This window comes from Kitasatospora sp. NPDC004614, assembly GCF_042873675.1.
Taxonomy (GTDB): domain Bacteria; phylum Actinomycetota; class Actinomycetes; order Streptomycetales; family Streptomycetaceae; genus Kitasatospora.
This window is the reverse complement of sequence record NZ_JBIALR010000008.1, coordinates 138,855-196,134: the sequence shown is the minus strand read 5'-3', so window position 1 is coordinate 196,134 and position 57,280 is coordinate 138,855. Positions and strand designations below refer to the sequence as shown.

49 protein-coding genes (1 of these 49 running past the window's edge) are annotated in these 57,280 nt (G+C 73.0%); 20 read left to right on the top strand and 29 right to left on the bottom strand.

Annotated elements, in window-relative coordinates; all coding sequences use genetic code 11:
- A protein-coding gene (locus ACFYST_RS19360; protein WP_387645744.1) for an alkaline phosphatase family protein crosses the window boundary here: on the bottom strand, positions 1-334 show its 5' portion. Its footprint begins 545 nt before the window's first position; the window shows 334 of its 879 coding nt (coding positions 1-334); it begins with the start codon at positions 332-334; its stop codon lies off the left edge, out of view.
- A gap of 197 nt (positions 335-531) precedes the next feature.
- Between ACFYST_RS19360 and coaE the strand changes: the two genes are divergently transcribed.
- From coaE to ACFYST_RS19335, 5 genes are all read left to right on the top strand, one after another.
- Positions 532-1,128, top strand: coding sequence for a dephospho-CoA kinase (gene coaE, locus ACFYST_RS19355; protein ID WP_387645741.1), 597 nt, complete (start codon positions 532-534; stop codon positions 1,126-1,128).
- Positions 1,129-1,239: 111 nt separating this feature from the next.
- Entirely contained in the window at positions 1,240-3,333 is a 2,094-nt protein-coding gene (locus ACFYST_RS19350) for an MMPL family transporter (protein WP_387863867.1), read from the top strand.
- Between the two features lie 266 nt (positions 3,334-3,599).
- Positions 3,600-4,913, top strand: coding sequence for an MFS transporter (locus ACFYST_RS19345; protein ID WP_387863864.1), 1,314 nt, complete (start codon positions 3,600-3,602; stop codon positions 4,911-4,913).
- Positions 4,914-4,963: 50 nt separating this feature from the next.
- Entirely contained in the window at positions 4,964-6,031 is a 1,068-nt protein-coding gene (locus ACFYST_RS19340; RefSeq protein ID WP_387645733.1) for a DUF2332 domain-containing protein, read from the top strand.
- Positions 6,032-6,174: 143 nt separating this feature from the next.
- Positions 6,175-6,432 (top strand): recombinase family protein, encoded by a 258-nt coding sequence (locus tag ACFYST_RS19335; RefSeq protein ID WP_387645731.1) that lies wholly within the window; start codon positions 6,175-6,177, stop codon positions 6,430-6,432.
- A gap of 346 nt (positions 6,433-6,778) precedes the next feature.
- On the opposite strand, the gene ACFYST_RS19330 is transcribed toward ACFYST_RS19335, so the two are convergent.
- The 3 genes from ACFYST_RS19330 to soxR all read right to left on the bottom strand — a co-directional run bounded on the left by ACFYST_RS19330 (position 6,779) and on the right by soxR (position 9,192).
- Complete coding sequence (locus tag ACFYST_RS19330; RefSeq protein ID WP_387863861.1) at positions 6,779-7,615, bottom strand: sulfurtransferase; 837 nt, start codon at positions 7,613-7,615, stop codon at positions 6,779-6,781.
- 65 nt (positions 7,616-7,680) lie between these two features.
- Positions 7,681-8,532, bottom strand: coding sequence for an SAM-dependent methyltransferase (locus tag ACFYST_RS19325; RefSeq protein ID WP_387863859.1), 852 nt, complete (start codon positions 8,530-8,532; stop codon positions 7,681-7,683).
- Between the two features lie 108 nt (positions 8,533-8,640).
- The gene (gene soxR, locus ACFYST_RS19320) at positions 8,641-9,192 is read right to left on the bottom strand and encodes a redox-sensitive transcriptional activator SoxR (protein WP_387863856.1); all 552 of its coding nucleotides are present in this window, start codon (positions 9,190-9,192) and stop codon (positions 8,641-8,643) included.
- 204 nt (positions 9,193-9,396) lie between these two features.
- Between soxR and ACFYST_RS19315 the strand changes: the two genes are divergently transcribed.
- Both ACFYST_RS19315 and ACFYST_RS19310 read left to right on the top strand, forming a co-directional pair.
- On the top strand, positions 9,397-10,038 hold the full coding sequence (locus ACFYST_RS19315) for a transketolase (protein ID WP_387863972.1): 642 nt from the start codon (positions 9,397-9,399) through the stop codon (positions 10,036-10,038).
- Between the two features lie 18 nt (positions 10,039-10,056).
- Positions 10,057-10,962, top strand: a complete 906-nt coding sequence (locus ACFYST_RS19310; RefSeq protein WP_387645723.1) for a transketolase family protein — start codon at positions 10,057-10,059, stop codon at positions 10,960-10,962.
- Positions 10,963-10,975: 13 nt separating this feature from the next.
- Here ACFYST_RS19310 and treZ read toward each other — a convergent pair whose 3' ends face one another.
- From treZ to glgX, 3 genes are read right to left on the bottom strand one after another with little or no spacing between them, the layout of a single operon-like run.
- Positions 10,976-12,709, bottom strand: a complete 1,734-nt coding sequence (treZ, locus tag ACFYST_RS19305) for a malto-oligosyltrehalose trehalohydrolase (protein WP_387863854.1) — start codon at positions 12,707-12,709, stop codon at positions 10,976-10,978.
- The gene (gene treY, locus ACFYST_RS19300) at positions 12,709-15,099 is read right to left on the bottom strand and encodes a malto-oligosyltrehalose synthase (RefSeq protein ID WP_387863852.1); all 2,391 of its coding nucleotides are present in this window, start codon (positions 15,097-15,099) and stop codon (positions 12,709-12,711) included. The genes treZ and treY overlap by 1 nt, the downstream gene beginning before the upstream one ends.
- Before the next feature lie 59 nt (positions 15,100-15,158).
- Positions 15,159-17,282 carry a glycogen debranching protein GlgX gene (gene glgX, locus ACFYST_RS19295; RefSeq protein WP_387645715.1) on the bottom strand — a complete coding sequence of 708 codons (2,124 nt, stop codon included), beginning with the start codon at positions 17,280-17,282 and terminating at the stop codon, positions 15,159-15,161.
- A 414-nt stretch (positions 17,283-17,696) separates the two neighbouring features.
- Here glgX and ACFYST_RS19290 point away from each other — a divergent pair, with 414 nt between their 5' ends.
- Complete coding sequence (locus tag ACFYST_RS19290; protein ID WP_387645713.1) at positions 17,697-18,950, top strand: SAV2148 family HEPN domain-containing protein; 1,254 nt, start codon at positions 17,697-17,699, stop codon at positions 18,948-18,950.
- 103 nt (positions 18,951-19,053) lie between these two features.
- A complete protein-coding gene (locus ACFYST_RS19285) occupies positions 19,054-19,761 on the top strand; it encodes an exonuclease domain-containing protein (RefSeq protein ID WP_387645710.1) in 708 nt (235 codons plus the stop codon).
- A gap of 16 nt (positions 19,762-19,777) precedes the next feature.
- On the opposite strand, the gene ACFYST_RS19280 is transcribed toward ACFYST_RS19285, so the two are convergent.
- From ACFYST_RS19280 to ACFYST_RS19265, 4 genes are all read right to left on the bottom strand, one after another.
- Entirely contained in the window at positions 19,778-21,211 is a 1,434-nt protein-coding gene (locus ACFYST_RS19280; protein WP_387863849.1) for a S1 RNA-binding domain-containing protein, read from the bottom strand.
- A gap of 64 nt (positions 21,212-21,275) precedes the next feature.
- Complete coding sequence (locus ACFYST_RS19275) at positions 21,276-22,232, bottom strand: polysaccharide deacetylase family protein (RefSeq protein ID WP_387863847.1); 957 nt, start codon at positions 22,230-22,232, stop codon at positions 21,276-21,278.
- Positions 22,233-22,361: 129 nt separating this feature from the next.
- Positions 22,362-23,249, bottom strand: coding sequence for a phosphotransferase enzyme family protein (locus ACFYST_RS19270; protein ID WP_387863845.1), 888 nt, complete (start codon positions 23,247-23,249; stop codon positions 22,362-22,364).
- Between the two features lie 49 nt (positions 23,250-23,298).
- The gene (locus ACFYST_RS19265; protein ID WP_387863970.1) at positions 23,299-25,506 is read right to left on the bottom strand and encodes an MMPL family transporter; all 2,208 of its coding nucleotides are present in this window, start codon (positions 25,504-25,506) and stop codon (positions 23,299-23,301) included.
- A 512-nt stretch (positions 25,507-26,018) separates the two neighbouring features.
- Between ACFYST_RS19265 and ACFYST_RS19260 the strand changes: the two genes are divergently transcribed.
- The 3 genes from ACFYST_RS19260 to ACFYST_RS19250 all read left to right on the top strand — a co-directional run bounded on the left by ACFYST_RS19260 (position 26,019) and on the right by ACFYST_RS19250 (position 30,717).
- Positions 26,019-28,187, top strand: a complete 2,169-nt coding sequence (locus ACFYST_RS19260) for an MMPL family transporter (protein ID WP_387863842.1) — start codon at positions 26,019-26,021, stop codon at positions 28,185-28,187.
- Positions 28,188-28,536: 349 nt separating this feature from the next.
- Complete coding sequence (locus tag ACFYST_RS19255) at positions 28,537-28,740, top strand: cold-shock protein (RefSeq protein ID WP_376047050.1); 204 nt, start codon at positions 28,537-28,539, stop codon at positions 28,738-28,740.
- 177 nt (positions 28,741-28,917) lie between these two features.
- Complete coding sequence (locus ACFYST_RS19250; RefSeq protein ID WP_387863839.1) at positions 28,918-30,717, top strand: DEAD/DEAH box helicase; 1,800 nt, start codon at positions 28,918-28,920, stop codon at positions 30,715-30,717.
- Positions 30,718-30,829: 112 nt separating this feature from the next.
- On the opposite strand, the gene ACFYST_RS19245 is transcribed toward ACFYST_RS19250, so the two are convergent.
- Complete coding sequence (locus ACFYST_RS19245) at positions 30,830-31,276, bottom strand: MarR family winged helix-turn-helix transcriptional regulator (RefSeq protein ID WP_387863837.1); 447 nt, start codon at positions 31,274-31,276, stop codon at positions 30,830-30,832.
- A 111-nt stretch (positions 31,277-31,387) separates the two neighbouring features.
- On the opposite strand from ACFYST_RS19245, the gene ACFYST_RS19240 reads away from it, so the two are divergent.
- The 4 genes from ACFYST_RS19240 (at position 31,388) to ACFYST_RS19225 (ending at position 33,911) form a co-directional block, all read left to right on the top strand.
- Positions 31,388-31,879, top strand: coding sequence for a hypothetical protein (locus ACFYST_RS19240; RefSeq protein WP_387863835.1), 492 nt, complete (start codon positions 31,388-31,390; stop codon positions 31,877-31,879).
- A 112-nt stretch (positions 31,880-31,991) separates the two neighbouring features.
- A complete protein-coding gene (locus ACFYST_RS19235; RefSeq protein WP_387863833.1) occupies positions 31,992-32,345 on the top strand; it encodes a type VII secretion target in 354 nt (117 codons plus the stop codon).
- Complete coding sequence (locus ACFYST_RS19230; protein ID WP_387645691.1) at positions 32,342-33,277, top strand: WXG100 family type VII secretion target; 936 nt, start codon at positions 32,342-32,344, stop codon at positions 33,275-33,277. The genes ACFYST_RS19235 and ACFYST_RS19230 overlap by 4 nt, the downstream gene beginning before the upstream one ends.
- Positions 33,278-33,305: 28 nt before the next feature.
- Positions 33,306-33,911: a hypothetical protein gene (locus tag ACFYST_RS19225; protein WP_387645689.1), complete on the top strand. Its 606-nt coding sequence runs from the start codon at positions 33,306-33,308 to the stop codon at positions 33,909-33,911.
- Between the two features lie 90 nt (positions 33,912-34,001).
- On the opposite strand, the gene ACFYST_RS19220 is transcribed toward ACFYST_RS19225, so the two are convergent.
- The 11 genes from ACFYST_RS19220 to ACFYST_RS19170 all read right to left on the bottom strand — a co-directional run bounded on the left by ACFYST_RS19220 (position 34,002) and on the right by ACFYST_RS19170 (position 44,199).
- Positions 34,002-34,805: a sirohydrochlorin chelatase gene (locus ACFYST_RS19220; protein WP_387863967.1), complete on the bottom strand. Its 804-nt coding sequence runs from the start codon at positions 34,803-34,805 to the stop codon at positions 34,002-34,004.
- 479 nt (positions 34,806-35,284) lie between these two features.
- Complete coding sequence (locus ACFYST_RS19215; RefSeq protein WP_387645686.1) at positions 35,285-36,172, bottom strand: ABC transporter permease; 888 nt, start codon at positions 36,170-36,172, stop codon at positions 35,285-35,287.
- Entirely contained in the window at positions 36,159-36,962 is an 804-nt protein-coding gene (locus tag ACFYST_RS19210) for an ABC transporter ATP-binding protein (RefSeq protein ID WP_387645683.1), read from the bottom strand. The genes ACFYST_RS19215 and ACFYST_RS19210 overlap by 14 nt, the downstream gene beginning before the upstream one ends.
- Positions 36,963-37,102: 140 nt before the next feature.
- Positions 37,103-38,245 carry an aliphatic sulfonate ABC transporter substrate-binding protein gene (locus ACFYST_RS19205; protein WP_387863831.1) on the bottom strand — a complete coding sequence of 381 codons (1,143 nt, stop codon included), beginning with the start codon at positions 38,243-38,245 and terminating at the stop codon, positions 37,103-37,105.
- 225 nt (positions 38,246-38,470) lie between these two features.
- A complete protein-coding gene (locus ACFYST_RS19200; RefSeq protein WP_387863828.1) occupies positions 38,471-39,787 on the bottom strand; it encodes a sulfate adenylyltransferase subunit 1 in 1,317 nt (438 codons plus the stop codon).
- A gap of 2 nt (positions 39,788-39,789) precedes the next feature.
- Positions 39,790-40,728 carry a sulfate adenylyltransferase subunit CysD gene (gene cysD / locus ACFYST_RS19195; RefSeq protein ID WP_387863826.1) on the bottom strand — a complete coding sequence of 313 codons (939 nt, stop codon included), beginning with the start codon at positions 40,726-40,728 and terminating at the stop codon, positions 39,790-39,792.
- Positions 40,725-41,291 (bottom strand): adenylyl-sulfate kinase, encoded by a 567-nt coding sequence (gene cysC / locus ACFYST_RS19190; RefSeq protein WP_387645678.1) that lies wholly within the window; start codon positions 41,289-41,291, stop codon positions 40,725-40,727. Before cysC ends, cysD begins: the two co-directional genes overlap by 4 nt.
- 43 nt (positions 41,292-41,334) lie before the next feature.
- Complete coding sequence (locus tag ACFYST_RS19185) at positions 41,335-42,033, bottom strand: phosphoadenylyl-sulfate reductase (RefSeq protein ID WP_387863824.1); 699 nt, start codon at positions 42,031-42,033, stop codon at positions 41,335-41,337.
- On the bottom strand, positions 42,017-42,193 hold the full coding sequence (locus tag ACFYST_RS19180; protein WP_387645673.1) for a hypothetical protein: 177 nt from the start codon (positions 42,191-42,193) through the stop codon (positions 42,017-42,019). Before ACFYST_RS19180 ends, ACFYST_RS19185 begins: the two co-directional genes overlap by 17 nt.
- Complete coding sequence (locus tag ACFYST_RS19175) at positions 42,190-43,923, bottom strand: nitrite/sulfite reductase (RefSeq protein ID WP_387863822.1); 1,734 nt, start codon at positions 43,921-43,923, stop codon at positions 42,190-42,192. The genes ACFYST_RS19180 and ACFYST_RS19175 overlap by 4 nt, the downstream gene beginning before the upstream one ends.
- A 192-nt stretch (positions 43,924-44,115) precedes the next feature.
- Positions 44,116-44,199, bottom strand: a complete 84-nt coding sequence (locus ACFYST_RS19170; RefSeq protein WP_318264789.1) for a putative leader peptide — start codon at positions 44,197-44,199, stop codon at positions 44,116-44,118.
- A gap of 304 nt (positions 44,200-44,503) precedes the next feature.
- On the opposite strand from ACFYST_RS19170, the gene ACFYST_RS19165 reads away from it, so the two are divergent.
- Positions 44,504-45,577, top strand: a complete 1,074-nt coding sequence (locus ACFYST_RS19165; RefSeq protein ID WP_387645669.1) for a YihY/virulence factor BrkB family protein — start codon at positions 44,504-44,506, stop codon at positions 45,575-45,577.
- A gap of 404 nt (positions 45,578-45,981) precedes the next feature.
- A complete protein-coding gene (rsgA, locus tag ACFYST_RS19160) occupies positions 45,982-47,067 on the top strand; it encodes a ribosome small subunit-dependent GTPase A (protein WP_387863820.1) in 1,086 nt (361 codons plus the stop codon).
- Positions 47,068-47,165: 98 nt separating this feature from the next.
- On the opposite strand, the gene ACFYST_RS19155 is transcribed toward rsgA, so the two are convergent.
- The 3 genes from ACFYST_RS19155 to ACFYST_RS19145 all read right to left on the bottom strand — a co-directional run bounded on the left by ACFYST_RS19155 (position 47,166) and on the right by ACFYST_RS19145 (position 49,849).
- Complete coding sequence (locus ACFYST_RS19155; RefSeq protein WP_387645664.1) at positions 47,166-47,681, bottom strand: methylated-DNA--[protein]-cysteine S-methyltransferase; 516 nt, start codon at positions 47,679-47,681, stop codon at positions 47,166-47,168.
- On the bottom strand, positions 47,678-49,201 hold the full coding sequence (locus ACFYST_RS19150) for a DNA-3-methyladenine glycosylase 2 family protein (protein ID WP_387863818.1): 1,524 nt from the start codon (positions 49,199-49,201) through the stop codon (positions 47,678-47,680). The genes ACFYST_RS19155 and ACFYST_RS19150 overlap by 4 nt, the downstream gene beginning before the upstream one ends.
- A gap of 171 nt (positions 49,202-49,372) precedes the next feature.
- Positions 49,373-49,849: a MarR family winged helix-turn-helix transcriptional regulator gene (locus ACFYST_RS19145; RefSeq protein ID WP_387863815.1), complete on the bottom strand. Its 477-nt coding sequence runs from the start codon at positions 49,847-49,849 to the stop codon at positions 49,373-49,375.
- 186 nt (positions 49,850-50,035) lie between these two features.
- Between ACFYST_RS19145 and ACFYST_RS19140 the strand changes: the two genes are divergently transcribed.
- On the top strand, positions 50,036-51,784 hold the full coding sequence (locus ACFYST_RS19140; RefSeq protein ID WP_387863813.1) for an MFS transporter: 1,749 nt from the start codon (positions 50,036-50,038) through the stop codon (positions 51,782-51,784).
- 1,425 nt (positions 51,785-53,209) lie between these two features.
- Here the strand turns inward: ACFYST_RS19140 and ACFYST_RS19135 are convergent.
- The 3 genes from ACFYST_RS19135 to ACFYST_RS19125 form a co-directional block, all read right to left on the bottom strand.
- Positions 53,210-53,878 (bottom strand): DUF305 domain-containing protein, encoded by a 669-nt coding sequence (locus ACFYST_RS19135; RefSeq protein ID WP_387863812.1) that lies wholly within the window; start codon positions 53,876-53,878, stop codon positions 53,210-53,212.
- Positions 53,875-54,540: a DUF3105 domain-containing protein gene (locus ACFYST_RS19130; protein WP_387645650.1), complete on the bottom strand. Its 666-nt coding sequence runs from the start codon at positions 54,538-54,540 to the stop codon at positions 53,875-53,877. Before ACFYST_RS19130 ends, ACFYST_RS19135 begins: the two co-directional genes overlap by 4 nt.
- Positions 54,541-54,651: 111 nt before the next feature.
- Positions 54,652-55,101 carry a hypothetical protein gene (locus ACFYST_RS19125; protein ID WP_387863811.1) on the bottom strand — a complete coding sequence of 150 codons (450 nt, stop codon included), beginning with the start codon at positions 55,099-55,101 and terminating at the stop codon, positions 54,652-54,654.
- A gap of 277 nt (positions 55,102-55,378) precedes the next feature.
- Between ACFYST_RS19125 and ACFYST_RS19120 the strand changes: the two genes are divergently transcribed.
- Entirely contained in the window at positions 55,379-56,797 is a 1,419-nt protein-coding gene (locus tag ACFYST_RS19120) for a hypothetical protein (protein ID WP_387863808.1), read from the top strand.
- Positions 56,798-57,280: the final 483 nt, after the last annotated feature.

The following is a 57,280-nucleotide window of genomic DNA, read 5'->3' as shown; positions in this document are numbered from 1 at the left end:
GGAACAGCGGCTCCCAGCCGCCGACCGCGAAGGTGCGGCGGCGGTGCTGCTTGGCCAGGCGGGTGGTGAAGTCCGGGAACACGTCGAGCCGGTGGCCGCCGAAGTGGTTGCCGAGCACGCCGTGCTTGGCGACGCCGACGCCGGTGGCGATGGTCGCCCAGCACGGTCCGGACATGGTCGGGGTGGCGTCGTCCACCTCGACGGTGCCGAGGAAGCCGGCGGCGGCGACCGCGTCCAGGTGCGGGGTGTGCAGCTCGGGCAGCAGGTCGAGACGGACGCCGTCGATGCCGACGACCAGGACCCGGCGCGGGCCGGCGGGCCAGTTGCTGGACACGGGTGGTGCTCCGATCGTTCGAGGGTGGTGCGGGTGTTCGGAACCCTAGCGGCCGGATCGGGCCAGTGGAGCTGTATGGACAACTTTTCCCGGACGCCCCTTGGGGAGGCGGTCGGAGAGTTCCCGCGGATTTCGCTCGGCGTTCGTTCTGCCGGGGCTGCGACCGGCGCCCTCGTACGGGCCGGTAACCTGACGGCATGCTGAGGATCGGACTGACGGGCGGCATCGGCGCGGGCAAGAGCGAGGTCTCCCGCCAACTGGCCGCGCTGGGCGCGGTGATCGTCGACTCGGACGTGATCGCCCGCGAGGTGGTCGCCCCCGGAACACCCGGACTGGCCGCCGTGGCCGCCGAGTTCGGCCCCGGGGTGCTGCTGCCCGACGGCTCGCTCGACCGCCCCGCGCTCGGCCGGATCGTCTTCGCCGACCCCGCCCGGCTGGCCGCGCTGAACGCCATCGTGCACCCGCTGGTGCGGGCCCGCTCCGCTGAACTGGAGGCCGCCGCCGGGCCGGACGCGATCGTCGTGCACGACGTGCCGCTGCTCGCCGAGAACGGCCTCGCCCCGCTGTACGACCTGGTCGTGGTCATCGACGTCCCCGACGCCGAACGCCTGCGCCGCCTCACCGCCCTGCGCGGCATGCCCGAGGACGAGGCCCGCGCCCGGATGGCCGCCCAGGCCACCCGCGAGGACCGGCTCGCCGTCGCCGACCTCGTCCTCGACAACAGCGGCGACCTCGACGGCCTCACCACCCGCGTCCGCGAACTGTGGCGGCAACTGGAGCAGCGTAGCGCCTGACCTGGGCTTTTGGGCCCATGACGGGCGGGCGGGCGGCCCCGGCCCGATGCTGGGACGAGGAGGGCGGCGCGGACGGCCCCGCCCGGGGTCGTCGACTGGGGGCCGGTCGCGATGAGTTCCGGCACGAGATGGTCCGCGCTGCCGTGCGGGCGGCGTCGGAAGTGGGTGGTGCTGGCGCTGTGGCTGGTGCTGCTGGTGGCCGCCGTGCCGCTGGCCGGGAAGCTGACGGGCGCCGAGGACAACCAGGCGTCCAGCTGGCTGCCCGCGAACGCCGAGTCGACCCGGGTGCTGGACGCGCAGCGCCGGTTCCAGCCCGTCGAGACCGCCCAGGCCGTGGTGGTGTACCAGCGGCCGAGCGGCATCACCGCCGAGGACCACGCCAAGGCGATGCGCGACGCCGAGAGCTTCACCACCGCGCCCCACGTGGTCGCGCCGGTGGTCGGGCCGATCGTCTCCGCGGACGGGCAGGCGATGCAGACCGTGGTGCCCGTCGCGGTCGGCACCACCGGGTGGAACAACCTCAAGCCGGCCGTGGACAGCTTGCGCGCCACCGCCGCCGCCGGCGCGCCCGCCGGGCTGGTCACCCACGTCACCGGCCCCGGCGGGATCGCCGCCGACCAGGCGAAGGTGTTCTCCGGCATCGACAGCACGCTGCTGTTCGCGACGGTCGGCGTGGTGATCGTGCTGCTGCTGCTCACCTACCGCAGCCCCGTGCTGTGGCTGCTTCCGCTGCTGTCCGCCGGGGCGGCGCTGATGGTGGCCGAGGCCGTCATCTACCTGCTGGCCAAGCACGCCGGGCTGGTCGTCAACGGGCAGAGCGCCGGCATCCTGATCGTGCTGGTGCTCGGCGCGGGCACCGACTACGCGCTGCTGCTGACCGCCCGCTACCGGGAGGAACTCAGACGCCACCAGGACCGGCACGAGGCGATGGCCGCCGCCCTGCGCCGGGCCGGGCCGGCCATCCTGGCCAGCTCGGCGACCGTCGTCGCGTCCATGCTCTGCCTGCTGGTCGCCGAGATGAACTCCACCAGAGGCCTCGGCCCGGTCTGCGCGATCGGCGTGGTCGTCGCCCTGCTGGCCATGCTCACCCTGCTGCCCGCGCTGCTGGTCGCCTTCGGACGCTGGGTGTTCTGGCCGGTCCGCCCGGGCTACGGCACACCCGAACCGACGAAGACCGGACGCTGGGCACGCATCGGCGCCTGGATCGCCGGCCGCCCCCGCAAGGTGTGGATCGGCACCGCGCTCGCCCTGGCCGCCTGCACCGCCGGGCTGACCTCGCTGAACGCGACCGGCCTGAGCGCCGCCGGATCGTTCACCGGCACACCCGACTCCGTCACCGGCCAACAGGTCCTGGCCGCGCACTTCCCCGGCGGGACGGGCGCGCCGCTGTCGGTGATCAGCAACGCCGGGCCGCCACTGGAAGCCGTCCGGCAGGCCACCGCGAGCACCCCCGGCATCGCCGGGATCGGCCCGGCCGACGTGCGCGGCGGCGAGGCGTTCTTCCAGGCGACACTCACCGACCCACCCGACAGCGCCGCCGCCCGCGCCACCGTCGACCGCGTCCGGGCGGCCGTGCACGCCGTACCCGGGGCGAACGCACAGGTCGGCGGATCCACCGCGGTGATCCTCGACGCCGGACGAGCCGCCAGCCGCGACAACCGGGTGATCATTCCGCTGGTGCTGGCCGTGGTCCTGGTGATCCTCGCCGCCCTGCTGCGCGCCGTGGTGGCGCCGCTGATCCTGATCGCCACCGTGGTCCTCTCGTACGCGGCGGCGCTCGGCATCAGCGCGTTCTTCTTCGAGCACGTCTTCCACTTCGAGGCCCAGGACCCGGCGTTCCCGCTCTTCGTCTTCGTCTTCCTGGTGGCCCTCGGCATCGACTACAACATCTTCCTGATGACCCGCGTCCGCGAGGAATCCGCCCACCTCGGCACCCGCCGCGGCGCCGTCGCCGGCCTGGCCGCCACCGGCGGCGTCATCACCTCCGCCGGCCTCATCCTCGCCGCCACCTTCGCCGTCCTCGGCACCCTCCCCCTGGTCGGCTTCGCCGAAATCGGCTTCGCCGTAGCCCTCGGCGTCCTCCTCGACACCCTGGTCGTCCGCTCCGTCCTGGTCACCGCCCTCACCGCCGACCTCACCCACCACATGTGGTGGCCGGGCTGGCTCTCGCACGGGCAGCCTCCGACGGTCGAGGCCGGTCGGTAGGGCGCCGGTCCGGCGTCATTTGGCGACGTCCCCCACCGTTTCGATATCTCATGAGACACCCGTGTTGAGCGTTGAGCTGGCCTTTTCGCCGGCCTTCGCCAACTGCCGCCGGTCGGACGGGTGAGACATCGGCTTGGGGGCGCCGCGGGTGAAGCGCCGCAGGACCTGTTCGGCCTCCGTGGTGCCCAGTGGTTCATGGTCGTTCGGGTTGTGATCCGGCTCTCAGCGGTGGTCAACCGGCTGTTCGGCACCGCTACGGTCGGCGCATGCCACACAAGATCGTGAGTGCGGGTGAGAGCGCCGAGCGGCTCTCCGCCCACCGGAGGCGGTTTGCGCCGGAGCCGTTCCGTGCGGTCCTGGGCGCGTCCGTCCTGGCCAACACGGCCGACGGTGTTTTCCAGATGGGGCTGCTTCTCGTGGCGGCCCGACTCACGCATTCCGGCGGCGCGTCCTCCCTGGTGATGGTGGTGATGACACTGCCGTGGCTGATCTTCGGAGTTCCCGCCGGTGTGCTGGCGGACAGGACCAGCCGCAAGGTGTCGATGGTCGCCGCCGACGGGGCCCGCGCCCTGCTCATCGCCGTGGTCGGTGTCGCCGCGGCCTGCCACGTCCTGTCGCTGCCCGTGCTGCTGGTGCTGGCGTTCCTCGTCGGCGTCGCCGAGACGGTGTTCAACACCAGCAGCGAAACCGTGCTCCCCACCATCGTCGCGCCGGACGCTCTCACCAAGGCCAACGGCCGGCTCAACACCTCCATGCGGGTGACCAGCCAGTTCATCGCCCCACCCCTTGCCGGCTGGCTGACCGCCATCGCCATGCCCCTGACGTTCCTGGGTGCCGCAGCGGGCTACCTCGGCTCGATGCTCCAACTGGCCCTGCTGCCCAAGGACGTCGGACGCGTCCCGGCGCGCGAGGAAGAGCCCACGAGGATCTGGACCGGCCTCGCCTTCGTGCTCCGCCACCGGACCATACGGATGATCACCTTCACGGGCGCGCTGACCACGCTCGCGAACACCTCCTTCCTCGCCCTGCTCGTGGTGTACGCCACCTCCGGGCCGCTCCACCTCAGCGACGCCGGCTACGGACTACTCCTCAGCTGCGTCGGAGTCGGCACGGCGCTCGGCTCCCTGACCGCGCACCGCGCCGAACAGCGACTGGGCAGCGCCCCGGTGCTGTGTGCCTCACGCATCGGCTGGGGCCTGATGTTCGTCGCACCCGTGCTGTTCCACGGCCCCTGGCTCTGGGCCACCATGACTGCGGGCAGCTGCCTGGGAGGCATGTGGGGAGTCGTCACCGTCTCGCTGCGCCAACGACTTACACCGCCCGAGATCCGAGGCGCCGTCGGCGGGGCCTATCGCACGATCATCATGGGCGCCATGCCCGCCGGAGCGGCGCTCGGAGCCCTCGTCCAGAGCCGACTCGGAACCCCCGCCACCTTCCTGCTCTACGGCGTCGGCATGGCTGTGCTCGCCGTCCCGGTGTACCGGTCCATGCCCAAGAAGCCGAGGAAGTCGCCCGCTCTCGACCCGCACCCCTCGGACGCCCTCACCGGCCCCGGCCGGCCCGGTGCCGATGTTCAATGAGGTGCGGCGAACGCGAGTGAGACGTTGCGCATTGGGGCTATGTTCCGGTTGTGACCGAGACGATCATTGACTTCACGCGGGAGGCGTTCGCCCAGCCGGACGAGTTCACTTCCTCGCCGCTCTACCGCGCGCTCAGCCGCACCGTCGCCGCCGAGGAAGAACTGCTCGCCCTGGCCGCGCGGGGCCGGGCCGGGCAGTACCCGACCTTCCTTTTCTTCGGCGCGGTGCACCAGCTGCTGCTGGCGGGCGCGGACCATCCGCTGGCCCGGTACTACCCCTCGGTCGCGGGCCCGGACGCGCTCGTCCCCGACGAGGCAGCCGGGGGCGCGCTGCTGGACTTCTGCCGACGCCATGAGGCCGAACTGACCGAGTTGATCAGCAGCCGACTCGTGCAGACCAACCAGGTGCAGCGAGCCCTCGGCCTGCGCATAGGACTGGCCGAGATCGCGCGCCACACCGACGCGCCGGTCCACCTGATCGAGGTCGGCACCAGCGCCGGGCTGAACCTGCGCTTCGACCGGTACGGCTACCGCCTGGGGGGTCGCAACTACGGCGATCCGGTCTCGCCGGTGCAGTTGGTCGCCTCGCTGCACGGCCCGGACACGCTGCCCGATCTGGACGCGCTGCCCGTGCTGGCGAGCGTGTGCGGGGTGGACCTGAACCCGGTGGACGTACGCGCCGAGGCGGACCGCCGCTGGCTGGAGGCGCTGGTATGGCCGGAAAACCTGGACCAGCGCAGGCTGCTGACCGCGGCGCTCGGCGTCGTCGCCGCGGACCCGCCGCGGGTGTTGCGCGGCGACGCCGTCGACGTGCTGCCCGCCCTGGCGGCGGAACTGCCGCCAGGCGAGCTGCGGGTGGTGTTCCACTCCGCGACCCGCATGCATGTGCCGTTGGAGCGGCGGGCCGCTTTCGATGCGGCGATCGCCGCGCTCGGCACGGCCGGCCCGCTGTGGTGGCTCTGCGTCGAAGACGGGCCCGACCCCGATCTCCGGCCTGTGGCCTCGCGCCGCGACCGCATCGGCGCCGCACTGCGCCTACGCGGGCCGGAGGGGGACGATCGCACCCTCGCGGTGGTCGAGGGCCACCTGCGCTGGGTCGAGACGCTGACGCGGCACTAGCTATAGGACCCGGTGCACTCACCCGGCTCGACCGACTCTCCCGTTCTCCACCTGGTCACACTCGGCGCTGAGCTGCGCGAACGGCAGACCGGGCTGCACGTGATTGAGAGGGCATCGACACGGCCACGGCGGAGGGTCGGGCGATGTTCGGCATGCTGTCAGTGCTCGCCGAACTCCAGCGCGAGCTGATCGTGGCGAACACGAGGGACGGCCTGGCCGCCGCCCGCGCTCGCGGCCGGGTCGGCGGGCGCCGGCCCCAGGCCAGTTCGTCCCCGGGCCCAACAGTGAGGATTCGGCGCTGCGAGAGGACGAAGAGATCGTCGACCTTCTGGGTCGAGTGCCGCAGCCCACTTCCGGTCCCGACAGCAAGGACTCGGCCTCGCGGCAGATGGAGGACCTGATGAACAATTTGGGACTCAGGCCCGACAGCGACAAGGGTCAGGTGTGGCTCCACCGGGTCGAGCGCGCCACCCAGCAAGCAGTCCAGGACGAGACCGAGGACTCTCCCGCCGACACTGCTGGGCCCGCATATGCCGCCAGGTCCGTTTTTGTTGCAGGGCCCGATTACGTTGCCGGGCCTGCCGATGCCGCCGAGCCCGACTGGCCCGCTCCGGGGGCGGACCAGAGCGGGACATCCCCGCTGTTCGACTCGATGCCGCCCAGCGGGCACCTGCCCCCGCAGAGTCCTGCAGGAGAGTGACGGCACTGGCCCCGTGTGTGAGCGGCTCGGGGCTCGCCGGCGGCCGGTCAACTGCCGGTGGCTACTGGGAGGTTGGTTTCCGGGCGGCCCCAGTCGGACCAGGAGCCGTCGTAGACGGTGGGGGTGGGGTGGGTGGTGAGGTGGGCGGCGAAGGCGAGGATGCAGGCGGTGATGCCGGAGCCGCAGGTGGTGATGAGGTGGGGGCGGTGGGCGGTGGCGGTGGTGAGGCGGGTGTGGAGGGCGGGGAGGGGGAGGTAGTGGCCGTCGGGGGTGAGCAGGTCGGTGAAGGGGAGGTTGGTGGAGCCGGGGAGGTGGCCGGGGCGCAGGTGGGGGCGGGGTTCGGGGGCGTCGCCGGTGAAGCGGTCGTGGGAGCGGGCGTCCAGGACGGTGGTGTCGGGGTCGGTGAGGGCGGCGGCCACGGCGTCCCGGTCGGTGAGCAGGCCGGTGCGGGGGTGGGCGGTGAAGTCGCCGGGGGAGTAAAGGGATTGGAGGTCGGTGACGGGGTGGCCGGCGGCCTGCCAGGCGGGGAGTCCGCCGTTCAGGACGGCGGCGCGGTCGAAGCCCATGGCGCGCAGCATCCACCAGGCGCGCGGGCTGGAGTAGATTCCGGCGCCGTCGTAGACGACCACGGTGGAGCGGTCGTTGACGCCGAGGGCGCGCAGTTCGCGCTGGAAGTCGGCGGCCGGGGGCATGGTGTGCGGCAGGTCGGAGCGGTGGTCGGAGAGTGCCCCGTCGAGGTCGAACGGGCGGGCGCCGGGGATGCGGTGGGCCGCGTGGCGGTGGGCGCCGATGCTCGCGTCGAGGACGACCAGGTCGGGGTGGTCGAGGTGGTCGGAGAGCCAGGCGGCGTCGACCAGGGGTGGGGGCGGCGGCAGTGCGGTCACGGGGGGCTCCAGAGGTGAGGGAGACAGAATGATCGCACCGCCGCCGTCGGGCAGTTGAGGTGGTGTCAGGGCTTGCGGGCGACGCCGGCCCAGATGGCGACCTGGCCGTCGGTGTCCTGCGGGGCCTGGTCGGGGCGCCACTGCGGGGCGGTGACCAGGCCGGGTTCGAGCAGTTCGAGGCCGTCGAAGAAGCGCAGCACCTGTGCGCGGGTGCGCATGGTGAGCTGGGCGGTCGCGGAGCGGTAGATGGCCGGGCCCTTTTCGGCGTGTGCCGGGTCGATGAAGTCGGCGGTGGCGTGCGAGAGCGCCAGGTAGCTGCCGGAGGGCAGGGCGTCGATCAGGGTGCGGACGAGGGTGTACGGGTCGTCGGCGTCGTCGATGAAGTGCAGGATCGCGAACAGCATCAGGGCGACCGGCCGGTCGAGGTCGAGCAGTTCGCGGACGGCGGGGTCGGCGAGGATCGCCTTGGGGTCGCGCAGGTCGGCCTGCAGGACGCTGACGCTGCCCTGCTGGGCGCCGGCCAGCAGGGCCCGCCCGTGCACCAGCACGATCGGGTCGTTGTCCAGGTAGGCGACCTTGGCGGTGGGGTCGACGGACTGGGCGATCTCGTGGGTGTTGCCCGCCGTGGGTATGCCGGTGCCGATGTCGAGGAACTGGCGGATGCCCTGCTCGGCGGCGAGGGTGCGCACCGCGCGCTGCAGGAAGGCCCGGTTGGCGAGCGCGCTGATCCGGACCAGCGGGCTGAGCGCGACCACCTGCTCGGCGGCGGCCCGGTCGGCGGGGAAGTTGTCCTTGCCGCCCAGGTAGTAGTCGTACATCCGGGCCGGGTGCGGGACCTCGGGTCGCAGCTCGGAGGACGGCGGCGGACTCTGGTCGCCGGACATCCAGTCGAGCGAGATCTCCTGATGGTCGGTCATTTCCGGCCCCCCGTCGGTTGGAACGCACTTTCGGGGGCAGCATAGACGGCCGGGAAACCGGTACGACCACGGATGGCCGAAACCGGTCGGTCCGGCGACGCGGCCAGGCTACCGGTCGGGTGCGACAGCCGGTCCGGTGGCGGGTCCGGCAGCCGGTCCGGTGACGGGCTCGGCGACAGGTTCGGCGGCGGGCTCGGGCCCGGTGTCCGGGTCGCGGGTGAGCAGGTAGCGGGCGCCCGGTCCGGCGGCGCCGGCCCGGTCCTCGGCGTTGTACAGCGTGCAGCGGCTCAGGGAGAGGCAGCCGCAGCCGATGCAGCCCGTCAACTTGGCCTTCATCAGCTGGAGTTCGGCGATCTGCCGGTCGATGCGGTGCTGCCAGGTGGCGGCCACGGTGTGCCAGTCGCGGGGCGAGGGGGCGCGGTCCTCGGGCAGCCGGGCGAGCGCGGTGCGGGCCTCCTCCAGCGAGAGGCCGACCTGCTGGGCGGCCCGGACGAAGGCGATCCGGCGCAGCGCGGCGCGCGGGTAGCGGCGCTGGTTGCCGCTGGTGCGTTCGGCGTGAATCAGGCCGAGGCTCTCGTAGTAGCGCAGCGCGGAGGCGGCGAGCCCGCTGCGCTCGGCGAGCTGGCCGATGGTGAGGCGGTCGTGCCGGGACGGCGTCATGGTCCGGAACACTACCCGCGAGCGCCCCTTGACCTGAAGCGGACTTGAAGTTGGATGCTCATCGGCATGACGAGCGAAGCAACGAGCACTCCCGGCAGTCAGAAGGGCCCGGCCGCCACCCACCCGGCCGCCACCGATCCGGTCGCCACCGATCCGGCCGCCACCGGCCTGGGCTTCACCGACCTGCCGCACCTGATCTCGCTGATGACCGGCGACGAGAAGCACACGCCGGCCGCCACCTCCACCCTGGACGCCCTGTGGGTGCTGTACGACCAGGTGCTGAAGGTCGGCCCGGCCACCGCCGACGCGCCCGAGCGGGACCGTTTCCTGCTGTCCAAGGGCCACGGCCCGATGGCGTACTACGCGGTGCTGGCCGCGAAGGGCTTCTTCCCGGTGGAGCTGCTGTCGAGTTTCGGGTCGTACGACTCGCCGCTCGGCCATCACCCGGACCGGCTGCTGGTGCCCGGCGCGGAGATCGGCTCCGGCTCGCTGGGGCACGGGCTGCCGCTGGCCGTGGGCACCGCGCTGGGCCTGCGGGCGCAGGGCCTGGACGCCCCGGCGGTGTGGGTGCTGCTCGGGGACGCCGAGTTCGACGAGGGCAGCAACCACGAGGCGCTGGCGTTCGCCGGCGCGTACGGCCTGGAGCGGCTGCACGCGGTGGTGATCGACAACTCCTCGGCCACGCACGGCTGGAGCGGCGGCATCGCGTCCCGGTTCGCCGGCGCGGGCTGGTCGACGGCCTCCGTGAACGGCCGCGACCACGAGGAGCTGTACCGGGCCTACACCGCCCCGCACCCCGGCCGCCCGCACGTGGTGGTGGCCCGCACCGAACCCAAGTACAGCTGAGAGCGGAGACAACAGGCCATGACCACCCAGGAATTGACGATGCGCGACCAGTTCGCGCTGACCACCACCGAGCTGCTCGCCCGGGACCCGCGCACCGCCCTGGTGCTCGCCGACGTCAGCGCCGCCCAGTTCCCCGAGGCGGCCCGCGCCCACCCGGACCGGGTGGTGAACGTCGGCATCCGCGAGCAGTTGCTGATCGGCGTCGCCGGCGGCCTGGCGCTGACCGGGATGCGCCCGATCGCGCACACCTTCGCCAGCTTCCTGATCGAGCGGCCCTTCGAGCAGGTGAAGCTCGACCTGAACCACCAGGGCGTCGGCGCGGTGCTGGTCAGCGCGTACGGCTCCTACGACTGGGCGGCCGGCGGCCGCACCCACATGGCGCCCGGCGACATCGCCCTGCTGGACACCCTCCCCGACTGGAACGTGCACGTCCCCGGCCACCCCGCCGAGGCCGACCTGCTGCTGCGCCACGCCGTCGCGGCCGGCGACAGCCTGCAGTACGTGCGGCTGTCCGCCCAGCAGAACCGCGAGGCCCGGCCGATCGTCCCGGGGAAGTTCCTGACGGTCCGCGAGGGCAACCGCGGCGTGGTGCTGGCGGTCGGCCCGATGCTGGACGCGGTGCTGGAGGCCACCGAGACGCTGGACGTGACGGTGCTGTACGCCGCCACCGTGCGGCCGTTCGACGCGGCGGGCCTGCGGGCGGCGATCGGCGGCCGGGCCGACGTGGTGCTGGTGGAGCCGTACCTGGCCGGCACCTCGGAGCGCGAGGCGCACCGGGCGCTGGAGCAACTGCCGCACCGTGTCCTCGGGTTGGGCGTGCCGGTGGCGGAGCACCGGCACTACGGGTCGATGGCCGAGCACCTGACGGCGTACGGCCTGGACGCGGCCCACCTGAACGCCCGGATCGCCGCCTTCCTGTGGTGATGTCGGTAGAGCCTCAGGCCGTGCGCAGCACCGCCGCCGAGTCTGGCCCGAGCAGCACCGCGCCGTCCGGCCCGGGCCGCACCTCGCCGAACGCGGCCTCCAGCGCGGCGAGTTCACCTTCCAGCGGGACGGCGGCGGGCCCCTCGCCGCCGATCCTGGCGAGCACCCGGTAGCGGCCCCGGTGGACGGCCAGCCAGCCCGCCGCCGCGTCGTGCCGCACCCGCACCGCCGCCAGGTCGCCGGACGTCAGCTCGGGCGCGGCGCGCCGCAGCCGGATCAACGCCCGGTACCAGCCGAGCAGTTCGGCGTGCGGGGCGCGGCCGGGCTCCGACCAGTCCAGCGTGGAGGCGCGCACCGTGGCCGGGTCCTGCGGGTCGGGGACGTCCTCGGCACGCCAGCCGTGTTCGGCGAACTCCCGGCGCCGGCCCTGCCGGACGGCCTCGGCGAGCTGCGGGTCGGTGTGGTCGGTGAAGTACTGCCACGGGGTGGACGCCCCCCACTCCTCGCCCATGAACAGCATCGGCGTGAACGGGGACGTCAGCACCAGCGCGGCCGCGGCGGCCAGCCGCCCGGGTGGCAGCGAGGCCGACAGGCGGTCGCCGGTGGCCCGGTTGCCGATCTGGTCGTGGGTCTGCGCGTAGCCCAGCAGCCGGTGCCCGTAGGCGGCGGGGAACGGTCGGCCGTGCGAGCGCCCCCGGAACGAGGACCAACTCCCGTCGTGGAACCACCCGTTGGTGAGCGTCTTGGCGAGCGCCGTCCACGGGTCGGCCGCGAAGTCCGCGTAGTAGCCCTGGCTCTCGCCGGTCAGCAGCGCGTGCAGGGCGTGGTGGAAGTCGTCGCTCCACTGCGCGGTCAGCCCGAGCCCGCCGGCCTGCCGGGGCGCGGTGGTGCGCGGATCGTTCAGGTCCGACTCGGCGACCAGGAACAGCGGACGTCCGGTCGCCTCCGCCAACTCCGCTACAGAATGGGCGAGTTCCTCCAGGAACGGCAGCGCCCGGTCGTCCGCCAGCGCGTGCACGGCGTCCAGCCGCAGCCCGTCGATCCGGTAGTCGCGCAGCCAGGCCAGCGCGCTGCCGATCAGGTACGCCCGTACCTCGTCCGAGCCCGGTGCGTCCAGGTTCACCGCCGCGCCCCACGGCGTGTGGTGCCGGTCGGTGAAGTACGGGCCGAACCGGGGCAGGTAATTGCCGGACGGGCCGAGGTGGTTGTGCACCACGTCCAGGATCACGCCGAGGCCGCGCCGGTGCGCCGCGTCCACCAGGCGCTTCAGCCCGTCCGGGCCGCCGTACGGCTCGTGCACCGCCCAGAGGGACACCCCGTCGTAGCCCCAGCCGGAGCGGCCGGGGAACGGGCAGACCGGCATCAACTCGACGAAGTCCACGCCGAGTTCGACCAGGTGGTCGAGGCGGGCGGCGGCCGCGTCGAAGGTGCCCTCGGCGGTGAAGGTGCCCACGTGCAGCTCGTAGACCACGGTGCCCGGCAGGGGGCGGCCCCGCCAGGCCGTCTCCGACCAGTCGAACGCGGCGTGGTCGACCGGGCGGCTCAGCCCGTCCGGGCCGAACGGCTGCCGGGGCGAGCGCGGATCGGGCAGCGCCGAACCACCGTTCAGCCGGAAGCCGTAGTCGCCGTCCGGGCCGTCCCCGTGCCACCAGCCCGGGTGCGCCGGGTCGCGCTCCAGCAGGTACGGGATCGCCCCGACCTCCACCTCGACCACCTTGGCCGCCGGCGCCCACACCCGGTACCGCATCAGGCCCCCTCCACCAGCAGCGCCACCGGCAACTGCTGGAACAGATACGACAGTTCGACCGGCCCGCCGACGAAGTGGCGGCCCGTGAGCCGGTCCGTCCAGCGCCCCGGCGGCAGCTCCAGCAGGGTGCTGCCCCAGCCGCCCGCCCGGTGCAGCCCGTACGGCAGCCGGGTCGCCGCGCCCAGCACCCGCCCGCCGCGGGCGAACGCCACCAGGTGGTCGGCCGCCGGGCCCACCCCCGCCAGCGGGCGGTAGCGGCCCAGCGCGCCCTCCCGGCGCAGGTGCAGCGCGGTCCTGGTGAGGTGCAGCTTCTCCCGGGCCAGGTCGCCGGGGCGCGGCGCGGCCGAGTCGGTGAGGCGCACCGCCAGCGCGTCCAGGTCCACCGGCGCCCGGTTGTCCGGGTCGACCAGCGTGTACAGCGGCTCCTCGCCGCCCTGGAACACGTCCGGAACGCCCGGCACCAGCAGGTGCAGCAGCGCCGCCGACAGCGAGTTCACCCGGGCGAACGGCTCCAGCATCCCGACGAATCCGGCGATCCGCGGACACAGCCCCGGATTGGCCAGCGCCCCGCGCACGTACTGGGCGAGCCGCCGCTCGAAGGCCTCGTCCGGCTCCGTCCACGAGGTGCGGCGCTTGGCCTCCCGCACCGACTTCAGCAGCACCCCCAGCAGCCGCTCCTCGGACAGCGGCCACGCCGCCAGCAGGGTCTGCCACAGCAGCCACGCCGAGGCCCGGTCCGGACACGGCCCGGCCGCCACCGTCCACGCCGCGCACTCCGCCGCCCACGCCTCCGGCAGCTCGGCCAGCACCGCGAGCCGGGCCCGGGCGTCCGCGCTGCGCTTGGTGTCGTGCGTGGACAGCGCCGTCATCGCGTGCGGCCAGTGCTCCTCCTGCCGCTCGCACCAGCGGTGGAAGTCCGCGGGCGGTACGCCCGGGTGCTCGGGCAGGCCGCCGACCTCGTTCAGCGACAGCAGCGCGTTGAACCGGTAGAACGCGGTGTCCTCCACGCCCTTGGCCGCCACCGCCGAGGCGGTCTGGCCGAAACGGTGGCAGAACTCGTCCTTGGCGGGGGAGCGGCCCAGCTCCCCGAGGGCCAGCAGGTGCACCAGCCGCTCGGCGCCGGACGCCTCCTCGGGCAGGGCGAGCGCCCGGGCGGCGTCGGGCGGGGCCGCCTCGCCCGGCACCACGTACGGGCGGTACACCGGGTACTCGGTCAGCAGGGTCTCCAGCGCCCGGCGCACCGCCAGCGGCGAGTGGTCGGCCAGCTCCGGGCCGTCCGCGCAGATCCGCTCCACCAGGCGCACCAGCCGGTCGGTCTCGGCCGACAGCGCCCCGTCCGGCGCGACCATCTCGGCCCGGCCGATCAGCGCCGACGCCGCCGCGTCGGCCCGGTCGCCGACGTCGCGCCGGTAGGAGACCGCCAGCTTCTCCGCGCCCCGCCGGTCGGTCAGCACCCCGTCGATCCGGCGCAGTGCGTCGTAGCCGGTGGTGCCCGCGCACGGCCAGTCCCCGGGCAGTTGTTCCTCGCCGGTGAGGATCTTCTCCACCACGGTGTACGCGCCGCCGGTGGCCTCAGCCAGGCGCCGCAGGTAGCCGCGCGGGTCGGCCAGCCCGTCCGGGTGGTCGATCCGGAAGCCGTCCAGGACGCCCTCGCGGTGCAGGCGCAGCAGCACCGCGTGCGTCGCCTCGAACACCTCGGGGACTTCCATCCGCACCGCGATCAGCTCGTTCACCGTGAAGAACCGCCGGTAGTTGACCTGCTCGTCGGCGAGTTTCCACCAGGCCAGCCGGTACCACTGGCGTTCCAGCAGCTGCGGCAGCGGCAGCTGGGCGGTGCCCGGGCGCAGCGGGAACTCGTGCTCGTGGTAGCGCAGCACCTCGCCGTCCACCGTCAGCCGGTCGATCTCGACGCCGAGCCGGTCGCCGAGCAGTGGCAGCAGCAGCCGGCCGCGCCCGGGGGCGTCGATCGGGCCCGGCTGGGACGTCCAGTCGATGTCGAACCAGGCGGCGAACGGGTCGTCCGGGCCGTTCGCCAGCACCTGCCAGAGCGGCCGGTTCAGCTGTTCGGGCACGGGCAGCGCCATGTGGTTGGGCACCACGTCGGCGATCAGGCCCAGGTTGTGCCGCTGGGCCGCGGCCGCGAGCTCGCGCAGCGCCGTCTCGCCGCCCAGCTGCTCGGCGACCCGGCCGTGGTCGACGGTGTCGTAGCCGTGCGTGGAGCCCGGCACGGCCTCCAGCAGCGGCGACAGGTGCAGGTGCGAGACCCCGAGCGCCGCCAGGTACGGCACCGCCCGGCGGGCGTCGTGCAGGGTGAACTCCGGCTGCAGCTGGAGCCGGTAGGTGGCCGTCGGGAAGCGGGCCGTGGAAGGGCGCGCGGCGGCTGACGTCATAGCCGAATCCCTACCCGGACCGGCGGAGGCCTACCGCAGATTGCCCCGAACGGGCGGTGTCAGGCCGGTCGTTGGAGGACCAGCAGGGAGTAGTCCGGCAGGTGCAGGGTGTCGCCGGCCTTGGCGCGCGGGCCGGTGCCGGGGGCGGGGAGGGCGGGCAGCGAGGTGTCGACGACGACCTGCCAGACCTCGCCGTGGCCGGCCGGGACGGTGAAGGCGATCGGCTCCGAATGGGCGTTGAACATCAGCAGGAACGAATCGTCGACGATCTTGCCGCCGCGCCGGTCCGGTTCCGAGATGGCGTTGCCGTTCAGGAAGACCGTCAGCGACTTCGCGTACGAGGTCGACCAGTCCTGCTCGGTCATCTCCTCGCCGCCCGGGGTGAACCAGGCGATGTCGGTCAGCGCGTCGTGGGTGCCGGAGACCGGGCGGCCGTGGAAGAAGCGGCGGCGGCGGAAGACCGGGTGGTCGCGGCGCAGCCAGATCATGCCCTGGGTGAACTCCAGCAGCCGGGTGTCGGCCTGCCCGCCGTCGCGGGTCGGCCAGGTCAGCCAGGTCAGTTCGGAGTCCTGGCAGTAGGCGTTGTTGTTGCCGCGCTGGGTGCGGCCGAGTTCGTCGCCGTGCGAGAGCATCGGCACCCCCTGGGAGAGCATCAGGGTGGCGATGAAGTTGCGCTGCTGGCGGGCGCGCAGTTCGAGCACCCCGGGGTCGGTGGTGTCGCCCTCGGCGCCGCAGTTCCACGACCGGTTGAAGGATTCGCCGTCCCGGTTGTCCTCCCGGTTGGCCTCGTTGTGCTTGTCGTTGTAGGAGACCAGGTCGCGCAGCGTGAAGCCGTCGTGGCAGGTGACGAAGTTGATCGAGGCGATCGGGCGGCGGCCGTCGTCCTGGTACAGGTCGGAGGAGCCGGTGAGCCGGGAGCCGAACTCGGCCAGGGTGGCGGACTCGCCGCGCCAGAAGTCGCGGACGGTGTCGCGGTACTTGCCGTTCCACTCCGTCCACAGCGGCGGGAAGTTGCCGACCTGGTAGCCGCCCTCGCCGAGGTCCCACGGTTCGGCGATCAGCTTGGCCTGCGAGACCACCGGGTCCTGCTGGACCAGGTCGAAGAACGAGGACAGCCGGTCCACCTCGTGGAACTGCCGGGCCAGCGTCGCCGCCAGGTCGAAGCGGAAGCCGTCCACGTGCATCTCGGTGACCCAGTAACGCAGCGAATCCATGATCATCTGGAGCACGTGCGGCGAGCGCATCAGCAGCGAGTTGCCGGTGCCGGTGGTGTCCTCGTAGAACCGCTGGTCCTTCGCCAGCCGGTAGTACGAGGCGTTGTCCAGGCCGCGGAAGGACAGCGTCGGCCCGAGGTGGCTGCCCTCGGCGGTGTGGTTGTAGACCACGTCGAGGATCACCTCGATGCCGGCCGCGTGCAGCGCCTTCACCATCGACTTGAACTCCTGCACCTGGTGCCCGCGGTCGCCCGTCGAGGAGTACGAGGAGTGCGGGGCGAAGAAGCCGATCGTGTTGTAGCCCCAGTAGTTGGACAGCCCCAGGTCGCGCAGCCGGTGGTCGCGGACGAACTGGTGCACCGGCATCAGCTCGATCGCCGTGACGCCCAGCTTTGCCAGGTGCTCGATCACCGCCGGGTGCGCCAGGCCCGCGTAGGTTCCGCGGATCTCCTCCGGGATGCCCGGGTGCAGCCTGGTCAGGCCCTTCACGTGCGCCTCGTACACCACCGTGCGGTGGTAGTCGGTGCGCGGCGGCCGGTCGGTGCCCCAGTCGAAGTACGGGTTGATCACCACCGAGTGCATGGTGTGCGGCCCCGAATCCAGGTCGTTGCGGCGCTCCGGCGCGCCGAAGTGGTAGCCGTACACCGACTCGTCCCAGTCGATGTGGCCGCCCATCGCCTTCGCGTACGGGTCCAGCAGCAGCTTCGAGGCGTTGTGCCGCAGGCCCAGACCCGGCTGGTACGGGCCGTGCACCCGGAACCCGTACCGCTGGCCCGGCAGCACGCCCGGCAGGTAGGCGTGCCGGACGAAGGCGTCGGTCTCGCGCAGTTCGACGGCCGTCTCGGAGCCGTCCTCGGCGATCAGGCAGAGCTCGATCCGGTCCGCGCTCTCGGAGAACACCGCGAAGTTGGTGCCGGCGCCGTCATAGGTGGCGCCGAGCGGGTAGGGCTGCCCCGGCCAGACCTGCATGTGTCCTCGACTTCCCAGTGCCAGACGCCAGTCGGCGCCCCTACGGGTGACCACCCGGCGGAGCGCCCGAACGTGTGCGGGGCGTCGGTGGCGCGACGGGCCGGACGCACGGCACACCCGCATACTCCCCGCCGGACGGCCGAACGCCGCGCCCATCCGGTCCCATTCGCCCGTTGTTCGCCCGAACGGGTGTCCCGGATGTCGGGCCGGACAACCGCGTACTGACGGCCCGTCGACTGCCGGTGCGCGTGCTGTCAAGAGGGCTGTGTCAGGGCCACGGGGGGCGATACCCTTGATCGTCCGGACCGCGAGAACCCCGGGCCCGTACGGCCGGCGACCAAGGGCCGTCATGGTGGAGCGAGTCAGCGGACAGACCGGCGGCCGAGCGGCGGCGGGCGAGAGGTGAGGTAGCGGATGGCGTTCCCCGCCGACGGCGACGGACCCGACCCGCGGGCCGGCGGCAGCGAGGCCCCGACGCTGGTCGTCCGCACCGGCGTCGGACGCGGGGCGCTGCCCCCGCAGGGCGGCCCCGCCGAGGGCATGCCGCCCGCCTGGGCCGCCGACCAGTGGGACGGCGCCTACCGCCGGGTCCGGCTGGCCGGCCGCGCCTACGTCTGGCTCAACCTGGTCGAACAGCGGATGCGCGCCCTCGTGCACGAAGTGCTGCACCCCGTCTACGCGCCCGCGCACGGCGAGGAGTGGGTCACCGCCGCCGCCGGACCGGCCGGCGAGGAATGGGTGCACCGGGCCGCCGCCGTCCGCGAGGTCTCCCGCCGCAAGGGCTACCTGCTCGACCCCGTCGACGACGACCCGCTGGTCTTCCTCACCCTTCCGCAGCTGCGCGAACTGATGGTCCAGCACTGGCCGCTGTTCGAACCGCACCTGGTGGACCGCCGGGAGATCGAACTCGCCCTCGACGAACTCGAGGTCGCCCGGCACGTGGTCTCCCGCAACCGGGCCCTGACCAAGACCGTCCTCGACCAGACCGAACGGGCCGCCGCCCGGCTGCTCGCCCTGCTCGACGGCACCCACGGCGGCGTGCCCGCCGACGTGGTCGAGGAACTCGTGGCCGGCCGCTACGCCGACGTGATCGCCGTCCACCCCGACCGGGTCCGCCTGCAGCGCGACCTGCCCGTCGAGGACCTGCTCGACGGCGCCCGGCGCCTGGACGCCGTCGGCATCGGACTCGGCATGCTTTGCCAGAACTACACCGGCAAGCGCCTGGTACGCCTCGCCAGCGATGGCTGCCGGGTGCGGCTGCTGTTCCTCAACCCGGCGAGCAGCGCCGTCCGCCGACGTGAACGCGAACTCGGCCTCGGGCGCGGCGAGTTGGGCCGCTCCGTGGAGATGAACATCATGCACGCGCGGCGGGTCCGGGCCCGGCTGCGCGACCCCGGCAGCTTCGAGATCCGGGTGTTCGACGAACTGCCCCGGTTCACCGCCTACCTGGTGGAGGGCCCGCGGACCACGGGCGCCGGCGGAAGGCGGCGCTCCACCGACCTCGGCGTCATCCAGCCCTACCTGCGCAAGGCCCGCGGCATCGAATCGCCCGCCCTGGTGCTCCGCGGCGGCGCCGGGCAGGAGGCCGGCGGCACCGAACCCGGGCTGCTGGAGGTCTACCGGGAGGAGTTCGAGGACCTCTGGGGGGACTCCCGCGCAGTGTCCTGACCAGCACGGTCGCCCCTGCCAGGGCGGACGCGCCGTCGGCGCTGTCACAGCGGCGCGCGATGATGGTCCGCATCTTGGCAGTGCTGACGGAAGGACACACCCCATGACCTGGTGGAAGGGGCCACTCACCGGATTCGACCTGGAGACCACGGGCACCGACCCGCAGGAGTCCCGGATCGTCACCGCCGCCGTGGTCGACACCCTCGGCGGCCGGGTCGAAACGGCCACCAACTGGCTGATCGACCCCGGCGTCCCGATACCCGCCGAGGCCACCGCCATCCACGGCATCACCGACACCGAGGCCCGCACCCACGGCCGGCCCGCCGACGAGGCGATCGAGGAGATCGCCCAGGCCCTGCACCAGCGGCTCGCCGCCGGACGGCCCGTGGTCGCCTTCAACGCGCCCTACGACCTGTCGCTGCTCGACGCCGAACTGCGCCGCCACGGCCGCCCCACCCTCGCCGAACGCCTCGGCGGGCCGGTCACCCCCGTGGTCGACGCCATGGTCGTCGACCGCGCCCTCGACAAGTACCGCAAGGGCTCACGCACCCTGCAGCGGGTCTGCGAGGTCTACGGCGTCGAACTCCACGACGCCCACGAGGCCGGCAGCGACGCACTCGCCGCCGTCCGGGTCGCCGTCGCCCTCGGCCACCGGTACCCCGAACAGGCCGGTGACCTGCCGCTCGACGAACTGCACCGGCGGCAGATCGTCTGGCACCGCGACTGGGCCACCGGCCTGCAGGACTGGCTGCGCCGCAAGGACCCGGCCGCCACCGTGGACCCGCGCTGGCCGCTCAAGGCGGCGTCCTGAGGGCGGCGGCCGACGATCAGCGGCAGGAGAGCAGGACCCGCTGCCGGGCCAGGTCGACTTCGAGGATCCGCACGGTCAGCCCGTCGCCGACCTGAACGGCCCCGCAGGCCGACTCGGCGGCGGGCACCAGCCCCTGGAGGCCGTCGGGGCGGTCCTCGATCCGGACGAGCAGGCCGAACGTGAGCACCCTCGTCACCACGCCGTCCACCAACTCGCCGACGCGGGTGGACAGTTGCTCCAGCGGGTTGTCCTGCAGCGCCCTCAGGGACAGGTACAGCTCCTCGCGCGCCAGGTCGGCGCCGAGCACCGCGGCCGTGACCTCCTGGCCCACCTCGACGAGGTCCGACGGGTCGCTGATCGACCGCCAGGACAGCTCCGGTTGGCGGAGCCGTGCCGTGAAGCCGCCGACGTCCACGAACACGACGGTGTCGGCGATCCCGGTGACGGTGCCGGTGACGGCCTGACCGGGGCGCAGGGACTTCAGGAACATCCAGGTCTCGTCGCACGGCGACCAGGTGGTGCGCCAGCGGGCCCGCAGCACGCCGTCCTCGTCGGGGAGCGCGCCGCTGAGCAGCGGACGGTGCTCGTCGACCGTGATCGGCAGCGCGCAGGCGGCCCGGGCGTCCGCCACCCGGGCGGTCAACTCCTCGTGCTGGTCGTCGTGCACGACCACGCTGTGAACGGCGCCCGATCCGTCCTCCCAGACGAACTCCCGGGTGTCGTCCTCGGGGAGCGCGGCCAGCGCGGCCGCGACGTCGTCGGACAGCGGCGGCCAGAGGGTCAGCATGGCGCGCGGGGTGAGGCCGGCGCGGACGGCGTCGATGGTCTCGGGCGTCAGCCGGTGCCAGCGGGAGGCGTTCTGGACGTAGCCCTCCTCCAGCAGGCCCGCCCGGCCTCCGGCGACCAGCCAGTGCACCCGGGCCCAGAACTCCTCGTCGGCGGGCCGCTGTTCGCCCGGCTCATCCGACTCCTCGGAGTGCGGCGACTCCGGTATCGGCTCCGGGAACAGGCCCAGCCGGCGGACTCGCGCCACGGCGCGCTCGCAGGGGCGGTCGGTGCCGATGTACATGTACTGGTCCCAGCCGATGTGCACGAAGAACCGGTCGCCGGCCTCCAGCAGGCACCAGCCCTCGCCGCCGCGCAGCATCATCCGCACCAGCTCCAGCGCGGTCTCCAGGGAGACCTCCGCGCCGTCGTGGAACCCGTGCAGGCCCGGGAAGAGACCCTCCAGGCGGCCGCCGTCCTCGGGGGAGGCGAAGAAGGCGGCCTCCGGGCGGCCGATCGTCAGCCGGTCGACGCCGCACTCCTCGGCGAACGCGACCACCGCCTGCAGGTACGCCGCCTCGATCGGCCCGCGGTCGCTGTCGGTGTCGTCGTCGGCCAGGTAGTGGCCGCGCTCGTCGCGGTTGGCGGGGTCGTACTTGGTGACGCGGTGCACGAAGGCGGGCACGGGGCTCCTGAAGGCCGAAGAGGCGCCCTGACAAGCCGTCAGGACGCCTCGGCAAGAGAGCCGGTCAGGACTGCGGGAAGTCGAAAGTGTAGCCCTGGGCCACCAGCCACGGGAGCAGCTGCTTCAGGGCCGCGACGGTCTGGGTGCGGTCGCCGCCGCCGTCGTGCATCAGGACCACGCCGCCGGGGCGGAGGTTCTGCTCGACGGTGGTGACGATCGACTGCACGCCCGGGCGGGACCAGTCGCGCGGGTCGACCGACCAGCCGAGGGACTTCATGCCCTGGTCGGCGCCGATCTTTTCGTTCTCCGCGGTGAAGTCGCCGCCCGGGGCGCGCCACCAGGTGATCGGGGCGTTGCCGCCGGCGGCGTCCTCGATCTGGGTCTTGGCGTCGGCGATCTCCGCCACCTGCTGCTGGTGCGACTGGGTGTGCATCGGCTGCGGGTGGTCCACGGTGTGGTCGCACAGGCGGTGACCCTCGGCGACGATCCGCTTGACCATCGCCGGGTGCGCCTGCGCGTTGTCGCCGATCTCGCAGAACGTCGCCTTCGCGTTGTACTGCGCCAGCAGGTCCAGCACCTGGCCGGTGGCCTGGCCCGGGCCGTCGTCGAAGGTCAGCGCCACGGTCCGGCCGCCCGAGGCGGTGTGCGCCAGCACGTGCGTGGCCGGGGCGTGGCTCTGCTGGCCGCCGGACGGCTGCGAGGCGCCGGTGCCGGGCGTGGACGGGGTGGTGCTCGGGGCGGGCGGTGCCTGCGTCCGGGTGGGCGCCGTCGGGTCCTGGCTCGGCGAGGCGAACGGGGACGGGGTGCCCTCGCTCGGCGTCGGCCGGGCCGCCACCGAGGAACCCCCGCTGTCGCCCGTGGTCGTGCTCGCGCTCGGCGTGACCGAGTGCTGCGCGGCTGCCCCTGCCGCGGAGGGGGTGCCGTGCGCACCGCACGCCACCAGCAGGGCCGGGGCGAGCAGTGCGGCGGAGGCACCGAGAAGAAGAGAACGACGACGGGCGATTATGCGGGACTTCACCATGGACGACTCCTACGTCGTACCTGCCGCGAGCAGCGGGGCGTCCGGTCGACTACGACGACGCCAGGTACGACCGAGGTGGTTCCGTCCGGATGTGCGCTGCGCCACAAGGCGGGCACCGAACGGAAGCGGTCAGAACGCGAACCAGCGTACTTCCGCCTCTCCGTCACGCAGTGAGTCGACACGGCGACGGAACTCCGTCCGGGCGGCCGGGTTTCCGGCCGTCTGCTGCGCCACCCAGGCGGCACTCGCGGTCTCCCGCGCGCCGCGCAGCACCGCGAAGCCGGGCCACTCGCGGACGTCCCACCCGTAGGCCGCGTTGAACGCCGCGACCTCCTCGGCCGGTACGCCGTACCGGTCCTGACTGAGCGCCAGCACCACCAGGTCGTGCTCGCGGAGGTCCGAGGCCATGTACTCGAGGTCGAGCAGTACCGGGCCGGCGGGGGTGATGTGCACGTTGCGCGGCAGGGCGTCGCCGTGGATCGGGCCGGAGGGGAGGTAAGGGGTCAATTCGGAAATAGCGGTGACAAAGGTCTCTTTCCGGTCACGGAGGAACGCCACGTCCGCCGGATCGATGTGACCCTCCGCGGTCGCCAGCCAACTGTCCACCGGGGCGAGGAGGTCGCGCCGGCCGAGCGGCACCGGCGGGGCCGGCTCCGCGGGCAGGGCGTGCAGGGCGCGCAGCAGCGGGGCGAGGTCCGCGGGCCGGGCCGGGCGGACGGCGGGCTCCAGCCGGTGCCACAGCGTGACGGGGTGGTCCTGGGCCAGGTGCACGACGGGGTCGGCGGGGCGGACCACCGGCACGCCCGCGCCGTCCAGCCAGCCGGCCAGCGCGAGCTCGCGGGCGGCCCGGTCGGCGGAGCCGGGGGCGCGGCCGACCTTGGCGACCAGGCCGAGCTCCGGCAGGTCGAAGACGGCGTTCTGGCCGAGCGAAATGAGCGTGGCCCCGGCCGGGTCGATACCGGCCGGGGCGCACGCCTGCTGGAGGAGGGCCTGGGCCCCCGATTCGTCGAAGATCACCTGCTCATTGTCGGCGAACCGGGGGCGCCTCAGGAGGGAGGGGGGTGGGTCAGCCGATCAGCTCGTGGTCGCCGCGGCCGCGGTGGGGGCCGGTGCCGGCGGGGGCGGCGGCGGGCGCCTCGCCCTCGATCCGGGGCAGCCAGTGCAGCCAGCGCGGCAGGTACCAGTTCCTGTCGCCGAGCAGGGACATCACGGCGGGGAGCAGCACGGCGCGGATCACCGTGGCGTCGATCAGGACGGCGGCGGCGAGGCCGACACCCATCTGCTTCATGGTCTGCATGGAGAGCGTCCCGAAGACCGAGAACACCCCGACCATGATCACGGCGGCGCTGGTGACCACACCGGCGGTGGTGCGGATGCCGTGGGCGACGGCCGCGCCGGTGGGCAGGCCGCGGTCGTGCGCCTCCTTGATCCGGGAGACCACGAAGACGTGGTAGTCCATCGACAGGCCGAACAGGATCACGAACAGGAACAGCGGGATCCAGCTCTCCACCGCGCCGACGCCTTCGGTGCCGATCAGCGAGGCGCCGATGCCGTGCTGGAAGACCAGCGCCAGCACACCGTAGGCGGCGCCGACCGAGAGCAGGTTGAGTATCACGGCGGTGACGGCGATGGACAGCGAGCGGAACGAGCAGAGCATCAGCAGGAAGGCGAAGCCGACCACGAACCCGAAGACCGGGAGCATCGAGCCGGACATCTGCTTGTTGAAGTCGATCGAGCCGGCGGTGCTGCCGGTGACCGGGGTCTCGGCGCCGGCGATCCTGCCGACCGTGGCGGGCACGACCTGCTCGCGCAGCACCTTCAGGGCCTCGGCGGAGGTGGAGTCGTTGCCGCTGCCGTTGAGCGGGATGTCGACCGTGGCGACGTTCTGTTCGGCGTGCACCGTCAGGCTGGTGGGGCCGTGCATCCGGCCGGTGGCGAGGGCCTTGGACTGGAGATCGGCGAGCGCCTGCTTCATCTCGGGCGAGGAGATGTTCTTCGCCTTGATCACCACGGTGGCGGGGGAGGGGCTGCCGGGGAAGGCGTCCTGGATTCGCTGGGAGGTGGCCACCAGGGCGTTGTCCTTGGACAGCTGCTGCTGGAACGTCAGCTTGGCGGTGTGCATGGTGAGCGTCGGCGAGGCGATCGCCAGCAGGGCGACGGTGGCCAGCCCCGCGGCGGCCAGCGGGTGGCGCAGCACCGGGGTGAGCACCGCGTTCCAGAACCGGCTGCCCTCGTTCGTGTCACGGCGCAGGCGGTGCAGGTAGGGGACCTTGCCCTTCTCCACCCGGTCTCCGAGCATCGAGAGCAGCGCGGGCAGCACCGTCAGCGAGCCGAGCACCGCGGTGATCACGACCAGGATGGTGGCGAAGGACATCGCCTTGAAGGTGCCGATGCCGGTGAGGAACATGCCGCCGATCGCGACCACCACGGTGATGCCGGAGACCAGCACGGCGCGGCCACTGGTGGCGGCGGCGATCCGCAGCGCCGTCTCGGCGTCGTGCCCGGCGGCGCGCTCCTCGCGCTCGCGGCGCAGGTAGAACAGGCAGTAGTCGACGCCGACGGCGAGGCCGACCAGCAGCATCACCGAGGAGGCGTCGCTGCTGGTGTGCAGCACGCCGGAGGAGAGCGCGACCAGGCCGGAGGCGGCGATGAAGGCGGTCAGCGCCAGCACCACCGGGAGGACCGCGGCCACCAGCGCGCCGAAGGCGATCAGCAGGATGCCGAGGGCGAGCGGCACGGCCGTCCACTCGGCGCGGGCGAAGTCCGAGGAGAACTGCTCGGCGAACCACTTGCCGGAGCTGGCCTGGCCGTACTCCTCGACCGTCAGCTCGGGGTGCTGCTTCTGAACGCCCGTCACCGCGTCCATGATCGGCGGCACGTTGGCGACGGCCGCCTTGTCGTCCTCCCCGATCACCGTGAACTGGAGCAGCGCCGAGTGCTTGTCGGCGGAGATCGCGCCCGTCTCGTACGGGCTGTGCAGCTCCCCGGCCTTGCCGGTGGCCCGGACGGCGGTGGCGACCTGCTCGACGACCGCTTTGAAGGACGGGTCGTCCGCCATCAGCGTGCGGCTCTGCACCAGGACGACCTCACCGGCCGGAGACTTGATGCCCGCGTCGTCCAGAATCCTGGCGGCCTGCGCGACCTGGCCCGGCATCTGCTCGGACTCGGTGATCTTGGTGGAGCCGTGCATGCCGCCGAGGTAGGCGGCGAGGACGACGAAGAGCAGCCAGCCGAAGACCGCGCTCTTTCTGTGGCGGGCGCTCCAGGCGCCCATCGAGGCGGCGATTCCATGCTTCACGGTGGTGTCCCCCAGGGGCTACGGGCGGGTGCGGACCGCCCCGGTCGGTGGGCCTCCGGGCTGCTTCCGGCGGCACAACAGACGCTATGAGCTGGGGTTCTGACGAACCATCCGGCTAGTCACCGACTTTTTCCTCCCCCTGTCCCCAGGAGGGAGTAGGGGGTTAACCCCACCCCCGGGGTCGGGGTCTCCTCCTTGAGGGCAGCCGGGCGTCCACCCTGAGGGGGAGCGATCTCCACCCCACGCACGAGGTGGGAGGGGGTGCGGGCGGGCGACGATAGTGCGGGGGCAGGTTCCGTGGCCGCCCCCAGGGGGCACACGCGAAACCCACTTGCCGGGCGGCAAGCAAGTTCCCGTAAACTGCCCGCTGTTACTTACCTGCCGACCGGCTAGGCCCTGTTGAGGGTTTCGCGCGCCGGTCCTGCCGCTGCCCGGTACCTGGTGTTTTTCGGCTGCGGTGAACCATGCCCAGGGGAGGCATTTCGATCATGTTCCACCGACTTGGACACTTCGTCGTCAAGCGGGCCTGGTGGGTGATCATCGCGTGGGTGATCGGCTCCATAGCCCTGATCGCCACCGCTCCGAAGATGAGCGCCTCGACCGACGAGTCGGAGTTCCTGCCGAAGCACTACGAGTCCATCCGGGCCGCGGTGGTCCAGCAGGAGAAGTTCCCGGCCGAGTTCTCCCCGAGCGCACTGCTGCTGTTCGAACGCAAGGACGGCGCCGCGCTCACCGACGCCGACAAGGCCGACATGGCCAAGGTCGTCAAGGGGCTGACCGACAAGCACATCCCGCTGGTCGAGCAGATCATCCCCCCGATCGAGGGGAAGACCTTCTCGCCCGACGGGCAGTACGCCATGGGCATGGTCTCCATCGACAAGACCAAGATGCAGACCGACGAGTTCACCGTCGCCGCCAAGGACCTGCGCGAAGAGGGCAGGGCGCTGGCCAGCGGCACCGCGCTGAAGTACCAGGTCGGCGGCCCGGCCGCGATGGGGCTGGACCAGAAGGAGTCCTCCAGCGCCACCGACGCGATCACCATGCTCGCCACCATCGTGCTGATCGTGGTCATCGTCGGCGTGATCTTCCGCGGCATCCTGGTCGGCTGGCTGCCGGTGCTGCTGTCGATCTTCCCGATGATCGCCGCCAGCGGCCTGATTGCCCTCGTCACCAAGGCGTTCGACCTGAAGTCCTCGCCGATCGCCTCGGCGATCGACATCGTGGTGATCCTCGGCGTCGGCACCGACTACTTCCTGTTCCTGATGTTCCGCTACCGCGAGCGCCTGCGGGCCGGCGACGACCGCAAGGCCGCCGTGGCCAACGGCGTCGGCCGGGTCGGCGAGGCGATCGCCTCCGCGGCCGGCGCGGTCACCGTCGCCTTCGCGGTGCTGCTGCTCTCCGAGCTCGGCATGTTCAAGTCGCTCGGCCCGGCGCTGGCGATCTCCGTCATCGTCACCGCGCTGGCCTCGCTCACCCTCAGCCCGGCGCTGCTCGCCGTCCTCCCCGCCAAGGCCACCTTCTGGCCCGGCCGCAAGTGGATGCAGGAGCCGGAGGGCGCCCGCTTCCACAAGCTCGGCAAGGTGGTCGGCCGTCGCCCCGGCCTGATCGCGCTGGTCTCCGGCGGCCTGCTGGTGATCCTCTCGCTGGCCGGCCTCGGCTACCAGGGCACCTTCGACATGCAGAAGAGCATGATGCCGAAGGACAAGGAGTCGATGCTCGTCCTGGACACCCTCAGCAAGAGCGGCTCCGAGGGCGCGGCCGACCCCACGCACGTCTTCCTGACCACCAGCACCAAGGGTGGCGGCAAGCTCGACCCGGCCGGCCTGGACACCTTCGGCGCCAAGCTCGGCCAGGTCCCCGGCGTCGCCGCCGTCCAGGCCGAGCACAAGCTCAGCGAGGACGGCAGCACCGCCGACTTCGTCGTGGTGCTCAAGGACTCCGCGGCCAGCAACGCAGCGATCGACACCATCACCGAGCTGCGCTCCGCCGCGCACCCGGCAGCCCCGGCCGGCAGCGAGGCGCTGGTCGCCGGCACCTCGTCGATCTACAAGGACATCAACCTGGCGATGGCGCACGACTACAAGCTGGTCTTCCCGGTGGCGGGCGTGCTGATCCTGCTGATCCTGGGCCTCCAGCTGCGCAGCGTGGTCGCGCCCTGGTACCTGATGGCCTCGGTCGGCCTCGGCTTCGCGGCCACGCTGGGTGCCACCACGGTGGCCTTCCTCAAGCTCGGCTCCGAGTCCGGCCTGATGTTCATGCTGCCGATCTTCATCTACCTGTTCGTGGTGGCGATCGGCACCGACTACAACATCCTGATCATCGCCCGGCTCCGGGAGGAGGCCCGCGAGGGCCGCAGCCCCCGCGAGGCGGCCAAGGAGGCGGTCCGGCACGCCGGTCCGACCGTCGCCGCGGCCGGCTTCATCCTGGCGGCGTCGTTCGCGACCTTCATGCTGGCGGGCAACGTGCTCTTCGCCGAGCTGGGCTTCGCGCTGGCCATCGGCATCGTGCTGGCGGCCTTCGTGATGGCGATGTTCTTCACCCCGGCGATCACCGCGCTGCTCGGCAAGAAGGCCTGGTGGCCCGGTCACGGCGCGATGCCCGACCACGGCCCCGAGGCCGTCGCCGAGCGCGAGCCGCAGGCGGCCGGCCGGGCCTGACGGGCGGGTCCGACGGGCCCGGCGGCGGGTAGCGCCGGGCAGCCCTGCGGGGGTACCGACGGGTAGCCCCGAGTAGGAGGGGGCATGCGGTCCAACGGGACCGCATGCCCCCTTGGCGTCGCACTGAAACGCGGTGTGACCAGCGGAACTTTTGCCGCCGTTGGCGAGGGGGACCGTGCTATTGTCGAAGCAGTTGCAGTATTGGTTCCCATGAACGTGTGTGTGCGCCTGCTGGTTCCAACCACAGGCGCATTTGTTTTGTCCGGTGTTTAGTCTCCGGATGGGGATCGCGGCTACGTGGGGCTCACGAGGTGTGTGCCCCAACGCCCCAGTGAAAGTGGAGACGGTTATGGCTACCGGCACCGTGAAGTGGTTCAACAGCGAAAAGGGCTACGGCTTCATCGAGCAGGACGGCGGCGGCGCCGACGTGTTCGCTCACTACTCGAACATCCAGTCCACCGGCTTCCGTGAGCTCCTCGAGGGCCAGAAGGTCGAGTTCGACGTCACCCAGGGCCAGAAGGGCCCGCAGGCGGAGAACATCCGCCCCATCTGAGTCCCGGCCTACGCCGACTCAGTGTGACGCAGGCGAGGGCCCGTACCTCCAAGGTACGGGCCCTCGCCCATGCCGCCCGACGGCCGGGGCGGCGCCTTACTTCTCCCTGACGGCCGACACACCCGCCGCCGCGCCTCCGCGCGCGCCGGCCGAAGGCCCTCAGGAAGAGGAACACCCATGCCCGAGCAGTCCCGTCCGCGCGCCGAGAAGGCCGCGGCGCAGTCCGTTTCGCGATCTGGTTCGAAGTCCGTTTCGCAGTCCGGTTCGCGTACCGACCAGCCCCGTGCCGACAAGCCGCGCACCCGTAGCGGGAAGCCGCGCACCGGCGCCGCGCGTGGCGGTGCTCCGCGTACCGAGCAGCCGCGCGGCGGCGAGCAGGCCCGTACCGAGCGTCCGCGCCGGCCGCGCCGGAGTGCCGCGCCGTCGGTCGCCGCGCCCGCCGAGGACTTCACGCACGTGCAGGGCACCCCGTCCCGCCCGGCGGCGGAGAGCTTCGCCGAGCTGAACCTCCCCTCCGGGCTGATGAAGGAACTGGGCGCGCAGGGCGTGACCGAGCCGTTCCCGATCCAGGCCGCCACCCTGCCGGACGCGCTGGCCGGACGTGACGTCCTCGGCCGCGGCCGCACCGGCTCCGGCAAGACCCTGGCGTTCGGCCTGCCGCTGCTGGTGCGCACCGCCGGGAAGCGGGCCAGCGCCCGCCACCCGCTGGCCCTGGTGCTGGTCCCCACCCGTGAGCTCGCCCAGCAGGTCACCGACGCGCTCGCCCCCTACGCCGGGGTGCTCGGCCTGCGGATCACCACCGTGGTCGGCGGCATGTCGATCACCCGCCAGGCCAACCAGGTCCGCCGCGGCACCGAGGTGCTGGTGGCCACCCCCGGCCGGCTGGACGACCTGATCCAGCGCGGCGACGTGCGCCTGGACGACGTGGCGATCACCGTCCTCGACGAGGCCGACCAGATGGCCGACATGGGCTTCCTGCCGCAGGTCGTCAAGCTCCTGGAGCAGGTCGCCGAGGGCGGGCAGCGGATGCTGTTCTCCGCCACCCTGGACCGCAACGTGGACCGGCTGGTCAACCGCTTCCTGACCGACCCCGTCACCCATTCGGTGGACCCGTCGGCCGGTGCCGTCACCACCATGGACCACCACCTGCTCCAGCTCGACCCCGCCGACAAGGCCGAGACCACCGCCCGGATCGCCGCCCGCGAGGGCCGCGTGATCATGTTCGTGCACACCAAGCACGGCGCGGACCGGCTCGCCAAGCAGCTGCGCGCCCACGGCGTGGTCGCCGCCGCGCTGCACGGCGGCAAGTCGCAGCCGCAGCGCAACCGGGTCCTCGACCAGTTCCGCGACGGCCAGGTCACCGCGCTGATCGCCACCAACGTCGCCGCCCGCGGCATCCACATCGACGGCCTCGACCTGGTCGTCAACGTCGACCCGCCGATCGACCACAAGGACTACCTGCACCGCGGCGGCCGCACCGCGCGGGCCGGCGAGTCCGGCACCGTGGTCACCCTGGTGCTGCCCGAGCAGCGCCGCGAGGTCAACCGCCTGATGAGCATCGCCGGTATCCGGCCCACCATCACCAAGGTCCGCCCCGAGGACGGCGAGCTCAAGCGCATCACCGGCGCGAGGATGCCGTCCGGCGTGGCGGTCATGCTTCCGGTTCCGGCGACGGCGGTGGCTGTTGCCGCTCCCGTCTCCGAGGGTGCGGAGGGCCGTGGCCGCGGGCGTGGCGGGGCCAAGCCGGCGGACGGCGAGGCGCGACGCCGCCCCGCGAAGCGTTCCGGCGGCCTGCCCAAGGACGTCGACATGAGCGGCAACCCGCGCCGCCCCCGGCCCAAGCAGCGCCCCGGCGGCGGGAGCTCGCAGATGGCGGCCGGGTTCATCGGCAAGTCGTCCGGGCGGGCGAAGCCGGGGTCCGGGACGAAGAGTGGCTCCAACTACGGGACGGGGCGGCAGCGGCGCAAGGCCGACTAGCGCTTCGCGGGACCGGGGAGAGCACCATCAGGGCGCTGGGGGTACCCCCAGCGCCCCTGTTTTCGTGCCCATCCGCTCGCGCGAGTCTCCCCGCGCCCCTGATGGTGCTCTCTCAGGCCTTGGACATCTCGCGGACGGTCGCGACCAGGGGAGCCAGTTCGGGGCGGGTCTCGGCGGTGGTGAGGGCCTCGGCGAGGGCGGTGTCGTTGGTGGGGCGGGCCTGGGCGAGGAGGTCGAGGCCGGCCGGGGTGACGTTGGTGTAGATGCCGCGGCGGTCGGTGGGGCAGAGGTAGCGGGCGAGCAGGCCGCGGTCCTCGAGGCGGGTGACCAGGCGGGTGGTGGCGCTCTGGCTGAGCACGACCGCGTCGGCGAGCTGGTTCATCCGGAAGTGGCCGCCGTCGCCGTCGTGCTGCTCGCTCAGGACGTTCAGGACGGAGAACTCGCGGACGCTGAGCTCGTGTTCGGCCTGCAGGGCGCGTTCGACATGGGCCTCGATCCGGCCGTGCAGAGCGGTCAGGGCGCACCAGCCGTGGGCCAGGGCAGGATCAGGGCGGGTCATCGGACACGCTCCCTTCGGGGTCGCTTCACTCCGTACAAGCTTAGTCGAAATGCGCAAATTCCCGCGCCTGCAAGTATTCGGCGGGAGTCCGCGGGAGATGAGGAGACGTCGATGGAGCAGCACGTGCGGATGGGCGCGCAGGAAGCGGCGCTGGACGCCCTGCTGGAGGCTCTCGGCGAGCCGGTGGGCGACACCTCGCAGGACGACCGGGTGGCGCGGCTCGACGCGCAGGCGCCGGGCTACGCGCAGTACCACCGGATCGGGCACAAGCGGCAGGCCGCGTACCGGCGGCTGAGCGCGGACCGGGCGGCCGCGCACCACTGCTACCCGCTGGTGCTGGCCGCGCTGCTGGCCGACGACGACCCGTCCTCGCCGCGCTGGCTGGCGCAGGTGCTGCTGACGGTGGGCGGTCGGCGGCGGCTGCAGGAGGAGCTGGTGGCGGCGGTGGAGGGCGGAGACCCGTTGCGGCAGGTGTGCGCGGTGGGTGCGTGGCGGTGGGCGGACGCCGGGGACGGGCCCGTGACGGAGCGGTTCCTGGCGGTCCGTCGGGAGGCGGCCGAGCGCTGCGTCGACCCGTGGGTGCGGGAGCGGTTGGCCGACTGAGCGTCAGCAGGGCGTGCAGGGGTACCACTTGGGGGCCGCGCCGTGTTAGCTTTTTTGCCAATTCATGGTCTTCGCATGGTGACGCCTATGCCTTCGCCCATGCCATCGGACCTTGGCAACGGGGAAGAGGTACGCCGACATGGCGGGGGAGTTCACGGTCGATCCGGACGCGTTGCGCCGGTTCGCCCGCACCAGTACCGAACGGGCCGAGCGGCTGCGGGCGATCCGCGCCGAACTCGGCGGACACCAGCTGTCGCCGTCCGCCTTCGGGAAACTCCCGGAGTCCGACGAAACCGGCCGCGACTACGTGGAACGCTCCGAGGCGGCGATCGACAACGCCGGGGCCGCCTCCGACACCATGGACCGGATCGCCGAATACGCCGACGGCATGGCCGGCGCGTACGAACGCACCGACGAGGGCATCGGGCGCACCATGCAGGCGATCGCCGGAGGGCTGGACGGATGAGCGGGCCGATCGCGGGCGCCGTCGACGCCTACACGAAGATCAACGACTGGATGACCCCGCTGGGCAGCCTGATCGACGAGATCATGCGCCCCATCGTGGAACCCCTTGCCGAGCCGCTGGAGTTCGTCACCGGCGACCCCGAAGGCCTGGAAGCCGCCGCCCAGTTGTGGCAGAAGCAGGCCGAGCAACTGCGCGAGGTGATCGCCGACCAGCGCCGCGACCGGGCCGCCCTGGCCGGCGAATGGCAGGGTGAGGCGTCCGAGGCGTTCCAGCGTGAACTCGCCGAGTACGAGCAGGCGTTGGAGGACGAGGCGGAGGACATGGAGGCCACCGCCGAACTCCTCACCGAAGCCGCCGCCGAAGCCCGGATGGCACAGGACCTGGTCGAGACGATCATTCGCGAGCTGATCGAATGGGCGATCATCACGCTCGCCGCGTCGCTCGCCTTCAGCGTGATCACCGCCGGCATCTCGCTGGCCGCCGAAGCCGCCGCGGCCGCCGCCGAGGGCGCCATCGCCAGCGCCCGGATAGCCAACCTGGTGCGCAAACTCGCCAGCGCGCTGAAGAAGATCGCCGACGCGATGAAGGCACTCAAGGCCGTCTCCAAGCGCCCGCACCTCAACCCGAAGAAGCCCTGGACCTGGAACAAGCCGCTCGACGTCGAGGCGTACCTGGCCAAGACGGGCGTCAAGATGATCGGCAAGGGAGGCCTGCACGGCATCGGCCTGACCGGCAACCCGGCCGGCGAAGCGCTCCAGCAGATCACCCAGAGCGGCGCCGGAATCGTCGCCGACGAGGCCGACGACCGGATCAGCGGCAACCGCGGCCCCAGCACCGGCCTCCGTCAACGCGCCGGCATCGCGCAGCCCGCCCAGGCACCCGACCTCAGCCCCGAGGAGCGCCGCCGCCGCTTCGAGGACGCCTTCGGCTGAGCCACCCACCACATTCAGGAGGACCACCGTGCTCGACCGGGACCGCCAGTTCGCCACGCCGTTCCTCGCCGCCGGCGAGGAGCTGCTGGCCGCTGCCCCCGTCTCGCTGGCGCCCGGCATTCCGCGACCGCCCGAGGCACTGCTGACCCCGCGCCAACCGGGCGAACTGGAACAGAAGTTGGCCAAGCCGTTCACCCTGCTGCGGCGCGCATACGCGGTGGTCAACCCCGTCTCCGCCGGCGTCGGCGCCGTCGAGGACCGGATGATGGACGCCGTGCCGGACTCCGTCTGGCACGGCAAGGGCATGGCCGGCGACTGGCACACCACCGCCGGCCGCCTGGTCGTCCGCCTCCACGAGGACGGCGCGAACGGCAGCGCGCTGCTCGTCCTCACCGGCCGGCGGCTGCTGCTGCTCGCCGACCGCGCCAAGCTCTGGCAGCTCACCGAACAGCACGCCCTGCAGTTCGAACTCCCGCGCGACGAGATCGCCGGGGCTCAGCGCAACGCGAAGGGCGTCACGCAGCGGGGCCGCCTCGACGTGCACTTCCGCGACGGCTCGTGGGTCGGCGTCACGACGCCGCTGCCGTCGGCGGCGGACGAACTGGCTGCGGCGTTCGCGGCGCTCGGGGGCTGATGCCTCCGGTCGGAATTTCGTGGCGGGGAATGCCGTTCGGCCGGGGATGTCCCCGTGGCAGTGGTGACTTGGCCCCGCTGTGGTGAGACGTCAGGCGGTGCGGGCCGTTGAGGCGGTGGTGGCGGCGGTCTCGGCGTGGCGGGTGAGGACGAGGCGGGCGAGTTCGGGGGCCGCGCCGAGGACTGGGGCCAGGTGGTCAGCGGTGGCTGCGGCGGTGGCGATGCGGTCCGGGAGGAGGCCCGGGGCGAGGAGGTACGGGGCGACGGCGGTGGTGCGGACGGCCGGGTCGGCGCGGAGGGTGGCGAGGGCGTCGGTGACCGTTGGGGTGGTGGCGGAGGCGTAGGCGGTGGTGACCGCGGCCCAGCCTCGGGTGCGTTGCCAAGTGGCGGCGACGGCGCGGGTGGTGGCGTTGGCGGCCGGGTCGGAGGAGCCGGCGGCGGCCAGGACGATTCCCGTACGGGCGCGGACGGTGGGGTCGGTGACGTCGAGGCCGGACTCGGCGAGGCGGCGGTCGAGGGCGTCGAGGAGGAGCGGGGACGGGCCCAGGACGTCGGCGACCGGGATGGCGGAACCGGCGGCGCGGAGGGCGGCCGGGATGTCGTGCTTGGCGTGGAAGGCGCGATTGAGGAGCAGGGGGACGGCGATCGCGTCGGTGAGGCGCGGGGCGACCTGGGCGATGCGAGGGGCGCAGTGGTCCAGATAGGCGGTGGTGACGGGGAGTTCGGGGCGGAGCGCGCGGATCGCGTCGGCGAGGGCCTCGACGGTGGCGGCGTGGCGGGGGTCGCGGGAGCCGTGCGCGAGGAGGAGAAGCGGTGCGGCGGCAGCGGGGTGCGAGGGGTGGGTGGGGGTGGGGGCGGTGCGTGGCTGCGGCTCGGTGCCTTCCGCCGCGCGCAGTTCCGCCCCCTCGCCTTCGGCTGGGAGGTGCCCCCAGCGCCCCTGACGGGGCTGGGCGGTGCGGGAGGGCTGGCGAGGTGGTTGGTCGGCTGCTGGGTGCGGGCGGTGGGTGGGGGTGAGCGCGGTGTCCGGCTGCGGCTCGGTGCCTTCCGCCGCGCGCAGTTCCGCCCCCTCGCCTTCGGCTGGGAGGTGCCCCCAGCGCCCCTGGCGGGGCGTGGGGTTGGGGTGAGGCAGGTCGGTTCGCTCCTGATGGGGCGGGGGGTTTCGGGGCGTCAGGTCGCTGCGCTCCTGATGGGGCGCGAGGCTGCCGCCCGGAGGCAGGTCGTCGCCCGACTGACGGGACGCGGGAGTGCCGGTCGGGTCGCTGCGCTCGTGGCGGGGTGCGCGGGTGCCGCCCTGTTCCCGGTCGCTCTGCTCGTGGCGGGGCGCAGCCGCCGGGGTGGGGGGCTGGTGGGGGGAGGGGCGGAGAGCCATCGGTGTCAGCGGGTGGTGACGAGGAGGCCGCGGCTGCGGAGGACTCGGCGTTCGAGGGGGGAGAAGAAGAGGAGGTCGATGGCGACGCCGACGGTGAGGATGAGGAGGATGCCGAGGAGGACGCCGGACATGTTGGTGAACTCGCGCTGGTTCTCCAGGTAGCGGCCGAGGCCGAGGCCCAAGTCCGGTGAGGAGGCGATGAGTTCGGCGGCCATGAGGGAGCGCCAGGAGAAGGCCCAGCCCTGCTTGAGGCCGGCGAGGTAGCCGGGGAGGGCGGCGGGGAGCAGGATGTGGCGGGCGCCGGCCAGGCCGGTGGCGCCGAGGGTTTGGCCGGCGCGGAGGAAGAGCGGGGGGACCTGGTCGACGCCGGCGATGAGGCCGTTGGCGATGGAGGGGACGGCGCCGAGGAGGATGACGGCGTACATCGCGGAGTTGTTGATGCCGAGCCAGATGACGGCGGCGGGGACCCAGGCGACCGAGGGGAGGGACTGGAGGCCGGAGAGGACGGGGCCGAGTGCGGCGCGGACCGGCTTGACCTGGGCGACCAGGAGGCCGATGGGGGTGCCGATCAGGACGGAGAGCAGGAAGCCGGAGAGGCCGCGCCAGACGCTGGTCCAGATGATGGAGAACAGCGTTCCGGCGTACCAGAGTTCGGTGAGGGAGTCCCAGACGTCGGCGGGGCTGGGGAGCTTGTCGGGGGTGGTGAGGTGGAGGCTGTAGGCGAGCTGCCAGGCGGCGAGGACGAGGAGTACGCCGAGGACGGGCGGGAGGACCGACCGGCGCAGGACGACGGAGAGGGGCGCGCGAGTGGCGTGGACGGTTTCGAGTGCGTCGAGGCCGGCCTCGACACCCGCGGAGTCGTCGGCGGCGGGGAGGGTGTCAGTGCTGGACATGGCGGCGGATCTCCCCACGCAGTTCTTCGGTGATCTCGATGGACAGATCCGCGACCCCGGCGGATTCGATGCGGCGCGGCTGGGGCAGGTCGATGCGCCATTCGCGGGCGATCCGGCCGGGGCGGGAGGAGAGCAGGACGACGCGCTGGGCGAGGCGGACGGCTTCGCGGACGTTGTGGGTGACGAACAGGACGGCGAGCCGGCGTTCGGCCCAGATGCGGGTGATCTCGTTGTGCAGGACGTCCCGGGTGATGGCGTCGAGGGCGGCGAACGGCTCGTCCATCAGCAGGACTTGGGAGCCCTGGGCGAGGGAGCGGGCGAGGGCGACGCGCTGGCGCATGCCGCCGGAGAGTTCGTGAACGCGCTTCTTGTAGGAGCCGCCGAGGCGGACCAGGTCGAGCAGGCGTTCGGCCTCGGTCTGGCGTTCGGTCTTGGGGACGCCGGCCAGGCGGAGGGCGAGTTCGATGTTCTTGCCCGCGGTGAGCCAGGGGAAGAGTGCGTGGTCCTGGAACATCAGGGCGGGGCGGCCGCCAGGGACGTCGATGGTGCCGGAAGTGGGCCGGTCGAGGCCGGCGACCAGGTTGAGCAGGGTGGACTTGCCGCAGCCGGAGGCGCCGAGGAGGGTGACGAACTCGCCGGGGGCGACGGTCAGGTTGATGTCGTCCAGGACCGGGGCGGCGGTGCCGGGGCGGCCGAAGGTCTTGTGCACGTGCGAGATCCGGACGGCGAAGTCGCTGTCCGGGTGTTCTGCGCCGGGGGCGTCGGGCGAGGTGGTCAGTGCCGTGGTCACGGGCACCTCCTGCGGGTGTGGGCCGGGCAGGGCAGGGGCGGGGTGCGGTGGCCGGGGTCCGTCCCGCGCCCGCCCGGCGAGTGGGCATCGGGTGGGCGGGCGCGAGACGGACGCCGGGGCCTGGGAGGGCTTCCGGAGGGCTACTTGGCGCCGAGGCCGGCGTCGGCGACGGCGGGCTGCCCGGCCGCGGCGAGCACCTTGTTGAGCAGGGTCAGGTCGTAGATCCCGGCCAGGTTCGGCTTCTTCAGGAGGCCGGCGGTGACGGCGTGGTCGGCCTCGGCCTGCAGGGTGTTGGCCAGCGGGTCGTCGATGAAGTCGATGTCCTGCCAGGCCGGGTCGAGGACCGCGGCGTCCAGCGCGTTGCCGGCGTCGGCCTTGATCTGCTCGTTGGCGACGGCCTTGGCCTGGTCGGAGTTGGCCTTGATCCAGGCGTTGGTCTTCACCGAGCCGCGCAGGACGGCCTCCACCACGTCGGGGTGTTCGGTGAGGAACTTCTGCGACACGATGATGTTGGTGATGACGAACTTCTTGTCCGGCCAGACGTCCTTCTCGTTGAGCAGGACCTTCGCGCCGAGGGTGACCAGCTTGGAGGCGGTCGGCTCGGGGACCCAGGCGCCGTCGATGGAGCCGGACTTGTAGGCGTCGGGGGTGACCTTGTTGTCGCTGCGGATCACCTTGACGTCGCCGTCGCCGGTGTTGGCGTCGACCTTCCAGCCCTTGCCGGCAAGGTAGTTGAGCAGGGCGACGTCCTGGGTGTTGCCGAGCTGCGGGGTGGCGATCCGCTTGCCCTTGAGCTCGTCCACCGAGGTGATCTTCGCCGGGTTGACCACCAGCTTGACGCCGCCGGAGGCCGAACCGCCCACGATCTTCAGGGACTTGCCGCCGGACTGGGTGTAGCCGTTGATCGACGGGGAGGGGCCGATCCAGCCGATGTCGATGGAGCCGGCGTTCAGCGCCTCGATCTCGGCGGGGCCGGCGTTGAAGACCTGGGCCTTGATCTGGGTGCCGCCGAGTTCCTGCTGGAGGATGCCCTGCTTGAGGCCGACCAGCGCGGTGCCGTGGGTGAGGTTGGCGAAGTAGCCGATCTTCACGGTGTCGGCGGACAGCTTCGCGCCGGACGCGGCGGGGGCGGCCGAGGCCTTGTCGTCGCTCTTGGAGCCGTAGCCGCAGGCGGTGAGCAGGCCGGCCGCGGTGAGGACGGCGACGGTCGCGACGGCGGCGCGTCTGATCCGGCCGGCGGTGGGGCGGGCCTGGGTATGGGTGGGCAGGGAGCTGGGTGCCATGAGAGGTGTCCCGTTCGTGGAGAAGGAAGACGGTCGTGCCTGACCGGGGCCGGGCCGCCCCCGCCGTACCTGCTGTGGGAAGGTGCGGCGGCTGCGGGCCCGGCGACAGGGGCTAGGTCCCCTGTCAGCCCTCACATCGCGTCAGGCCGCCCTGGCCGCTGCCGAGGACGCCGCTGCCGATGCGGCCGCCTTCCTTGTCCATGCCCGAGAACGCCTCGCTGGGCATCAGACCCAGTCCTCCTCAGTGGAAGCGTCGATGGTGCTGACGGGGGTGGTGTCGAACGCCTCGCCCGCCATGCCGGCGGTGAGCGTGGTGCCGTCGGCCGGGTCGATCAGGATGAACGAGCCGGTCCGCCGGTTGTCGCGGTACGGGTCGAGGGCCAGCGGCTCGGCGGTGCGCAGCACCACGTGGCCGATGTCGTTGACGTTCAACCCCTCGGCGCCGGAGCGCTGTTCGAGAGTGTCGATGTCGATGCGGTAGCTGATCTCCTTGACGAGCGCGCGCACGGTGCGGGTGGTGTGCTTGAGCAGCACCTTCGCGCCGACGTGCAGCGGGCGCTCGTTCAGGTGGCAGACCGTCGCCTCGATGTCCTTGCTGGGCAGGGCGGTTGACCCGGACGCGATCAGGTCGCCGCGGGAGATGTCGAGGTCGTCGGCGAGGCGGACCGTCACCGACTGCGGGGCCCAGGCGAGTTCGGTCTCGACGCCGAGCGCGTCGATCGCCGCGACGGTGGTGGTGTGGCCCGAGGGCAGCACCGTCACCGGGTCGCCGACCCGCAGCACGCCGGAGGCCAACTGCCCGGCGTAGCCCCGGTAGTCGTGGTGCTCCTGGCTCTGCGGCCGGATCACGTACTGGACCGGGAACCGGGCCGGCTCGGTGCTCGGGTCGGAGCCGACCGGGACGGTCTCCAGGTGCTCCAGCAGGGTCGGGCCGCCGTACCAGTCCATGTGCCCGGACGGCTCGACCACGTTGTCACCGGCGAGCGCCGAGATCGGCACCGCGACGACGTCCTTGACCCCGAGCGAGGCGGCGTAGGAGGTGAACTCCTCGGCGATCCGCGCGAAGACCGGCTCCGCGTAGTCGACCAGGTCCATCTTGTTGACGGCCAGCACGACGTGCGGGACGCGCAGCAGCGCGGCGACCGCGGCGTGCCGGCGGGTCTGCTCGACGACGCCGTTTCGGGCGTCGACCAGGACGACGGCGAGTTCGGCGGTGGACGCGCCGGTCACCATGTTGCGCGTGTACTGCACGTGGCCGGGGGTGTCGGCGAGGATGAACCGGCGCCGGGCGGTGGCGAAGTAGCGGTACGCCACGTCGATGGTGATGCCCTGCTCGCGCTCGGCGCGCAGGCCGTCGGTGAGCAGCGCCAGGTCGGGCGCGTCCTGGCCGCGGCGGCGGGAGGCGTGCTCGACGGCCTCCAGCTGGTCGGCCAGCACCGACTTGGAGTCGTGCAGCAGCCGGCCCACCAGGGTGGACTTGCCGTCGTCGACGGACCCGGCGGTGGCGAAGCGCAGGAGGGAGGTGGAGGTGTCGATGGTCACGGTTAGAAGTACCCCTCGCGCTTGCGGTCTTCCATGGCGGCCTCGGACAGCTTGTCGTCGGCCCGCGTGGCGCCGCGCTCGGTGAGGCGGCTGGCGGCGATCTCGGCGATCACGGCCTCGATGGTGTCGGCGTCGGAGTCGACCGCGCCGGTGCAGGACATGTCGCCGACCGTGCGGTAGCGGACGAGACGGGTCTCGGTGCTCTCGCTCTCCTTCGGGCCGCCCCACTCGCCGGCGGTCAGCCACATGCCGTCGCGCTTGAACACCTCGCGGTGGTGGGCGTAGTAGATCTCGGGGAGGGCGATGCCCTCGCGCTCGATGTACTGCCACACGTCCAGCTCGGTCCAGTTGGACAGCGGGAAGACCCGGACGTGCTCGCCGACCGCGTGCCGGCCGTTGTACAGCGACCACAGCTCGGGGCGCTGGCGGCGCGGGTTCCAGGCGCCGAACTCGTCGCGCAGCGAGAACACCCGCTCCTTGGCGCGGGCCTTCTCCTCGTCGCGGCGGCCGCCGCCGAAGACCGCGTCGAACTTGTTCGACTCGATGGCGTCCAGCAGCGGCACGGTCTGCAGCGGGTTGCGGGTGCCGTCGGGGCGCTCGCGGAGCCGGCCGTCGTCGATGAAGTCCTGGACGGAGGCCACGTGCAGGCGCAGGTTGTGCTGCGCCACGGTGCGGTCGCGGTACTCGAGGACCTCGGGGAAGTTGTGGCCGGTGTCCACGTGCAGCAGCGCGAACGGCACCGGGGCGGGCGCGAACGCCTTCAGCGCCAGGTGCAGCATGACGATGGAGTCCTTGCCGCCGGAGAACAGGATCACCGGCCGCTCGAACTCGCCCGCCACCTCGCGGAAGATGTGCACCGACTCGGCCTCCAGCGCGTCCAGGTGGGACAGCGCGAAGGGGGTGTCGTCGGTACGGACCGGGCTGTCGGTCACAGTGGTCACGCGAGGCCCCTCTCGGTCAGGAAGGCGTGCAGTTCGTCGGCGGACTCGGCCACCGTCCGCCCCTGCGTCTGGAGGCGCAACTCCGGCTTCCCGGGCGCCTCGTACGGGTCGTCGACGCCGGTCAGACCGGAGATCTCGCCGGCGGCCTGCTTGGCGTACAGGCCCTTCACGTCCCGCTCCGAGCACAGCTCCACCGGGGTGGCGACGTGGATCTCCAGGAACTCGGTGCCGTTCGCGGCGTGCCGCTCGCGCACCGCGGCGCGGGAGTCCGCGAACGGGGCGATCACCGGGGCGAGCACCTTGACGCCGTTGGCGGCGAGCTTCTCGGCGACGAAGCCGATCCGGGTGACGTTGGTGTGCCGGTCCTCGCGGGAGAAGCCGAGGCCCTTGGAGAGGAACTCGCGGATCTCGTCACCGTCCAGCACCTCGACCCGGTGGCCCTCGGCGCGCAGCCGCTCGGCCAGCGCGAACGCCAGCGTGGTCTTGCCGGCGCTGGGCAGCCCGGTCAGCCACACGGTGGCGCCGCGCTCGCGGCCCGCTGCCGGGGTGTCGGCGGTGGTCACGGTGGTTACTCCTGACAGTCGGTGACGGTGGATCAAGTGGTGCTCAGAGGTGGATGCCGCACTCGGTCTTGCCGGAGCCCGCCCAGCGGCCGGCCCGGCCCTGCTCGCCCTCGCCGGGCTTGGCGGTGCAGGACAGCGGGGAGCAGCCGATCGAGGTGTAGCCCTCCCACAGCAGCGGGTTCAGTAGTACCCCGTTGGCCTGCACGTAGGCGTCCACGTCGTCCTGCGTCCAGCGGGCGATCGGGGCGAGCTTCACCTTGCGGCGCTTGGCGTCCCAGGCCACCACCGGGGTGCTGGCGCGGGACGGCGACTCGTCGCGGCGCAGTCCCGTCGCCCAGGCGTCGTACCCGCCCAGGCCGCGGTTCAGCGGCTCGACCTTGCGCAGCGAGCAGCACAGGTCCGGGTCGCGGTCGTGCAACTGCGGCCCGTACTGGGCGTCCTGCTCGGCCACGGTGAGCTTCGGGGTCAGCGTGATCACGTTGACCGGCATGGTCGCGGCGACCGCGTCCCGGGTGCCGATGGTCTCCGCGAAGTGGTAGCCGGTGTCCAGGAACACCACGTCCACGCCGGGCAGCGCGGTGGACGCCAGGTGGGCGACCACCGCGTCCTCCATCGAGGAGGTGACGCAGAACCGCTTGCCGAAGGTGTCTGCCGCCCACCGCAGGATCTCCTGCGCGGAGGCCTCCTCCAGCTCCCGGCCGGCCTTGACGGCCATCGCTTCGTAGTCAGTCGCGGTCGTCATTCCCGGTCCCCCCGTCGGAAGTCGACAACAGCCCGAGGAACTTCAGCTGGAACCCCCGGCGGCAGGCCCGGCACTCCCAGGTGCCGTGGCCGCTCTCGGACGGGCGCAGGTCCTCGTCCCCGCAGTACGGGCAGTAAAAGGGTGCCGCTCGCTCGCTCACGACAGCTGCTCCTCGCTCGCCCGCACCGCCCACTGGGCGAAGCGCTCGCCGTCCTGACGGTCCGCCTGGTAGCGGGTCAGCAGGCGCTCGACGTAGTCGGGCAGTTCGGCGCTGGTGACCTTCAGGCCGCGGATCTTGCGGCCGAACGCGGCGTTCTCGAAGCCGAGCGAGCCGCCCAGGTGGATCTGGAAGCCCTCGACCTGCCGGCCGTTCTCGTCGGTGACCAGCTGGCCCTTGAGGCCGATGTCGGCGGTCTGGATGCGGGCGCAGGCGTTCGGGCAGCCGTTGATGTTGATGCTCAGCGGCTCGTCGAACTCCGGCAGGCGGCGCTCCAGTTCGTCGATCAGGGTGCGGCCGCGGTCCTTGGTGTCGACGATCGCGAGCTTGCAGTACTCGATGCCGGTGCAGGCCAGCGTGCCGCGCCGGAAGGTGGACGGGGTGACCCGCAGGTCGAGCGCCTCCAGGCCGGCCACCAGCGAGTCGATCTGCTCCTGCTCGACGTCCAGCACGATCAGCTTCTGCTCGACGGTGGTGGCCAGCCGGCCCGAGCCGTGCTCGGCGGCCAGGTCGGCGACCTGCTGGAGCAGCTTGCCGTTCAGCCGGCCGACCTTCGGCGCGAAGCCGACGTAGAACCGTCCGTCGTTCTGCGGGTGGACGCCCACGTGGTCGCGCCAGCGTCCGGCCGGCTGCTCCGGGCCCGGGCCGTCCGTCAACTCCCGCTTCAGGTACTCGTCCTGGAGGATCTGCCGGAACTTGGCCGGGCCCCAGTCGGCGACCAGGAACTTCAGCCGGGCCCGGTTGCGCAGGCGGCGGTAGCCGTAGTCGCGGAAGATGCCGACCACGCCGGCCCACACGTCCGGGACGTCCGCCAGCGGCACCCAGGCGCCGAGCCGGACGCCCAGCTTCGGGTTGGTGGACAGGCCGCCGCCGACCCACAGGTCGAAGCCCGGGCCGTGCTCGGGGTGGACCACGCCGACGAACGCGATGTCGTTGATCTCGTGGACCACGTCCAGCAGCGGGGAGCCGGAGATCGCGGTCTTGAACTTGCGCGGCAGGTTGGAGTACTCGGGGTTGCCGATGTACTTGCGGTTGATCTCGTCGATCGCCCAGCTGCCGTCGATGATCTCGTCGGCGGCGAGGCCCGCCACCGGCGAGCCGATCACCACGCGCGGGCAGTCGCCGCAGGCCTCGGTGGTGGACAGGCCGACCGACTCCAGCTTCTCCCAGATCGCCGGGACGTCCTCGATCCGCACCCAGTGGAACTGGACGTTCTGGCGGTCCGTCACATCGGCGGTGCCGCGCGCGTACTGCTCGGACGCCTCGCCGATGGCGCGCAGTTGAGGGACGGTCAGCTGGCCGCCGTCGATCCGCACCCGGAGCATGAAGTACTCGTCCTCGAGCTCGTGCGGCTCCAGGATCGCGGTGCGGCCGCCGTCGATGCCCTGGCGGCGCTGGGTGTACAGGCCCCACCAGCGCATCCGGCCGCGCAGGTCGGCCGGGTCGATCGAGTGGAAGCCGCCCTTGGAGTAGATCGTCTCAATGCGTGTCCGCACATTGAGACCGTCGTCGTCCTTCTTCATCTGCTCGTTGGCGTTGAGCGGGGTGTGGTGCCCCATCGCCCACTGGCCCTCGCCGCGGTGGCGGGTCACCTTGCGGGCGGCGGGGCGGGCCGCGACGGCGGCGCCGGCCTGAGGCTCGTCCGGCGCTTCCGGCTCGGGAGTGCGGGCCATGGTGTCAGTCCTTTGAGCGGCTTGGCAGGTGCGGGGGGTGCTGGCCGATTCCCGGGCGTGCCCCGCTCCCACCTGCGGAATTCAGCAGGCGGCGGGAGGGGTGACGCTGGGCCGGGTGTCGAGGGTGCGCGCATCCGCGACGGCGGGGATGCGCGGGCAGGGCGCCGGTGCGGGGCGGCGTGCGAGTGGGGCTCAGGTCACCGGACAGATGGCGCTGGACACGCGAAGGAGGTCGACGTGGAGTCGGCCAACTAGGGTGGTACCGGCGCTAGACATGGCAAGAGATTCGCACGGCTGGCGACTCGAGGTCCACTAACGTCCGAATCCTGGACCTGAACGTTCCGCATTCCGGGACGGTCGGCCGGCTCGGGCCGCTCCGCACCCTGTGGTCCGCCGGTTCCCGGCAGTGGCGCATCGGTCGGCGAGTGCGGGCCGATACCGTAGGGACGTGCAAGCAGCAGGCAGTACTCCGCATCCGCCCGGGGGGGCCGGTCCGACCGCCGACCGGCAGCCCCGTCGTCGCGGCGGCCGCCGCCGGGCCGTAAAGCGAACCACCTGGTACCGCACCCTGTGGGCGCTGGTGAAGGACACCACCAACACCTGCGTCGAGTACCGCGTCACCGGACTCGCGGCGGAGGCGGCGTTCTTCACGCTCCTCTCCATCCCGCCCCTGCTGCTCTGCCTGGCCGGCACCCTCGGCTACCTCGACGACATCCTCGGCGCCGGCACCATCGTGCGGCTCAAGGCGGACGTCATCTCAGCAGCTGGGACGGTGCTCTCACCGGGCTCCATCGACCAGATCGTCCAACCCCTGCTCGACGACGTCTTCGGCAGCGCCCGGCCGGACCTGATCTCGATCGGCTTCCTGCTCTCGCTCTGGTCCGGCTCCCGCGCCCTCTACATCTTCATCGACACCATCACCGTGATGTACGGCCTCGACGGCAAACGCGGCCTGGTCAAGACCCGGCTGATGTCGCTCGGCCTCTACCTCGGCGCACTGGTGATCGGCTCCCTGGTGCTGCCACTGCTGGTCACCGGGCCCGGGCTGCTGATCAACACCTTCCAGAGCTGGGCCGGAGTGATCACCTCGCTCTACTGGCCCGCCGCGATCATGCTGCTGATCGTCTTCCTCACCACCCTCTACCACGTGGCCGTCCCCGTCAGCACGCCCTGGCGCGAGGACATCCCCGGCGCGCTCGTCGCCCTCCTCGTCCTGGTGGTGTGCAGCGTCGCCCTGCGGCTCTACCTGGTCAGCTCCGTCGAAGGCCACTCGGTGTACGGGCAGCTCGCCGCCCCCGTCGCCGTACTGCTGTGGATCTTCGTGGTGGCGCTCGCCGTCCTGATCGGCGCCGCGATGAATGCCGCCATAGACCGCCGCTGGCCCGCCGTCGAAACCGCCGACGCCCGCGCCGAGGTCGAACGCCTCACCGAGGACGCCGCCGTCCAGCGCGGCCGCGAGGCCGCCACCCGCCGCGCCGCCGAACGCGCCGAACGCACCCGCCAGTTCGGCCTCGCCGAAGGCCACGACGAGGACCTCTTCGACGAGGACGACGACGAGCCGGTGCCGAGCGAGTACCCCGAACGCTGGGCGAGCTTCCTCCCGCACGACGACGTCAAACGCCGGCTCGGCCGGGTGCGGCGCAGGCAGCGCTGAGATCCCGGGCTCCAAGGAGCGGCCCCCGTCGGTACCTTCCGGTACGGGCGGGGGCCGCTTCGCGTCTGTCGGGGATGTCCCGGACTTGTGTGTCAACTGCCTTGCGGTACAGGGGCGGTGAGGGCCGGTGCGGGTGGTGCGGAAATTCGGTGGCGGCGGGGACGGGGGAGTACTAGCGTGGCGTCCGCCGATCGAGGGCGCCCCAGGGTGGGGTGCGCGAGGCGTGTCGCAAGAAGAGGAGGTGAGGACCGTGAGGCCTGTCCTTGCAGGTGTTGGTTCCCGCGTTCAGAAGTTCACCGAGTCCTGTACCCCTCGGTCCGCGGCCGACCTCGGACCGGTGTCGCCCATGCGCTGACACCGCCGTCGCACGGCCGGGGCCACCCGTTCCCTGAAGGGTTCACCCCGTGCTTTCCACGACCTCCGCTGCCCACCCGCTCTCCGGCCTCGGCTGGGACGAGGACCGGGCCGCCGATTTCCGTCCGCTCGCCGAGGCGGGCCTGCTCCCCGGGCGGATCACCCGCATCGACCGCGGCCGCTGCGATGTGCTGCTCGTCGATCCCGAGACCGGCGAGCCCGCCACGCTGCGCGCCGACACCCGGCCGGTGACCAGCGCCGACACCATTCACAACCCGTGCACCGGGGACTGGGTGGCCGTCGACCCGGCCGCCCGGCCACTGCCCGCCGTCACCACCGTGCTCCCCCGCACCACCGCGATCATCCGCAAGGGCGCCCACAAGCGCTCCGAGGGTCAGGTGCTGGCCGCCAACATCGACACCGTCCTGATCGCCGTCTCACTCGCCGCGGAACCCGACCTGGGCCGGGTGGAGCGTCTGCTCGCCCTCGCCTGGGAATCCGGGGCCGAACCGCTGATCGTCCTCACCAAGTCCGACTTGGTCCACGACGGCGACTTCGTCCGGGCGGACGTGGAGGCGGTCGCACCCGGGGTCCCCGTGCTGACGGTCAGCGCCGAGACCGGAGCCGGCATGGACGCACTGCGCGCCCTGGCCACCGGCTCCTGCGCCCTGATCGGCCAGTCCGGCGCCGGCAAGTCCACCCTCACCAACGCCCTCGCGGGCACCGACACCATGACGGTCCAGCAGGTCCGTTCCGTCGACGAGAAGGGCCGGCACACCACCACCACCCGCGAACTCGTCCCGCTCCCCGGCGGCGGCGCCGTCATCGACACCCCGGGCCTGCGTGGCGTCGGCCTGTTCGGTGGCGAGGGCATCGACCTCGCCTTCGCCGACATCGACCAGCTCGCGTCCGGCTGCCGCTACGACGACTGCTCGCACCGCACCGAACCCGCCTGCGCCGTCTGCGCCGCCCTCGCCGACGGTACCCTCCCCGAGCGCCGCTGGGAGTCCTACCTCAAGCTCCAGCGCGAGAACGACTGGATCGCCTCCCGCGCCGACGCCCGCCTCCGCGCCGAACGCGCCCGCCACCACCACAAGACCCGCACCAAGGCCCTCCGCACCGTCCGCCGCCCCTGACCGCGGCCCGGGGCGGGTTCGTCGCGGCCGGTGCGCCGCACCAGGACGAACTCGCCCCGGCGCAGGGGTGATTGGGGCTGCGCCGGGTTGACGGGTGGTCAGAAGAGCTGGTCCGCGTCCTTGCCGTTCTCGTGGGCGAGCAGCCAGCGCTTGGCGTCGATGCCGGCGGCGAAGCCGGTGAGGCTGCCGTTGGCGCCCATGACGCGGTGGCAGGGGCGGACGATGAGGAGGGGGTTGGCTCCGACGGCGCCGCCGACGGCGCGGACGGCGCGGGGTGACTGGCCTGCGGCGTCGGCGAGTTGGCCGTAGGTGACGGTGGCGCCGTAGGGGATGTCGTCGATGCTCGCCCAGATCCGGCGGCGGAACTCGGTGCCGACGGGGGCGAGCGGCAGGTCGAAGGTGGTGCGCTCGCCGGCGAAGTACTCGGTGAGCTGCTCGACGGCGGGGGCGAGCGCGTCCGGGTCGGGCTGCCAGTCGGCGGCGGGCTCGGCGAGCGCGTACTTCTGGCCCGGGGCGGTGACGGCGGTCAGCGCGAAGCCGTGCTCCTCGTCGAGGGTGCCGCTGAGCAGCAGGGTGCCGAGCGGGCTGTCCATGGTGGTGAAGACGGTGGTCATGCCGGTTCCTTGCGGGTACGGAGGGCGGTGTGGTGGGCGGAGGCCGCCGACCACAGGTGGTGCAGGGCGTAGGAGCGCCAGGGCGCCCAGGCGGCGGAGCGGTCGGCGGAGCTGCGCGGATCGCCGCTCTCGCCGAGGGCGCGCAGGCCGTCGCGGACGCCGATGTCGGTGGGGAGGAAGACGTCCGGGTCGGCGAGGGCGCGCATCCGCAGGTAGCCGACCGTCCACGGGCCGATGCCCGGGAGGGCGAGCAGCTCGGCGGCGGCCTGTTCGCGGTCCACGCCCGGGTCGAGCCGGACGGTGCCCTCGGCGAGGGCGGCGCACAGGCCGAGCAGGGCGCGGCGGCGGGCCTGCGGCATCGCCAGGTGCTCGGGATCGGCGGCCGCGAGCGCGGCGGCGGTCGGGAACAGCAGGCGCAGGCTGCCGTCGCTGGACGGCAGCGGGGTGCCGTACGTCTCGGCGAGCCGACCGGCCAGGGTGCGGGCCGCGGCGACGCTGATCTGCTGGCCGAGGACGGCGCGGACCGCGAGTTCGTGCGGGTCGACGTGTCCGGGGGAGCGCAGTCCGGGCCGGGCCGCGGCGAGCGGGGCGAGCAGCGGGTCGGCGGCGAGCCGGTCGTCGACCGCGTCCGGGTCGGCGTCCAGGTCGAACAGGGCGCGCAGCCGGTGCACGGCCGTGGTGAGGTCGCGCAGGTCGCTGAGCGTGAGCCGGCAGTCCAGCCAGCCGCGGGCCCGGTCGTCGTCCGGGGCGAGCCCGTCGACCTCGGCGATGCCGTGCCCGTACGGCAGTGCCAGGGTGCGCCGGTAGGTGCGGGTGCCGGGACGCGGGCCGGGGACGACTTCTTCGACGCCCGGGACGGCTCGCAGCGCGAGGAAGTCCAGCAGGTGCTCGGTGTCGACGGCGCCCCGGTACGCGAGCCGCAGGCCCAGCGCGCCGGCCGCGACGGGGGCGCGGCGGTGGCCGCCGCGCTCGGTGCGCAGCGTGCTGGGGGTGCGGTCGTAGACCTCGCGGATGGTGTCGTTGAACTGCCGCACCGAGGCGAAGCCCGCCGCGAACGCCACGTCGGTGACCGGGAGTTCGGTGGTCTGCAGGAGCAGCCGGGCGGTCTGGGCGCGCTGCGCGCGGGCCAGTGCGAGCGGGCCGGCGCCGAGCTCGGCCGTCAGCTGGCGCTGGAGCTGCCGGGCGCTGTAACCGAGCCGGTCGGCCAGCCCCGCGACGCCCTCCCGGTCCACCACGCCGTCGCCGATCAGCCGGACGGCCCGGCCGACCAGGTCGGCCCGGTGGTTCCACTCGGGCGAGCCCGGCACCGAGTCGGGCCGGCAGCGCCGACAGGCCCGGTAGCCCGCGCCCTGCGCGGCGGCCGCGGACGGGAAGAACGAGCAGTTGGTGCGCTTGGGAGTGGTGGCCGGGCAACTCGGACGGCAGTAGATGCCGGTGGTGCGGACGGCCGTGAAGAACACCCCGTCGAAGCGGGCGTCCCGGCTGTGCACGGCTCGGTACCTGGTCTCGTCGTCGATCACGCCATCCAGTCTGCGTCATCCCCGGAGGGCCGACTGGCGGAAATCGGACGTCGCCATGCCTCGGCTGGTGGCGCGGTGGGATCAGCGTGCGGGGTCGGTGCCTGTGAGGGGGCGAGTGCGGTGGGGTCGGCGTGCGGGGTCGGTGCCCGCGAGGGTGTGGGCGAGGTGGGGTCAGCGTGCGGGGTCGGTGCCCGCGAGGGTGTGGGCGAGGTGGTCGAGGCCGGGGAGAGCCTGCATGACGGCTGCGCGGTCGGCGGGGGTGAGGCTCAGGAGGGCGCTGGCGAGGCGGCGTTCGTGGGCGCTCTGCCAGTCGCGGAGCTGCTGGTGACCGGCCTCGGTGAGGGCGATCCGGGCGGTGCGGCGGTCCCCCGGGTCGGGTTGGCGGTCGACCAGGCCGGCGTCGAGGAGCTTGGAGATCAGACCGCTGACGGTGTTGGGCGCCAGGCGTTGACGAGCGGCGAGTTCGCCGACCCGCATGGGGGCGACGGCGAGGGTCTGGAGGAGCTCGACCTGGGCCATCGGCAGCGCCTCCCAGGGGAACTCGGACCGGATGGAGCTGCGCAGGGCACGGCGCAGCCGGGTGATCACATCGGTGAGCTGCTGGGCCCCGGCGAGTGCGTCGGGCGCGGGCTGGGGCTGCGAAGACATGGCGGACAGCGTAGCGCCAGGTGGTGTCGGTGCTGCCTCAGGTCCCGACGTTGACCAGCGAGGACGGTTGCCGGGGCGGTGCGGCGGGGCTGCGGCGGGGCTGACGTGGGGCTGTCGGGAGGGTGGATGGCTCGGGGCCGGAAACAGTCCTTGAGCGATTATGTCGGTGGCAGATATATTCGACTCATGGCCGAACCTGCCGTTGCCCCCAGGCTGCTCGACGCCCTGCAGCGCGCCGAACGCCCGCGCCCGCGCGCCGTCGCACGCTGGCCGCACGCGCACTGGCTGGCCGTCGGCACGGTCTGCCTCGGCGCGTTTCTCGGCCAGCTGACCGCGAGCGTCACCTCACTGGTGTTCCCCGCGCTGGAACGCCGGTTCGACGCGGGCTTCGCCGCCGTGGAATGGGTGTCGCTCTCCTACCTGCTGGTGCTGGTCGCCCTGCTGGCCCCGGTCGGGCGGCTGTCCGACCTGGTCGGCCGCAAAACCATGTACCTGGCCGGTTTCGCCGTGTTCGCGGCCGCCTCACTCGCCGCCGGACTGGCCGGCAGCCTGGCCGTACTGGTGGCCTGCCGCGCAGTACAGGCCGTCGGCGGCGCGATGATGCAGGCCAACAGCGTGGCACTGGTCGCCCGCGGCGTACCGGAACGGGCGATGCGCACCGCACTCGGCATCCAGGCCGCCGCCCAGGCCCTCGGCCTCGCCCTCGGCCCGACCCTCGGCGGCCTACTGGTCACCCACGCCTCCTGGCGCTGGGCGTTCTGGGTCAACGTCCCGATCGGGGTGCTCGGCATCCTGGCGGGCTGGTTCCTGCTACCGCGAACCTTCCCGGACGGCGCGAGGCCGTGCGGCGGGCAGGTCGGGGACGGGCGGGCTGGGGGCGTGCGGATCTGGGATGGGCGGACCGGAGTCGGGCGGGTCGGGGGCGGGCAAGCCCAGGCCGGGGGTGGACGCGTCGGAGGCGGGCGGGTCGGGGATCGACAGGTCGGGGGCGGGCGGGCCGAGGGCTGGCGGATCGGCGGGCAAGTCGGAGGCGGGCGGATCGGGGGCGAGCGGGCCGGAGGCGAACGGGCCCGTAGCGGGCGGGTCGACGGTGGATGGGCCGTGGGCCGACGGATCGAGGGTGGGCGGGCCGGAGGCGGGCGGCCCGAGGGTGGGTGGGCCGGGGACAGGCAGGTCGAAGGTGGCGGACGGTTCGACCTGGCTGGGCTGTTGCTGCTGGCCACCGCGTCGACGGCGCTGCTGCTGGCGCTGTCCGCCGCGTCCGGATTGCCGCTGCCGGGGTGGGCGGTGGCCGGGCTGGCGGTGCTCGCGGTTGTCGCGGCGGCCGGGCTGGTCCGGCAGGAGCGGCGTGCGGACTGGCCGATCGTCCCTCCCGGACTGGTGAACACCCCGGGTATCCGGGCTGGGCTGCTGGTGGCGCTGATCGGCTACCTGCTGCTGTTCTGTCCGCTGGTGCTGGAGCCCGTGGTGCTGGCCGGTCGCGGGGTGTCCGCCGGCACGGCCGGGGTGGTGATCACCGCGCTGCCCGCGGCGTTCGCGCTGGCCGCCACGGTCGGTGGCGGGCTGCTGCCGCGCGGCTGGAGCGACGCGGTGCGCTGCCGGGCCGGTGCGCTGGCCGCCGCGGCCGGACTGCTCGCGCTCGCCGCGCTGCCCGCGCCCGGAGCCGGCACGACGGTGCTGCCGCTGCTGGTGACCGGCTACGGCCTCGGGCTGCTGCTGCCCGCCAACAACGCGCTGGTGATGCGGGCGATACCCGCGCAGAGCTCGGCCGTGGGCGGCGGCCTGGTGAACATGGTGCGCAGCCTCGGCACCGCACTCGGCACCGCCCTGCCGGTGCTCGCCGTCCACCTCGCCGGACCGGCGTCCGGCGGCCGGGCGGTCCTGCTGCTGCTCGCGGCGGTTGCCGCACTGGCGGCCCGCCTGTCCGCCCGCTGACCTCATGCCGCGACCGCCCGCCAGGTGCACGGTCGGGAGCGTCCGCCGGCGCCCGGCCGTGTCCGCCCGCTGACCTCATGCCGCGACCGCCCGCCAGGTGCACGGTCGGGAGCGTCCGCCGGCGCCCGGCCGTGTCCGCCCGCTGACGCCGTGCCGGGAGCGCCTACTGGCGGACTGTCGGGTACCCCTGCAAGGCGCACGGCTGGGGACGCCTACCGGCGTGCTGCCAGGAACGACAGGTGACCTCACGTCGGGAAGGTCCGCCGGTGCCCGGCCGGGTTCGCCCGCTGAGGCCGTGTCGGGAGCGCCGACCGGGGGACTGTTGAGACCGCCCGTCAGACGTACGGCCGGGACGCCTGCCAGGTGCAGTGCCGGGGACGTCCATCGGCGTGCGGCCAGGAACGACAGGTGACCTCACGTCCGGAACGTCCGCCGGCGCCCGGCCGGGTTCGCCCGCTGAGGCCGTGCCGGGATCGCCGACCGGGGGACTGTCGAGACCGCCCGTCAGACGTACGGCCGGGACGCCCGCCAGGCGCAGTGCCGGGGACGTCCATCGGCGTGCTAGCCAGGAACGACTGCCGACCTCACGTTGGGGACGCCTACCGGCGTGCTGCCAGGAACGACAGGTCACCTCACGTCGGGAACGTCCGCCGGCGCCCGGCCGGGTTCGTCCGCTGACGCCGTGTCGGGAGCGCCTACTGGCGGACTGTCGGGTACCCCTGCAAGGCGCACGGCTGGGGACGCCTACCGGTGTGCTGCCGGGAACGACAGGTGACCTCGCGTCGGGAACGTCCGCCGGCGCCTGGCCGGGTCCGCCCGCTGACGCCGTGTCGGGAGCGCTGACCGGGGGACTGTCGACACCGTCCGTCAGACGTATGGCCGGGACACCCGCCAGGCGCAGTGCCGGGGATGCCCATCGGCGTGCTGCCAGGAACGACTGCCGACCTCATGTCGGGGACGCCCATCGGCACATGGCCGGGTTCGCCGCCTGACGCCGTGCCGGGAACGCCCCACCGGCGTGCAGCCGGGAACGCTCGCCACACGTGCGGCCAGGAATGACCGCCGACCTCATGTCGGGGACGCCCGCCGGTGTGCTGCCGCGGCCGTCGGCTGACGCCATGTCGGGATCGTCACCGGCATGGGGCCGGGACCGCCCGCCGGGCGCATGGCCGTGCCCGACCGCTGCCGCCACGCCGCGACCGCCCGCCGACGCGCCGCTGCCGCCACTGGCGCACTGTTGGAAATGCCGCCAGGCGCGCCGCCGAGACCTCCCACCGCTCCGCCACCGCGACCGCCCACCGGCGCACAGCCGCGACCGCCCGCCGGTGCCGTGCCGCGACCGCCCCCACCCCCGCGCAGCAGGATCGCGCGAGGGGCGCCGCCCGGGCGTTTCCGGGTGGCGCCCCTCGCGGGCGGTTGACGGGGTCAGGAACTCGGCGGTGCGCCGCGTTCCGTGAGCATGGTGGTGATCAGGTCGATCTCGGCCTTCTGGCCGTTGACCATGGTCTGCGCGAGCCGCTTCTCGACGTCGTTCTTCGCCGCGTCCACGTACGCCTGGGCCATGTCCGCGCCGCCCCGGTGGTGGGCGAGCATCAGCTGGAGGTAGAACACCTCGGCGTCCTTGCCGCTGAGGGTGCGGAGTTTGTCCAGGTCGGCGTTGGTGGCCATGCCGGGCATGAGCGAGCCGTCGTGGGCCTCGTAGGTGTGGCCCATCCAGGTCATCGGCTTGGCCGCGCTGGTTTGGGTGAGGCCCCACTGGTCGAGGTAGCCCATCAGCATGCCGCGCTGGTTGGCCTGCGTGTTGATGATGTCGAACGCCAGGGTGCGGACCGCCTGGTCCTGGGTGCGGTCGCGGACGATGAACGACATGTCGATCGCCTGCTGGTGGTGGGTGGCCATGTCGCGGGCGAAGCCGGCCTCCGCCGAGTCGGTGCTCGGGGTGGAGGAGGAGCTCCCGGACGCCGGGGTGCTGCTGGAGACCAGCGCGGGCACGCCGAGGCCGAGCGCGACGACCGCCGCCAGCGCGGCGGGCCACCACAGGGTGCGGCGGCGCCGGCCGGTGGCGGGCTGCGACGGTTCCCGGTCGGCGGTCACATCGCGCCCGAGCTGCAGGAGGCGCCGGGCTCCTGGGTCTGCGGGCCCTGCACGTACTTGGTGAAGAACTGGTCGATCCGCGGGTCCTTCGAGTTGTCGACGATTAGCTGGGTGCCCCAGGCGCTCAGCGTGATGGTGCCTTCCTCGTCGGGGTAGGGGCTCATCAGGCTGTAGGGAGTGGCCTTGACCTTCTCGCTCAGCGCCTTGATGTCATCGGGGTTGGCCTTGCCGTTGTAGGTGACCCAGACCGCGCCGTGCTCCAGGGAGTGCACCGCGTTCTCGTTCTTCACCGGCTGGTCGTAGACGGTGCCCATGCAGGTCGCCCAGACCGGGTTGTGGTCGCCGCCGACCGGCGGGGCCTGCGGGTACTTGACCTCGGTCTGGACGTGAGTGCGGGACAGGTTGTCCCAGGTCTTGACGCCCTCGATCGGCGACTTCGCCGCCTCGGTCTGCTGGTTCTTCTTGTTCTTGGCGTCCAGCGCCAGCCAGGTGCCGCCGCCGACCATGGCGAGCACCAGCCCGGCCGAGAGGGCGATGGTGAGGATCTTGTTGCGGCGCTCACGGCGCTGCTCGATCGCGCGCAGCTCGGCGATCCGGGCCCGGCGGTCGGCCTGCTGGGCGGACTTGCTTCCCTGCCGGGGCTGCTTGTAGGCGGAACCCATGAGTGATGTCCTTGTCCCCGCCGTGCGGTTCACGGCGGTCTGCGGTGGGGTTGGGGCAGCGGAGCCGCCGACCGCCCCTTCGTCGGGGAACGGGTCGGCGGTGGGTTCCGCTCAGGACCGGTGAACCTGGAGGACGTGCAGGTCGGGCGCGTGGTGCGGCGCCGGTCGGACGTCGCACGCCGGGGCGGCGGGCGACGCGGGGGGAGCCACCAACTGCGGCAGGACGACCGCGCCGGGCTGCGGGGGCGCGTTCGGGAGCTGCGACTCCGGGCCGCAGAAGGAGTGACTGGAACAGCCGTGACCGGGCACCCGGCCCGGGCCGTCCGCGGTGCACAGGATGAGCACGCCGGGGCCGTCCGGTGCCAGCGCGTGCTGGTGTCCGGACGGTGCGCCGACCCGGTCCCGGTCGGCGAAGACGGCGGCCGCCGCCGGAACGACGGTGGACACCGCCTGGACGGACGTGACGGGCGCGGGGGGCGCGGAGCTCGCCGTGCGGGCGTTCGCCGCGCACGGCAGCAGCGCCAGCAGCGCGGCCAGCAGCACGGACCACAGCATCGCCACGGGGCGGAATACCGCGTACGCGGTCCCTTCCCGGGGTCGAGTGCGAAGTCCTGGCGCGGTCATGCGCACATATTAATCAGCCGATCGGGTGAAGCGATGCCCCTCTTGGGCTCCGAATTTCCCCCGCGCGGCCCATCGCTGCGGCTCATTTCGACCGGCAGTGGCCGGAACCCCACCCCGGCGTCGGTGCGATGTTCCGATTCCCGGACACCGTCGTTGTGCTTCGGAAGAATGACTTGACGTCCGGCTATTCCACGGATCAATCAGGAGCCGTCAGTTGAACGAGCAGGGCGCACCCGGGCCGAGCCGACCCGACGACGCCTGGTGGCACACCGTCTACGCGGGCCCCGCCGGCACCCTCCCCGACACTCCCGGCGCCGTCGCCGACACCTCGTCCGTGGACGAATGGTTCACCTCCGCCGTCGGCCTCTTCGACACCCAGGACGGGCCCGCCACCGAGCACACCCCCGTGGATGCGGTGGCGCACCCGGAACCGTCCCTGCGCAGCTGGGCCGAGGCCGCCTGGCCCGAGATCCGCCCGACCGACGACGACGCACCGGCCGAGCAGCCGCACCAGCCGCACCCCACCGAACCGCCCACCGTTGCGGAGCCGGAGCCGGAGCCGGAGCCGGAGCCGGAGCCGGAGCCGGCCCCGGTGGCGGTCGCGGTCGCGGTACCCGAGGCCCCGGTGGAGCCCGAGGCCGTCGCGGAGCCGGATGCCGCAGTGGCCCCGCCGTCGGAGCGCGGTGCGCCCTGGCGCGGGCCGGAGGCGCCGGCGGTGCCGCATGTCGGGGAGCGGCCGCCGACGTACGCCGCCGAGCCGACCGCGCTGCCGGTCACCGACCCGGACGGGCTGGCCGGCATCGTGCCGGACACGGCCATCGACGGCGCCCAGTTCGCGGCGACCACGCTGCGGGCCGTGTCGATCCGCGGCGACTCCGCCCGCTACCGGGGCGAGCCGCGGCGCGACGCGCTGCTCACCGTCCGGTTCGGGGAGGCCGAGGACGGGCTGGTGCTGACGGTGCTCGCGGGCCCGGCGCGGCGGGCCGACGCCGCGTCGGGTTCCGCCGCGGCGGCGGACGCGACCCGGCAGTTGGCCGTCGCGATCGGGCGCAGCCGCGCCGAACTCGCCGCCGACCTGCGGGCCGGCGCCCGCGACCGGCTGCGGTACGGCCTGCAGCGGATCGCGCTCCAGGCGGCGGCCCGGCTGCGCGGCGACGCCGAGAACGCGGTGCCGGAGGGGGCCGAGCCGGAAGCCCTTCAGGAGACGCCGGCGGAGGAGACCGCCTCGCTGCACTGCCTGCTGATGTCCACCGACCCGGCGGCCACCCACCGGGCCGCGTTCGGCACCGGCCCGGGCGGGCTGTACCTGCTGCGGTCGGGGCACTGGATCGACGCGTACGCGGCCCGGCTGCTCCACCACCCGGACGGCCAGCCCCCGCTGCCCCCGGCCGCGCGGCAGGCGCCGCGCCCGTTCCGGTTCCGCCTGGTGCCGGCCACCTCCGGCGACATCTTGCTGCTGTGCACCCCGGGCCTCGCCGACCCGATCGCCGAGGAGCCGGCCGTCGCGCACTTCCTGTCCAGCCACTGGGCGCACCCGCACCCGCCGGGCACCGTCGACTTCCTCCGCCAGATCCAGGTCCGCGCCAAGGGCTACGCCGACGACCGCACGGCGGTGGCGGTCTGGACGGAGTGACGCCCGAGGCGGGGGCTCCGCCCCGTGCGGCAGCCGCACGGGATCCGGTGCGGCCAGGCTGGACCCGGCGGGTCCGTTCGGGCCGGTGCCCGTCGCCGCCACGCTGCGCGCGCCCGTTGGCGTCGTGCGGGCTTCGTCCGGAGGAGCGGTAGCCGGGTGGCTCGGTGGGGCCCGGCCGGAGGCGGTGGGTCTGTCCCGGCCGGTGCCCGTCGCCGGGCCGCTGCGGGTGTCCGTCGGCGCTTCCGGTTCCGTGCCGGACCGGGTCGGCCGGGTGCCAGGGTGGCCTGCGGGTGGTGAGCGGCGGCTTCGCCGGGTGGCTCGGTGGGGCCCAGCCGGAGGCGGTGGGTCTGTCCCCGCCGGTGCCCGTTGCCGGGCCGCCGCGGGTGCCCGTCGGCGCTTCCGGTTCCGTGCCGGACCGGGTCGGCCGGGTGCCAGGGTGGCCTGCGGGTGGTGAGCGGCGGCTTCGCCGGGTGGCTCGGTGGG

Coding starts and splice junctions, on each gene's coding strand:
- ACFYST_RS19255 (WP_376047050.1), top strand. CDS start 28,537: ATGGCTACCGGCACCGTGAAGTGGTTCAACAGCGAAAAGGGCTACGGC.
- ACFYST_RS19185 (WP_387863824.1), bottom strand. CDS start 42,033: ATGACGACCGCGACTGACTACGAAGCGATGGCCGTCAAGGCCGGCCGG.
- ACFYST_RS19145 (WP_387863815.1), bottom strand. CDS start 49,849: ATGTCTTCGCAGCCCCAGCCCGCGCCCGACGCACTCGCCGGGGCCCAG.
- ACFYST_RS19140 (WP_387863813.1), top strand. CDS start 50,036: ATGGCCGAACCTGCCGTTGCCCCCAGGCTGCTCGACGCCCTGCAGCGC.
- ACFYST_RS19315 (WP_387863972.1), top strand. CDS start 9,397: ATGACCGGCGACGAGAAGCACACGCCGGCCGCCACCTCCACCCTGGAC.
- ACFYST_RS19240 (WP_387863835.1), top strand. CDS start 31,388: ATGGAGCAGCACGTGCGGATGGGCGCGCAGGAAGCGGCGCTGGACGCC.
- ACFYST_RS19205 (WP_387863831.1), bottom strand. CDS start 38,245: ATGGCACCCAGCTCCCTGCCCACCCATACCCAGGCCCGCCCCACCGCC.
- coaE (WP_387645741.1), top strand. CDS start 532: ATGCTGAGGATCGGACTGACGGGCGGCATCGGCGCGGGCAAGAGCGAG.
- ACFYST_RS19310 (WP_387645723.1), top strand. CDS start 10,057: ATGACCACCCAGGAATTGACGATGCGCGACCAGTTCGCGCTGACCACC.
- ACFYST_RS19335 (WP_387645731.1), top strand. CDS start 6,175: ATGTTCGGCATGCTGTCAGTGCTCGCCGAACTCCAGCGCGAGCTGATC.
- ACFYST_RS19175 (WP_387863822.1), bottom strand. CDS start 43,923: ATGGCCCGCACTCCCGAGCCGGAAGCGCCGGACGAGCCTCAGGCCGGC.
- ACFYST_RS19215 (WP_387645686.1), bottom strand. CDS start 36,172: ATGTCCAGCACTGACACCCTCCCCGCCGCCGACGACTCCGCGGGTGTC.
- ACFYST_RS19290 (WP_387645713.1), top strand. CDS start 17,697: ATGGCGTTCCCCGCCGACGGCGACGGACCCGACCCGCGGGCCGGCGGC.
- ACFYST_RS19130 (WP_387645650.1), bottom strand. CDS start 54,540: ATGGGTTCCGCCTACAAGCAGCCCCGGCAGGGAAGCAAGTCCGCCCAG.
- ACFYST_RS19260 (WP_387863842.1), top strand. CDS start 26,019: ATGTTCCACCGACTTGGACACTTCGTCGTCAAGCGGGCCTGGTGGGTG.
- glgX (WP_387645715.1), bottom strand. CDS start 17,282: ATGCAGGTCTGGCCGGGGCAGCCCTACCCGCTCGGCGCCACCTATGAC.
- ACFYST_RS19265 (WP_387863970.1), bottom strand. CDS start 25,506: ATGGGCGCCTGGAGCGCCCGCCACAGAAAGAGCGCGGTCTTCGGCTGG.
- soxR (WP_387863856.1), bottom strand. CDS start 9,192: ATGACGCCGTCCCGGCACGACCGCCTCACCATCGGCCAGCTCGCCGAG.
- treZ (WP_387863854.1), bottom strand. CDS start 12,709: ATGCGGTACCGGGTGTGGGCGCCGGCGGCCAAGGTGGTCGAGGTGGAG.
- ACFYST_RS19275 (WP_387863847.1), bottom strand. CDS start 22,232: ATGGTGAAGTCCCGCATAATCGCCCGTCGTCGTTCTCTTCTTCTCGGT.
- ACFYST_RS19155 (WP_387645664.1), bottom strand. CDS start 47,681: ATGACCACCGTCTTCACCACCATGGACAGCCCGCTCGGCACCCTGCTG.
- ACFYST_RS19285 (WP_387645710.1), top strand. CDS start 19,054: ATGACCTGGTGGAAGGGGCCACTCACCGGATTCGACCTGGAGACCACG.
- ACFYST_RS19345 (WP_387863864.1), top strand. CDS start 3,600: ATGCCACACAAGATCGTGAGTGCGGGTGAGAGCGCCGAGCGGCTCTCC.
- ACFYST_RS19325 (WP_387863859.1), bottom strand. CDS start 8,532: ATGACCGACCATCAGGAGATCTCGCTCGACTGGATGTCCGGCGACCAG.
- ACFYST_RS19350 (WP_387863867.1), top strand. CDS start 1,240: ATGAGTTCCGGCACGAGATGGTCCGCGCTGCCGTGCGGGCGGCGTCGG.
- ACFYST_RS19250 (WP_387863839.1), top strand. CDS start 28,918: ATGCCCGAGCAGTCCCGTCCGCGCGCCGAGAAGGCCGCGGCGCAGTCC.
- treY (WP_387863852.1), bottom strand. CDS start 15,099: ATGACGTCAGCCGCCGCGCGCCCTTCCACGGCCCGCTTCCCGACGGCC.
- ACFYST_RS19230 (WP_387645691.1), top strand. CDS start 32,342: ATGAGCGGGCCGATCGCGGGCGCCGTCGACGCCTACACGAAGATCAAC.
- ACFYST_RS19245 (WP_387863837.1), bottom strand. CDS start 31,276: ATGACCCGCCCTGATCCTGCCCTGGCCCACGGCTGGTGCGCCCTGACC.
- ACFYST_RS19170 (WP_318264789.1), bottom strand. CDS start 44,199: ATGTCTAGCGCCGGTACCACCCTAGTTGGCCGACTCCACGTCGACCTC.